Origin of the sequence: Pseudacidovorax intermedius (genome assembly GCF_003350475.1) — a bacterium.
GTDB lineage: Bacteria > Pseudomonadota > Gammaproteobacteria > Burkholderiales > Burkholderiaceae_C > Xenophilus > Xenophilus intermedius.
This window is the reverse complement of record NZ_QQAV01000008.1, coordinates 96507-152394: the sequence shown is the minus strand read 5'-3', so window position 1 is coordinate 152394 and position 55888 is coordinate 96507. Positions and strand designations below refer to the sequence as shown.

Below are 55888 nucleotides of genomic sequence, written 5' to 3'. Positions count from 1 at the left end.
CGTCGCGGTAGAGCTCGATGGGCACGGGGCCGGCGCCGGGGCGGGAAGACGAAGAACGGCGGATTCTTGACCTGAGTCCACCGCATGTCGATGCGGCGCTCGCGGCTTTCGCCGCCTGTTTGAGTTGGATCAACCGGATGCCGCGTCGGCGGCCTTGGCGGCCTGTGGAATCTCGCGCCAGGCGCTGCGCAGATGCGCCAGGAAGCGCTGCGCCAGCGGCGACGGCGTGGCACCGGCCAGCGTCAGTGCGCCCATGCGCCGCGTCAGCGGCACATCCGTCAGGCGCAGGCCTTTGAGCGTCGTGTGGCGCGGGTGCAGTGCCAGCTCGGGCACCAGTCCGATGCCCAGGCCCGCCTCCACCATCGCAAGCAGCGCACTCACATGGCCGACCTCCAGCCAGGCCGGCGGCGGACGCTGGTCCGATCCCAGGCCCGCATCGATCAGGCGTCGGTTGCCGCTGGTGCGCGCCACCGCCACCCAGCGCTCGCCGGCGAACATCGCCAGGCTCGGCGAGCGCTTGCGCGCCAGCGGATGGTCGCGGCGCACGGCGAGCACATAGCGCTCTTCCAGCAGGGGCTCGAAGTTCAGCGCCGGGTCGGTCACACCACTGAAACCCAGGCCCAGGTCGGCCTCGCCCGTGCGCACGGCGGCCGCCACCTCGTCCATGCCGCCATCCATCAGCCGCACCCGCACCTGCGGCAGCCGGCGGCTGAAGCCCTCGATCAGCTGCGGCATGCGCGCCGTCGCCACGGTGGGCACGCAGGCGATGGAGATGCGTCCCGCATGACGCGCGGCGATCTCGTGCACGCCGAGCACCGCGGCCTCCAGGTCGTCGAGCGCCAGGCGCGCCCGCGACAGGAAGGACTCGCCCACCCGCGTCAATCGCACGTCACGCGTGGTGCGCTCGAAGAGGCGTGCGCCGAGCAGCTGTTCCAGCCGGTCCACGCGGCGGCTGAGCGCGGCCGGCGAGAGGTGAAGGTCTTCCGCCGCCGCCCGGAAGCCGCTGCGGTCCGCGACCGCCACGAAGGCCTGCAGCTGCTGGAGATCGAAATTGATGCGTGGCACGCAACAAGTGTATTGAACGTTGCACTTGTCGCAACAACGCGGGACGCCGACGATGCGGGCCGGTTTCAACCCATCCTCCAAGAACATGACCGAGACAAGCCTGAAGCGAAGCTTCGCCTGCGCCGCCCTCTTCCTCGCCTTCACCGGCACCGCCCTGGCCGAACCCCTGACCGTCGTCTCCTCCGGCGGCTTCGCGGCGGCCTACAAGAAGCTGGTGGCCGAGTGGCAGAAGCAGCCCGACCATGAGGTCAACTCGCAGTGGGGCCCGTCGATGGGCGCCACCAAGAACGCCATTCCCCAGCGCCTGGACCGCAAGGAGCCCATCGATGTGGTCATCATGGTCGGCGATGCGCTCGACAAGCTGATGGCCACCGGCCAGCTGGTGCCGGGCTCCAAGGTCGTGCTGGCCGACTCCACTATCGCCTGCGCCGTGCCGCAAGGTGCGCCGCGCCCCGACATCGGCACCGTCGACAAGCTGCGCCAGACGCTGCTGAATGCCCGTTCGGTGGCCTGGTCGGACAGCGCCAGCGGCGAATACATCGAGCGCGAGATGCTGTCCAAGCTGGGCATCGCCGAGCAGATGCGCGGCAAGGGCCGCAAGATCCCCGCCACGCCGGTGGGCGAGATCATCGCGTCCAAGGAGGCCGACTTCGGCTGCCAGCAGCGCAGCGAATTGCTGCCGGTGCATGGCATCGACATCGTGGGCGACCTGCCCGCCGACGTGCAGTACGTGACCGAGTTCTCCGCTGCCGTCGTCGCCAGCAGCCCGCGCCGCGACGAAGCCACGCGCTTCCTGCGCTTCCTGGCCACGCCCGAGAACGCGGAGGTCATCCGCTCGACCGGCCTGGTGCCGATGACCAAGGGCGGCACGCGCTGAGCGGGCGCCCCCGGTGGCCGGCCGCCGCTTCCGGTGGTCGGACCCGCGCCGCGCATGCCCGCGCCGGCGCTTTTTTCTTTCCTCTCTCCCTCCTTTTCCGGACCCGCCGACCATGCGATCGATCTCCCGCCGCGCCGTGCTGAGCGCCCTGGCCTTTTCCACCCTCACCGGCGCTGCCGGCATCGCCGCGGCGGCCGACTGGCCTTCCAAGCCGATCACCCTCATCGTGCCTTTCGCGGCCGGCGGCACCAACGACATCCTGGCGCGCATCGTGGGCCAGAAGCTGTCGACCCAGCTGGGCGTGCCGGTGGTGGTGGACAACCGCGGCGGTGCCGGCGGCACCCTGGGCGCCGGCATCGCTGCCCGCGCCACGCCGGACGGCAACACCTTCCTGATGGCCGCCATCGCCCATGCGGTGGCACCGGCGCTGTACAAGAGCCTGCCCTACGACTTCGGCCGCGACTTCGACCCCATCGGCCTGATCGGCACCACGCCCAACGTGCTGATCGTCAACCCGTCGGTGCCGGCCAAGACCGTGCCCGAGCTGATCGCCTATGCCAAGGCCAACCCGGGCAAGCTCAACTACGGCTCGGCCGGCCCCGGCAGCACCGAGCACCTGGCCGGCGAGCTGTTCCGCGCCATCACCAAGACCGACATCACGCACGTGCCCTACAAGGGCGGCGCACCCATGATGGCCGACCTGCTGGCCGGCAACATCCAGATGGCGCTGGAGACCAGCCCCTCGGCCTCCCCCCACATCAAGGCGAACAAGGTGCGCGCCCTGGCCGTGACCTCGGCCACCCGTTCGCCCATCTTCCCCAACCTGCCGCCCCTGGCCGAAGCCGGCGTGCCGGGCTACGAGATGACGACCTGGTTCGCGCTCATGGCCCCGCACAACACGCCCGCCGCCGTGCAGGAGCGCATGCAGAAGGAACTGCGCACCGCGCTGGCCAACCCCGAGGTCAAGACGCGCTTCGCCGAGCAGGGCGTGACGGCCGGCAACATGACGCCGGCCGAAGTGCGCAGCTTCGTGCAGCGCGAGACCCAGCGCTGGGGCGACAGCCTGCGCAGCGCGGGCGTCAAGCCCGAATAAGGATTGGCGGGCACGTCCCGCACTCCTGCGCAAGCCGGCCCTGGCCGGCTTTTTCATTGGGGCGACGCCGCTGTCGCGTGCGCCTCCTGCAGGCATTGCGCGAACAGCGCGGTGGCCCGCGCCGGCTGCGGCGAGCGGCGCCACACGCCGACGAAGCGGCAGTCGTAGACCAGGCGCTGCGGCGCCAGCGGCCGCAGCCGGCCCTCGCGCTCGAAGCTGGCCGCATAGTGGTCGGGCAGGAAGCCCAGGTAGCGCCCGGACAGCAGCAGCAGCGCGATCGCCTCCTGGTCGTAGCCCGTGGCCCGGCGCGTCAGGCGCGCGCGGTGGCTCAGCTCCATGTTGGGCGAGTGGTAGCCCAGCCCGGCGAAGGCATGGCGGCGCAGGTCGGCCCAGTCCAGCGCGTCGGTGTCGGCCTCGAACAGAGGATGGCCGCGACCGGCATAGAGCTGCATGGTCTCGCCGAACAGGTCGGCATAGGCCAGGCTCTGCGAGGCCCGGTGCGCAGGCACCACCCCCACATGGAAGCGGCCATCGATCACGCCGCGCTCGATGGCGTTGAGCGAGCTCACATGGACATTCAGAGAGACGCTGGGCGCACGTTCCGCAAAGAGTGCCATCGCCTCGCCGATGCGGGCCTGCGGGTTGCTGGCCGTCTTGTCGAACAGCGCCACCTCCAGCTCGCCGCCCATGCGGCCGTGGATCTCGTCGATGCCGCCGCGGAAGGTGTCCACCGCGGCCAGCAGGCCCAGCGTCTGCTCGTAGACCTTCTGCCCTTCGGGCGTGAGGGCGAAGCCGGTGCGCCCGCGCCGGCACAGCGTCAGGCCCAGGCGCGTTTCCAGGTCCTTCACATGGCGGCTGACGGTGGAGGTGCCGATGTTCAGCTCCAGCTCGGCCGCCGTCATGCCGCCGCAGTCGACCACTGCCTTGAACACGCGAAGCAGGCGCAGGTCCATGTCGCTGACCTGGCCGAGGACGGCCCGCCCGCGCGGCCTTGCCTCGTCGGCAGCGGGCGCGGCTGCCGGCCTCGGCTTGACCTTGCTCACGGTCGGCGGCGATGCAGCGGGAGCGGCGGCACGCGACTTTCTTGCTTGCATGGATCGTCAAGTGAACAGTGATGAATGTCCATTTTCGCCAGTATCGGCATCGCCACAATCACGCCCATCCCCGGACTTTTCCAACCGCAGCCATGAGCTCCACCCTCGCCTCCCCCGCCCCGGCCCCCACCGTGCGCACCGACGCCGCCTGGCTCGAAGCCCACTGGATGCCCTTCACCGGCAACCGCCAGTTCAAGGCCGACCCGCGCATCATCGTGAGCGGCAAGGGCGCCTACTTCACCGACGCCGATGGCCGCAAGATCTTCGACGGCCTGTCGGGCCTGTGGTGCACGGGCCTCGGCCACTGCCGCAACGAGATCAGCGAGGCCGTGGCCCGCCAGGTGGCCACGCTGGACTATTCGCCGGCCTTCCAGTTCGCGCATCCGCTCTCCTTCGAACTGGCCAACAAGGTCAAGGACCTGATGCCCCAGGGCCTGGACTATGTCTTCTTCACCGACTCGGGCTCCGAGTCGGCCGACACCTCGCTCAAGCTGGCCCGCGCCTACTGGCGCGCCAAGGGCCAGGGCACCAAGACGCGCCTGATCGGCCGCGAGAAGGGCTACCACGGCGTCAACTTCGGCGGCATCTCCGTCGGCGGCATCGGCGGCAACCGCAAGACCTTCGGCCAGGGCGTCGAGGCCGACCACCTGCCCCACACGCAGCCCGCCATGGGCACTTTCGCCAAGGGCATGCCCGAAGTGGGCGGCGTGGAGCTGGCCAACCGCCTGCTGGACGTGATCGCCCTGCACGACGCGTCGAACATCGCCGCCGTGATCGTCGAGCCCTTCTCCGGCTCGGCCGGCGTGGTGATCCCGCCGGTGGGCTACCTGCAGCGCCTGCGCGAGATCTGCACCCAGAACAACATCCTGCTGATCTTCGACGAGGTCATCACCGGCTTCGGCCGCGCCGGCGCCATGACGGGTGCCGAGGCCTTCGGCGTGACGCCCGACATCCTGAACTTCGCCAAGCAGGTCACCAACGGCGTGCAGCCGCTGGGCGGCGTGGTGGCCACCAAGGAGATCTACGACACCTTCATGGCGGCCGGCGGCCCCGACTACCTGGTCGAGTTCCCGCATGGCTACACCTACTCGGCCCATCCGGTGGCCTGCGCCGCCGGCATCGCCGCGCTGGACCTGCTGATCGCCGAGGACGGCCCGGGCCGCGTGAAGGCGCTGGCCCCCTACTTCGAGACCGCCGTCCATAGCCTCAAGGGCGCGAAGCATGTGGCCGACATCCGCAACTTCGGTCTGGCCGCGGGCATCACCATCGCACCGGTGCCCGGCGAGCCGGCCAAGCGGCCCTATGAAATCGCCATGGCCTGCTGGAAGAAGGGCTTCTACGTGCGCTACGGCGCCGACACCATCCAGCTGGCCCCGCCCTTCATCACCGAGCGTGCCGAGATCGACCGCCTGATCAACGCCGTGGGCGAGGCGCTGCAGGAAGTCGCCTGACGTTCAGCCGCTCGTGCTTCAATACGGGGATGGACGCCCGAAGCACTGCCGCCGCCACCCGCCCCGCCGTGATGATGCAGGTCCTCGTGCCCGACGGCACGCTGGCACAGCACAGCACGGCGCTGGAGGCAGCACATGACATCTTTCGTGTGACACGGGTGGCGCCGCAGTTCGCTTGGCAGGCCATGGAAAAGCTGGCCGACTGGGAGCAATCGGGCGCCACCGGCGACTGCCCGCTCAGCGAGGCCGAGGACCTGGCCATCGACGTCCTGCTCTGCGCCCAGGAGGCCGCCAACCAGTCGCTGGGCGTGCGGCCCGGCGAACCGGCTGTCGAACTGCAGTTCATCGAGGCCTCCGCCGCGCCTTCGCGCTGAACGGGCCGGACGGGCCAGGCCACCACCGCCCTCGCCCCCCGGCCGCTCAATCTCCCTTGTCGCCCGTCTCGGTCTTGCGCAGGCCGCGCACGTTCATCACGGCCAGGCACAGCTGGAGCGCGATGAGGGCCCAGGCCTGCGTGTGCAGGCCCCAGGCTCCCCACATCAGGTTGCTGGCCAGGAAGATCCAGAAGCCGGTGTTGCGCCGACGCTTGTCGTTCGAGGCCACGAGCCAGGCCGAGATCACCGAGGCCGCGAACGCGGGCCATTGAAGCAGGCCGATCCAATCCATCCGAGTGTTTCCTTGCGGTCCGCAGCATAGGCGGCCAGGACACCCATCCTGCGTGCGCAGACCCGCGCACCGCGTCGGCGCGCAACAGCCGCCCTTGTCGGCCGCGCGCCGCAGGTGCCGGGCGGCTCAGGTGCCGGCGCACAGCCGCCGCAGCGCCGTCACGAGTTCGTCGAGGTCCAGCGGCTTGACCAGGTGGGCATCGAAGCCCGCTCGGCGCGTGCGTTCCACATCGTCCGGCTGCCCCCAGCCGGTGGCGGCGATCAGCCGCACGTCCTGCGCGTCGGGCATGGCCTTGACCGCCCGCGCTACCTCGTAGCCGTCGGGCGAGGGCATGCCGATGTCCAGCACCAGCACGTCGGGCGGCGCATGGACCACCTGGGTCAGCGCCTCGCGGCCCGACAGCGCCACCTGCGCTTCGAAGCCCCGCAGCCCCAGCAGCCGCGCGATGGGCCAGACCGCGTCGGCGTTGTCGTCCACCAGCAGGACCCGCGGCAGGCGCGCCGCGGCGGCGTCGTCCGCGGGTGAGGCAGGCGGCTGCGGATCGGGCCGCACCTCGCCGGGCAGCCCGTCGATGGGCACGGCCACGATGAAGCGCGAGCCCTTGCCTGGGCCCGTGCTTTCGCCGCTGACGCGCCCGCCGTGCAGCTCCACGATGCTGCGCACCAGCGCCAGGCCGATGCCGAGACCGCCGGCGCCGGGGCGCAACTCCGAAGGCCGCCGCGCGAACATCTCGAACATCGACTCGACCACGCCGGCCTCCATGCCGATGCCGTTGTCGCTGACGCCGAAGACGATGTCCGAGCCCTGCTGCGCGACATCGAGCGCGATGCGGCCGCCGTCGGGCGTGTACTTGACCGCGTTGGTCAGCAGGTTCGACAGCACCTGGCTCATGCGCACGGGGTCGACGAAGAGCTGCAGATCGGGCTCGGGCACCGACACCGCCAGCGCATGGGCCGCCTCGTCCAGGCCATGGCGCGTCGCCTCCAGCGCGGCCTCCACCAGCACGCGCACCGGCACCCAGCGCTTGCGCAGGTTCATGCGGCCCAGGCGCAGGCTGGAGACATCCAGCAGGTCGTCGAGCAGCACCTTCATGGTCTGCGTCTGGCGCCGCACGATGTCGATGGCGCGGCTGCGCTCCTGCGTCGGCAGATCCGCTTCGGCCAACGCCGTGCCGGCGGCATGGATGGACGCGAGCGGGTTGCGCAGCTCGTGCGACAGCACCGCGAGGAAGCGGTCCTTGCTTCGATTGGCCGCCTCCAACGCCTGCTGGGCCGCGCGCTGCTGGCTCTGATCGCGCAGGATCTTGACGAAGCCCACCAGGCCATCGGGTCCGCGCATGGGCATGAGTGCGCCGCTGGCCCAGAAGCGCGAGCCGTCCTTGCGCACATGCCACCGGTCGTCCATGGCATGGCCTTCGCGCAGCGCGGCCTGCAGTTCCAGCCGCGGCGCGCCCGAGGCGCGGTCCTCCTCGGTGAAGACCAGGTCGGCGAAGCGACCGGCGACCTCGGGTTCCGAATAGCCCAGCAGACGTTCGGCGCCGGTGTTCCAGCCGGTGATGCGGCCCTGCAGGTCGGTGGAGAAGATCGCGTACTCCACCGCGTTCTCCACGATCAGGCGCAGCCGCTCCTCGCTGGCGCGCAAGGCGTCCTCGGCACGGCGGCGCTCGCCGATGTCGGTGCTGACGACCACCAGCGAAGGCGCGGCGTCGCCCAGGGCTTCGAGCAGGCCCACGCTGTTGTGCATCCACAGCACCGAGCCGTCCTTGCGCAGGCAGCGCTTCTCGATCTGGAAGGGCTGGCGGTCGCGCAGCAGCCGCTCGGTGCGCTCCATGCTGGCGGCGCGGTCGTCGGGGTGGATCAGGTCCATCAGCAGGCTGCCGACGAGCTCGCCTTCCTCGTAGCCCAGCATGCGGGCGTAGTGGCGGTTGACGAAGAAGATGCGGCCCGCCTCGTCGGTCTGCAACACGCCCACCGAGGCCTGGTTGACGATGGCGCCGAAGCGCGCCTCGGATTCGCGCAGGGCCCGCTGCGCCAGCCGCAGCTCGCTGATGTCGACGAAGGTCAGCACCACGCCGGCCACCTGGCCATCGCCGGTGCGGTGCGGCAGCACGCGGGCCAGGTACCAGGTGCCGGGGCCGGCCTCTACCTCGCGTTCCACGGCCGTCAAGTGCCGAAGCACACGGCCGGCGTCGTCCATCAGGCCGGCATAGCGCAGCGGCGTCGCCAGGTCGGACAGCGGCCGGCCCAGGTCGCCGGGAATGAAGCGGAACAGGGCGCAGGCCGCCGGCGTATAGCGCACGACGCGCAGCTCGCGGTCGAGGAAGACGGTGGCGATGGCGGTGGCGTCGAGCAGGTTGAGCAGTTGGCCATGGCTCTGCTGCAGGGCCTCGATCTCGTGCTCCAGCTCGCGCACGCGCTGGCCGGCGGCGGCCGCATCGGCCGAGCCGGTGGCAGCGGCCGGGCCAGGAGGGCCGGGCGGAGGGGCGTGGGAGCGGGCAGGGTCGTCCATGCGGTTCCTCTCGGTGGATGGTGGGGCGGGCCCGCCAAGCCTGCCGCCATGCCGGCTCAGAGGCTGTAAGCCTTGAGGCGGTTGTAGAGCGTCTTCAGGCTGATCCCCAGGACCGCCGCGGCGCGCTCCTTGTGGCGGTCGCAGTGCAGGTACGTGGCCACGATGGCCTGGCGCTCGATCTCGGCCAGCGAGGTGCCCACCGGCACAGAGATCCAGCCTGGCGCCGCTGGCGTCTGCCCCGGCGCAGGCGCCAGGGGCTCCAGCGGCATGGGTGCCGAGGCCGCCGCCAGCTCGGCGGAGGAGTCGGCTGCGCCGGGCGGCATCCATTCGTCGGACATCCAGCCGTCCACGCTCATCACCCAGGCGCGCTGCACGGCATTGCGCAGCTGGCGCACGTTGCCGGGCCAGTGGTAGGCGCGCAGCTTGCGCAGGGCCTCGGGGGTGAAGCGGCGGCCCAGGCCCTCCTGCACCCGCAGCTGCTGCGCGAAGTGCAGGGCCAGCAGTTCCACGTCGTCGCCGCGGGCGCGTAGCGGCGGCAGGATGATGGGAAAGACGTTGAGGCGGTAGAGCAGGTCCTCGCGCAGCACGCCGGCGCGCACGGCCGCATGCGGATCACGGTTGGTGGCCGCGATGATGCGCACGTCGGTCTGCTGCAGCTCGGTGGAGCCCACCCGCATGAAGGTGCCCGACTCCAGCACCCGCAGCAGCTTGACCTGCAGCTCGGCCGGCATCTCGGTGACCTCATCGAGGAACAGCGTGCCCCCGTGCGCCCGCTCGAAGAAGCCGCGGTGCTGGCGCTCGGCCCCGGTGAAGGCGCCGCGCTCGTGGCCGAAGATCTCGCTCTCGATCAGGTGCGGCGACAGCGCGCCGCAGTTGACGGCCAGGAAGGACTGCTCGCGGCGGCGGCTCAGGTCGTGCACGGCGCGCGCCACCAGCTCCTTGCCGGTGCCGCTCTCGCCCTGGATGAACACCGTCGCCGCCGAGCCCGCGACACGCGCGATCTGCAGGTAGACGCTCTGCATGGGCTCGGAACGTCCGATCAGCGCGCCGAAGCGGCCGGTCTCGCGCCAGGTCTCGGTCAGCTCTGCCACCTCGGCCCGCAGCCGCGAGGGCCGCATCAGCCGCGACAACAGGTGCCGCAGCTGCTGCGCCTGCACGGGCTTGACGAGGTAATCGGCCGCACCCAGGCGCAGTGCCCGGATCGAGGTCTCCAGGCTCGCCTGCCCGGTGATCAGCACCACCTCGATGTCATGGGTGCTGGCCTGGGCCGCTTCGAGCAACTCGAAGCCGCTGCCGTCGGGCAGGTGCACGTCCAGCAGCATGAGGTCAGGTGGCGAGACCGCCAGCGCACGCCGCGCATCGGCCAGCGTGCCGCAGGTGGAGACACGATGACCTTCGCGCGCCACCAGGGCCGCCAGCATGCGTGCCACGTCCTCATCGTCCTCGACGATCAGTGCTCGTCCCATTCCACTCCTCGGATGTGCTTTTCTGGCGGCGGCCCGGCGGCCCCGCGCGGGCGATGCGACGCGGACTCCTGCGCGCAGGGTTGGACGCTACCGCAGCCCGCGGCGCCGCGCTGTCGGACGGATGCAGAAATTGCGGCAAGGACTGCCGGCTCATCCCACGAATCCCGCAGAAACTAATACTTTTTTATCAAATAAACGCCATTCCAGCGTGGCACATCCGTTGCGCTGTCCGGGGGTGAGACTTTTTAGAACCACCGATTTCGGCCCCCCCTTTCCACCCTCTGCCTTTTCGCCCGGCACCCCCTGCGCACCTGCGCGGTGGCCGCGCCGCGTGGGAGCACCCGCGTGATCCGGGTCGGCATTGCCGACGACCATCCGGTGGTGCGCTCTGGTTTGCGGGCCCTCCTGTCCTCCTGCGACGACATGACCGTGGTGGGCGAGGCGAGCGACGGCCGCGAGACGCGCGCGCTTGCGCTGGACGTGCGCCCCCACGTGCTGATCATGGACCTGATGATGCCGGGCTACAGCGCGCTGGACCTCATGACCACCCTGCGCGAACGCGCCTCCGGAGTGGCCGTGATGGTCTATACCGGCTACCCTGCCGAGCACTATGGCCCCGCGCTGCTGCGCGACGGCGCCCGGGCCTACCTGGGCAAGGACTGCGACCCTTCCGAGGTGCTGGCCGCCATCCGCGCGCTACACGCCGGCCGGCGCTACATCACCTCGGACATGGCGGGCGTGCTGGCCCAGCGCTCCAGCACCCAGATCAGCGAGGCGGCGCCCCACCAGGCGCTCACGCCGCGCGAGTTCCAGATCTTCCTGAAGCTGGCGCAGGGCGACAGCCCGGCCCATATCGCCGACGCCCTGTGCGTGTCGGCCAAGACGATCAGCACGCACAAGGCCCGCATCATGGCCAAGATGGACCTCCACTCGAACAGCGAGTTGACCTACTACGCGACCAAGCGTCGGCTGTTGAGGTGAAAACACCCCCCATGCCGCTTCGCGGCTCCCCCCTCTCTTGCGCCTTCGGCTTGGAGGGGGGCGCACCCCACGGCCTGGCGAAGCCAGTTCCGTGGGTGCCCTGGCTTGGCCTGCTCCGCGGCCATCCGATCAGTGTCGCCGCGCCAGCTTCATGCGAGGCGGGTGGCACACAGCGCCATGGAAGATTGACATGACCACCCGCCCCACGCCATCCACCGCGCCTGCGCCGCCGGAGTCGCCGGAGCAGGCGCTGCTGCGCGAGTTCGACCATGATGCGCGCTCGCCGCTGAGCGCCATGGCGGCCGCGACCGAGTTGCTGGGCGCCACCGACGATCCGGCATTGCAGGAAGAGGCCCGCGGCGTGATTGGCCGGCAGGTGCGCAAGCTCAACGAGTTGTTCGCGGCCTTCCGCGCGCGGCTCGCCGCGCTGGCCCACGGGGGCGGCGAGCCACCGGCCTGATCGGCACGCGGCTTACCGGGCGGGTCGAGCCGCATCCGAGTGCCGCCTCACTCCATCAGCTGGTGCCGGATCGCATACAGCGTCATCTCACCATTGGAGCGCAGCCCCAGCTTCTCCAGGATGCGCGTGCGGTAGCCGCCCACCGTCTTGACCGACAGGCACAGCGAGGACGCGGCCTGCTGCAGATCGCAGCCCTGGGCCAGCTTGAGCAGCACCTGCAGTTCGCGCCGCGTGAGCGGCTCGGCACGGCGGCCGTCCGCTGGCACGCAATGCTCCAGCAGCAGGTTGGCCATGGTGGGCGACATATAGCGCTCGCCCCGCGCCACCGCGCGCACGGCGTGCAGCAGTTCGGTGGGATCGCTTTCCTTGTCCACCAGGGCGCGCACGCCCTCGCGCACCAGGGTGCAGGCGTACTGCTCGGCGGCAAAGCCCGTGTAGACCACCAGGCCCACATCGGGCGCCTGCATGCGCAGCCGCACGACCTCGTCGAGCACGTTGGAGCCCGGGATCACCAGATCCAGCACCAGCACATCGAGCTGCTGCGCGATCAGCTCGCGCGCCAGGCCGCGAGCCCGATCGCATTCCCACACCATCTCCAGATCGCGCTCCGCACCGAACAGCGCCTTGAGGCCATTGCGCACGACCGGGTGGTCATCCACGACGCCAAGGCGGATCGGCAGCGGGCCGCGCATGGAACGGGAGGACGGAGAAAAACCGAGGGTGGGCGCGGAGGCCGCATGAAGGGTGCTCTGCATGCGGGAAGTACTGGCAACTCCCGTGCCCGTCGGCGCCTGGGTCGTTGGGCGACGAAGCGCGAAGTTGGCGGCATTAGCCACGCGGACGCGGCGCTGTCACCGACGCCCCGCGACGCTTGCGGCAACTGTTGCCGCAAGCGTTTCCAGACGCGGCGACCGCCGTGGCCGTGCCCTCCGACACCGTCCCCCTCCTCGTCCGACAGGACGCCGCCTCGCGCCCCCTAGTCTGGCTTGGCCGGTCCTCGCAGCCGCATGCCGCGCCGGTGTGCATCGCAAGGGAACGGTCTCAACCCAGGAGCATTCCATGTCGAACTCACAGAACAGCCGACCCGGCCACACCGAGCACAACGCGCCAGGCAAGCAGCCGGCGACACCCCGCAACGAAGGCCGCCGCACGCCCGAAAGCCGCCATGACCGTGAAGACCATGCCGGCAGCAGCAAGCAGAAGCAGCAGCGTCAAGGCCGTGGCATCCATTGAACGATGGGCCGCGGCAGCGGTCGTCACCAGCGCGATGGCGCTCGGCCTGCCGGCCGCAGCGCAGAGTTCCGGCAACCCGCGGGGCAATCCCCAGGGCAGCGAGACGCCGGGCACCACGGGACGGGCCGTGCCCCCGCCCGCGAGCCGCGCGCCTCAGTCGGCCGCGCCCACGCGGGGCGACGAAGGCCGGCGGACCAACCCCTACCACCCCGAAGCCAGCAGTGGCCATGGCCGGGAGATCGGCGTGGGACAGCCCGGCGGGCTGGGCGGCCAGCGTGCGGCCGGCTCCCGCAACCGGACGACGGAGACAAATCAGGCGCCTCGGCCTGGCGCGAAGCCCTGAATCAGCGGCCCCGCGCACTGTGGCGCGAGGGCGGCTCGACCACCGGCTCGGTGGCAGGCTCGTTGCGCTCTTCGCTCGGCGTCGGCCCCTCGAAGTCGGGTACGCCGCTCACCTGGCGCAGGTCTTCGGCATGCCGGTGCCCGCCATCGCCGCGATCACCGGCAGGGGACGTGTCCTGGTCGAGCTGGGTGGTGGGCGGATGCCGCGCATCGCCGACGACCGGCGGCGTCGGCATGGGAATCTGCTGGGGCGGCGTGGCGGCATCGGGCCGGCGTCCGTCGGCCAGCGTCCGGACGGGGTCCTCGCCCACACCTTGCGGCGGAGCGCGGCGGCGGTCTTCGTTGGAGGTCATGGTGTTGTCCTTGAAGGTCCTGCCGCCCTCACCCCTTCTGTACAACGAGGCGATTCAGGCGGCGACACAAGCGGATCAGGCTCCGGTGCTCGCCAGGGCGGCGCGGTAGGAATTGCCGCAGAGCCCTGTGCGCCCTGCCGCTGTGGCGGGCAGGCGCACGGCCGCCTCCGCCCACGCCTACAGGCGTGGTGCCGGCGTGGCGCAAGACTGAAGTCTTGCTGCGCTGCGAGGCCGGTGCCCATCCTGGGTGCCGCCCGCGCGCAGGCATTTCAGGAGCATCCGATGAGCACCACCCGTATCACCGACAGCGGCGAAGGCACCCGCCCCACCACCGACGGCGCCGCCAGCAACCTGGGGCCAGCGAAGAGCTATCCAGACGGCGACACCGTCAAGCCGGGGCCGCACGAACGCATGATGGACAAGCGGCAGAACGCAGAGGCCGCCGAGCACGACGACTCGGCGCCCTGGAACCTGCACGAGTCCATGCGCCCCAACCCCAACACCGAGCCGCCGCCGTGGCCCGGCAAGACGCGCAAGGGCCGTCAGGCGCCGCCGGGACGCTGAACATGCGGGGTCGCCAGCCGGGTTGCTCCCGTGCACCTGTCGCGGTGCGCCCACTAGCATGGATGGATGGACCTTCGGCAACTGCGCTACTTCGTCGCCCTGGCAACTCAGAAGAACTATGGCAAGGCCGCCGGCATGCTGCATGTCACCCAGCCTGCGCTGAGCCGGCAGATCCAGTTGCTCGAGGAGGAACTGGGAGTGCGGCTCTTCGAGCGCCATGCCCGCGGGGCCACCCCCACCGAAGAGGCCGACCTTCTGCTGGAGCGCTCGCTCTTTCTGCTGCGCTATGCCGAGCAGATGAAGGTCGATCTCCTGGCGCGCCAGCGCGAGCCCCGAGGTCCCGTGGCCATCGGGCTGTCGCCTGGTCTGGCACAGCAACTCGGCGTGCTTCTCGCGACTGCAGTGCTGGCGCCCTACCCCGACGTGCAACTGCGCATCGTCGAAGGTTTTGCACCTTCGCTGCAGGCCATGCTGGCGGAGGGCGACGTGGACATCGCGCTGCTCATCGAGCCCGTCGAGCGTCGTAACGTCAGCATGGCGCCGCTGCTCAAGGAACAGATCTGCCTGATCGGCACGGCCGACGACCCGCGGCTGCAGCGGTCGCGCCTGCGCGTGCGCGATCTGGCCGGCGTGCCGCTCGTGCTCACGGGCCTCGTGAAGTCGGGCGTCCGGCTCGAACTCGAAGCTGCGGCTGCCCGGGCACGGATCGAACTCGCGCACCGGGTGGAAGTCGAGACCGCGGAGGTCGCACGCCGTCTGGTGCTGGCGGGTGTCGGCCTGACGGCGCACTTTGCGGCGGCGGTGAAGGAGGACATCGCCGCCGGGCGGCTTCGTGCCGTCCCCATCGAGGGGCTCTACCTGCACCGCGTGATTGCCCGTGCCATGGACCGCCCCACGTCGCGCGCCACGGAGTGCGTGATGCAGGTGGTGCGCAACGTCATCGAATCGCACGTACGCGCGGGCCACTGGCCGAACGCCGAACTCGCCGGCTGACTTCCTGCGCCGCGATGCCGGCGCCTTATGGCTCCGATCAAAAGATGCGTTTGGACGCGCGGTGGCGGCACGCCTAGTCTTCGCTCGTGTCGGCGCCTCGCATGCGCCGGCCCCCCAACCGACAGGAGACACACCATGCCGATCGACCGTCGCGCGCTGCTGCGCGTGCTCGCCGCCGCCTCGCTCGCCCCGCCCCTGGCGCGGGCACAGACTTCCGCCCCCTTGCGCATCGTCGTGCCCTTCAGCGCCGGCAGCGGCACCGACATCACGGCCCGCAGCCTGGCCGACACCATCAACCGCAGCAGCGGCCGCACTGTCATCGTGGACAACAAGGGCGGCGCGGGCGGCGTGCTGGGCGCGCTGGAAGTGGCGCGGGCCAAGCCGGACGGCAATACGGTGCTCTACACCACAGGCGGCTTCACCACCAATGCGGTGCTGGTCAAGAAGCTGCCCTTCGACCCCATCGCCGACTTCACGCCCGTCACCCGGCTGCTGCGTTCTTCCGGCTTTGCGCTGATCGTGCCCAGCAACTCGCCCTACCGGCGACTGGAGGACTTCGTCGCGGCGGCGCGCGCCCGGCCAGGGCAGATCAGCTTCGGCTCGTCGGGGGTCGGCAATACCACCCATGTCATCGGCGTGCTGTTCTGCCGCGGCGTGGGCGTGGACCTGCTGCATGTGCCCTTCAAGGGCACGCCGACCACCGACCTCATCGCCGGCACCGTGGACTGCGCCTTCCTGTCGCCCACGGTGGCGGGGCCGCAGCTCAAGGCCGGCCAGCTGCGGGCGCTGGGCATCTCGGGCTCAGCCCGCGCGACCACCCTGCCCGACGTGCGCACCTTCGAGGAGGCGGGCATGACAGTGCAGGACATTCCCGCCTGGAGCGGCGTCTGGGCGCCAGCGCACCTGCCGCCACCCGTGCTGGAGGGGCTGCACCGCACCTTCGTCCAGGCGCTGGCAGTGCCTGCCTTCGCTGCCTTCCTGCGCGAGAACGGCGGCGAGCCCGATGGCCAGCGGCCAGACGCCTTCAAGGCCTACAGCGATGGCGAGATCGCCCGCTACCGGCGCCTGCTGCCGCCGCTGGGCATCGAGATGGGCTGAATCACGATGCCCGAGTTCATGGCCCTGCGGGGCACCCGCACCGCCTTCGAGCTGGCCGGCACCGGTCCGGTGCTGCTGATGCTGCATGGCGCGGAAGGCAGCCGGAGGCAGTTCGCCACCATCCGCGCGCACCTGCAGCCGCACTTCACGGTATTGACCTACGACCAGCGCGACTGCGGCGATACCGACAGTCCCGAAGCCCCCGCGACCCTGGCCGACCTGGCCGACGACGCGCAGGCGCTGATGGCCGCGCTGGGCATCCCCAGAGCGCATGTGTTCGGCACATCCCTGGGCGGCCGCGTGGCACAGACGCTGGCGTTGCGGCATCCGGCAGCGATCGACCACCTGGTCCTGTCCAGCACATGGCCCTTGCCCGTGGATCTGTCGACAGAGAACCCGGAGGCGGTCACTGCCACCGCGCAGTTGCGCGCCGGCCTGCCCGCCACGGCTGAGCAGCTTGCCGCCTATTTCTATCCCGCGGCCTACCTGGCCGCGCACCCGCAGGCACGGATGCACTTCGCCGCGGCGCCACCGCGCTCGGCGCGCTCGGAGCGCCGCTTCCTGACCGCTCGCGACATGCCGGCGCTCGATCCGTCCCACATCGCCGCCCCCACGCTGGTGATCGCAGGCGCCTTGGACGCACTCGTGCCATCGCGCCTGAGCCTGGCGCTGGCGCAGTCCATCCCCGGCGCGCGCGTGGCCCTCCTGCCCGAGGTGGGACACCTGGGCGTCGCCCAGGCCCCCGATGCAGTCGCACGGCTGGTGATCGACTTCACCCGCGGTGCGCAGACATGAATCCAACCACCCGCTTCGCGCCATGCGGCGCCCGGAGTTCTTCCCAATGATCGATGTTCCCGTTCTCATCGTCGGTGGCGGCCCCGTGGGGCTGACCGCATCCATCTACCTCTCGCACTTCGGCGTGCCGTCGCTGCTGGTCGAGCGCCATCCGGGCACGGCCGTGCTGCCCAAGGCCCGCGCCCTCAATGCCCGCACGATGGAGATGTACCGCCAGATCGGCCTGGAACGCGCCATCCGCGGTGCCGGCATGCCGCCGCGTTTCGGCCACATGGTGATGTGGGCCGAAAGCCTCGCCGGGGCGGAGATCAAGCGCCTGGAGCCCGCACGCGGCGCCGCGAGCCAGGCGCTGTCCGTCACCGGCAACTGCGGTTGCTCGCAGGACATGCTGGAGCCGGTGCTGCGCGAGCGGGCCGAGGCAGCCGGTGCGGGGCGCGTGCGCTTCGGCACCGGCCTCGTCGATCTGCAGTGCCACGACGCGGGCGTGGTGGCGCGCATCCGCGACTCGGCCGGACAGGAGCAGGATGTGTCGGCGCGCTACCTCATTGCCGCAGACGGCGCGCAGAGCCCGATCCGCCGGCAGCTGGGCATCGAGCGCGACGGCGAGCGCGATGTCTACGACAGCGTCAACATCCACTGCCGGGTCGACCTTACGCGATGGGTGGACGACCGGCCGGCCAGCCTGTACCTGATCGAGCAGCCCGAGCTGCGCGGCACGTTCATGACCATCAACGGCACGGACCGCTGGGGCTTTCTGGTGACCTCGCTGTCGCACTACGGCTACACGCCCGAGCAGTTCACTCCCGCGTTCTGCACCGAGGTCATCCGTCGCGCTGTGGGTTGCGACGACTTGGCGGTCGAAGTGCTCGGCGTTGGCGCCTGGAAGGCCTCGGCCCTCGTGGCGCGGCACTACCGGCAGGGGGCCGTCTTCCTGGCGGGCGATGCGGCGCACGAGATGCCGCCGACCGGCGGCTTCGGCCTCAACACCGGCGTGCAGGATGCGCAGAACCTCGCCTGGAAGCTGGCGTCCGTGCTCAAGGGCGAGGCGGGGGAGGCGCTGCTCGACACCTACGACGCTGAGCGCCGGCCCGTGGGCCAGGCGGTGACCCATTCCAGCCTGCTCAATGCCCTGTCCATGGGCCGCACGGCCCGGCAGCAGGAGGCGGTGCTCCCGCGCAAGGAGTTCCTCAACGAGGTGGGCCTGATTTTCGGTGCCCGCTACCAGTCCGCCGCGGTAGTCGACGACGGCAGCCGGCTGCAGGTGGACGACCCCGTGCTCCAGTACGTGCCCAGCGCCGCGCCGGGTTGCCGGGCCCCGCATGTGCCCCTGACACGCGACGGCCAAACGCTGTCGACCCTCGACCTGTTCGGCCGCGAGTTCGTGCTGCTGACCGGACCGAACGGCGTGCCGTGGCAAGAGGCGGCGGGGCGCTTGCATCCGTCGATCGCCGGCTTCGTCATCGGCCATCACTTGCGGGACGAGGAGGGGCGCTTTCTGCGCAGCTACGGCCTGGCACCGGACGGCGCGGTGCTGGTACGGCCCGATGGCTACGTAGCGTGGCGCTCGACGGGTGGGGCACACGATCCGTCGGCCGCACTCACACGGGCCCTGGACATGGCCCTGTGCCGTGAGGGCCAAGGGAGCCAGGCGTGAGTGCGGCGATTTCCGCCCTCCATCACTTCACGGTGGGATGCGCGCCCGGCGACCTGCCGGTGCTGCTCGACTTCTACACACGCGTACTGGGCTTGAAGGAGGGCTTCCGGCCCGCGCTGCGGCATCCGGGCCATTGGCTCTATGTCGGCGACCAGGCCATCATCCACCTCAACGCGCTGCATTCCAGCACGCCGTCCCGCACGGGCGGCGCGCTCGACCATGTCGCACTCAAGGCCGAGGGCCTGCATCGCATGCGACGGGCCCTGAACGCGGCGCGGGTACCATTCAGCGAGTCGCCCCTCGCCGGAACCCACCTGCATCAGGTGTTCGTGGAAGACCCGCTGGGCGTGAAGGTCGAACTCAACTTCGATCTCAGTCGCGAGGCGCTGGTCGACGAAGGGCGACGGCCCGCGCAGTGAGCCTCCACTCGGGCCTCGCGCGGGTCAGCGCTTGGCCTCGGCACCAGCGCCCTGCGACAGCACCAGGAACTCCTGCGTCAGCACGCCCAGCCGCTCGCCCATCCAGGCGGCGGTCGCCTCTTCCTGCCGCAGGATGTCCTCGCACACCTGGCGGGTCTGCGTGTCCTGCGCCATCTCGGCGGCCGCCACCAGGATGCGGTACGAGGCCACTTCGAAATGCTCGAAGGCATAGCAGCTCATGGCCACCTTCATCACCTCGTCGTCGGCCATCTTGGCCGTCAGGCCCTGCACCATGGCGCTCATCTTGCCGGCCATGTCCTTCATGCCCGAGGTGTCGCCGCCCCGGCGCTGGATGCACTCGCGCAGCATGCGCGCCTGCTCGCGCGTCTCCTGCAGATGCGCCTGCATCTTGGCCTTGAGTTCGGGGTAGTTCTGCAGGCGATCGCTGGCGGTCTGCAGCATGGTCTCGGCCTGCTCTTCCATGGCGTGGGCGTCGCGCAGCCAGTCCATCAGGTGTTCGGCGGGATGGGTCATCGAAAAGCTCCGTGTAGGGGTGGGAGAAAGCGGGTCGGCAGGGGTGCCACCCATGGCAAGTCCGTCGAGCGACGCGCCCGGGTCTTCCTCGCCCGCGGCCGACTCTTGCGCCAGGTCCACGCCGAAAGCCTTGCCAGAGTGGGGATTCATGGGTGCGTCCTCGTTGGATGTCGAAGTCGCCACCCTGGGGCGCATCGGCGCGCACCCTGTAGGAAGAGTCCCTCCGCCCGGCCGGCCAGACGCGAGGTGTGCGCCCCGAACCTGGCCGACGGAGAGGCCTGCCGACGCCCGGCTGCCCGCTCCCACTCGCACCTGGGCCTTCACCTACACGCCTCGGCCCCCGCCCTGCGAACGCTGTGCGCTGGCACCCCTGCAATGGCAGGGCCCTTCCAATCCCATCACCCCACAGGAGTCTTCTTCATGTTCTCGCACAACAAGCGACTGCAGTACACCGTGCATGTCAGCATGCCCAACCCGGGCCTTGCCAACCTCATGCTGGAGCAGTTCGGCGGGCCGCAGGGCGAACTGGCCGCCGCCTGCCGCTACTTCACCCAGGCCATTGCCGAGGACGACCCGGGTCGCAAGGACATGCTGTTCGACATCGCCACCGAAGAGCTGAGTCACCTCGAAGTGATCGGCAACCTGGTGTGCATGCTCAACAAGGGCGCCAAGGGCCGTCTGGCCGAAGGCGTGGACGAGCAGGGCGAGATGTATCGCTCCATCACCGGCGCGGGCAACGACAGCCACCTGACGCAGGTGCTCTATGGCGGCGGCGCACCGCTGGTCAACTCCGCGGGCGTGCCGTGGACGGCCGCCTATGTGGACACCATCGGCGAGCCCACGGCCGACCTTCGCTCGAACATCGCGGCCGAGGCCCGCGCCAAGATCGTCTACGAGCGGCTCATCAACCTGACCGAAGACCCGGGCGTGAAGGACGCCCTCACCTTCCTGATGACGCGCGAAGTGGCGCACCAGAAGTCCTTCGAGAAGGCGCTCTACAGCATCGAGCCCAACTTCCCGCCAGGCAAGCTGCCTGGCGACCCGCGCTTCACCAGTGTGTACTTCCGCATGTCCAAGGGCGAGGCCGATCTCAAGGGTCCGTGGAACGAAGGTCCGGACTGGGACTTCGTGCCGATGACGCAGGACTCGGGACCGGTCGACGGCCGCACCGGCTGGGCTTCGGTGGAGCTGCCCGAGGGCGATGCCGAAGTCCTGCGCGCCATGGCGACGCGCACGCAGTCCCGGACCGACATCGACCCCACCACGGGTGCCGAGCTGGGCGCCGGCGTGACCCCGCCGCCGGCGGCCACCAAAAAGTGAGCGACAGGCACGACGCGGACGCGGCAGCGCCGGGGGGCCTGGCGCTGGTCATCATCGACATGATCAGCGGCTGGGACTTTCCGGATGCCGAGCACCTGCTGCCGCACGCCCGCCGTGTGGCCACCGACATTGCGGCGCTGGCCCAGGCCTGCCGCGAACGCGGCGTGCCGGTCATCTATGCCAACGACAACCGCGGACGCTGGCGCTCGGACTTCCATGCGCTGGTCGACGCGGCGCTGGCCCAGGACGGGCCGGGCGCGGAGATCACGCGCCTGATGCGCCCGCACGACGACGACTATTTCGTGCTCAAGCCCAAGCACTCGATCTTTCACGGCACGCCCATGCCCTTCCTGTTGCAGCATCTGCAGGTGCAGCGGCTGGTGCTGGCGGGCGTCTCCAGTGACCAGTGCGTACTCATGTCCGTGTCGGACGCGCGCATGCGCGAGCTGGACCCGATCGTGCCGGCGGATTGCTCCGCCTCTCAGGGCGACGCGCGGCATCAGGTACTTCTGCAGCAGTTGCGCGAGACCTGGAAGGTCGAGGCACCGCCCACCTGGCGCGTGCTCTTCGAAGACACGCCGCCTTCTCCCACCCCTTCCCCACCCACCCGCCAGGAGCCCTCCAATGACTGAACCCACGCCCCAGGCCTCCACGCCGCCCCAGCAGCCCCCCGGACTGGAATCGCGCATGAACCCGGAGCCCGACTTCGGCGCCGACAGCTACCGCGGCAGCGGCAAGCTGCAGGGCAAGGTAGCACTGATCACCGGCGGCGACAGCGGTATCGGCCGCGCCGTCGCCCTGGCCTTCGCGCGCGAGGGCGCAGATGTGCTGATCTCCTTCCTGGAGGAAGAGGAAAGCGATGCCCGCGTCACCCGCGAGTGGGTACAGAAAGAGGGCCGCCAGTGCCTGGCCATCGCGGGCGACATCCGCAGCGAGGCGCATTGCCGCTCGCTGGTGGATGCGGCCGTGCAGCAGTTCGGCCGCCTCGACGTACTGGTCAACAACGCCGCCTTCCAGATGAGCCACAAGTCGCTGGACGAGTTGACCGAAGAGGAGATCGACCGCACCTTCCGCACCAACGTCTTCGCCATGTTCTTCCTGGCCAAGGCCGCAGTGCCGCACATGAAGCCCGGCGCCTCGATCATCAACACCGCGTCGATCAACGCCGACAAGCCCAATGCCACGCTGGTGGCCTATGCCGCGACCAAGGGCGCGATCCAGAACCTCACCGGCGGGCTGGCCCAGTTGCTGGCCGAGAGGGGCATCCGCGTGAACTGCGTGGCGCCCGGCCCCGTATGGACGCCGCTGATTCCCTCGACGATGCCGCCCGAGCAGGTGGCCACGTTCGGCCAGCAGACGCCCATGAAGCGTCCCGCCCAGCCCAAGGAACTGCAGGCGGCCTACGTGATGCTGGCCTCCGACGAAGCGAGCTACATCTCGGGCGCCACGGTCGCGGTCACCGGCGGCGTGCCGTTGATCTAGCGATGGCGCGCCGCCTTCCCGCTCTCGCCGCCGCGCTGCTGTTGGGCGCCTGCGGCGACCATGAAGCGCCCTCGCCCGTTCAAGCGCCGGGCGAATCGCGCAGCAGCACCGACCTGATGCTGGAGACCGGCGCCTCGGCCCTGCAGGGCAAGGCCCCGCTGCAGGCGCTGAACCTGTACCTCGATGGCTTCCACTTCTACAGCGGCCGCATGGACGGCCAGATGGAGGCGCACCACTACTGCAGTCGGCTGAACGACGAGGTCAGCCAGTGCGTGATCTATGACGGCAACCGCGCCGACGCGAAGATCATGGGCGTGGAGTACATCGTCAGCCGCCGCCTGTTCGAGGGACTCCCCGATGCCGAGAAGGCGCTGTGGCACAGCCATGTGCACGAGGTCAAGTCCGGCCAGCTGGTGGCGCCCGGTGTTCCGGACGTGGCCGAGACCGCGTTGATGAAGGATCTGGTCGATACCTACGGGAAGACCTTTCATACCTGGCACACCGACCAGGACAAGGAACTCCCCGTGGGCGTGCCGCAGCTCATGATGGGCTTCACCGCCGACGGCCAGCTGCGGCCCGAACTGCTGAAGGAACGCGACGAACGATTGGGCATCGACAGCACCCGCAAGCGGGCGTCGCGAGAATCATTGCCCCTGCCACCGATCGCCGAGGGTGCGGATGCCTGGCAGCGCGGACCGCCGCTGCAGATCACCGACCCGACGGGCCGCGGGCATCACCCATCCGAGGCCGGCGCCGGCCACGCCCCACGCTGATCGCCGGGACGCCCTGCGCGACGCCGGGGCCGCGGTGTCGCATCCGCCTACAGCGGCACCCAGCCCGGCGTGCGCGCGAGTGCGCCAAACAGCGCAGCCGCCTGATCGGAAGGCGTGGCGTAGAGGTCCAGCGGATGCGGCATGCCGTGCAGCAGAAACACCGCGCGGATGCGCTCGTCCCAATCCAGCAGTGCCATCGACCAGTCGGCGAACACCCGCGCCGGCGCCGGACCGCGGTCCAGCAACTTGACCTGCTGGTGCCGGTCGTCGTCCAGGATGCGGGCGTAGAGGCGCTCCACTGCGGCCTGCGGGCCCTCCAGGTACTGCATGTACACGCCATCCAGCAGGCACAACGCACCGGTCACGCCCGCGGGCGCATTGTTCTCCCGCGACTGTTTGAGGATGGACGCCACATCGTCGGACCGGAAGGCCCGTGCGCGGCTCACATATATCAGGCGGTACAGCACGCGGCCATGCTAACGCCCGGCGCGGCGGATCCCAAGGGAGCGCGGGCGTATGGCACTCACCGCACCTTGGTCATCAGGCAGGAGAAGACGTATCGGTCAGGCCTGGGCGAATCCCGCCAGCCTGGCAGATCCCTGTTCTCGTAGGCCTCCAGAGACGGGAAGCCGCTGACGTTCCACGCGTAGGTGTCTGCCTGCTCGACTTCGATCACTCGGTAGGGGCAGCGAGCACTGGTCGACCCCGAGAGCCGTGCCACCAGCCCAGCCGCATTGCCCTCACGCATGCCCTGAAGCGTCGTGTACCGCCGGCCCGCGCAAGCGCCGTAGCGCCAGCGCCAGGACAACACGCCGGCGTCGAGCGATAGCACACCGGAACAGGCGCGACCTGTACCCTCGAATCGCCCTTGCCAAGGCTTGTCCGTGCCCCCCGCCATCGCCGCTGCGCCGGCGACGAAAAAGAGGACTGCCCCGATCCAGTGCTTCAACGACACAGTGCTGCCCTGCGTCGACGCACGGTGGCCCACGCATAGTCCAACTTACTTGCGTAGTGGCTGTCGCCGCCTGCGTTGTAGTAAGTCGCGACGGTCGACGCACGCATCGCGATCCAGCCGACGATGACGCGGCGCGTCGTGGCCTTTTGGCATTTCCGGACCTGATCGGGTCTGAGCACAAGCGCGCCAGCGTTCAGTCGCTTCAGATGTTCGACCGTCGAGCCCTCCCGGCGTGCGATTCGCTCCAGCGAGTCTCCATGGGTGGCGAGGCACTTTCACCTCAGGGCAAACCCTGAACACAATCCCTGAAACCGGTTTCATAATTTCCGTCATCGGAGACACACCGGCGCGCCCACGCGCCCAACGCCCGTGAATTACCAGTTCCAGTTCGATGCCGTGCTCGCCGCCTGGCCCCTGCTGCTCAAGGGCACATGGATCACGGTGCAGCTCTCCCTCACTGCCACCCTGCTGGGTCTTGCCGTGGCCGTGGTGTGCGCCTGGGGGAAGACCAGCGGCCCAGCGCCGCTGCGCTTCCTGATCAACGCCTACATCGAGGTGATCCGGAACACGCCCTTCCTGGTGCAGCTGTTCTTCTTTTTCTTCGCGCTGCCGGTCATCGGCGTGCGCTGGTCGCCCTACATGGCCGCGCTCACGGCCATGGTGGTCAACCTGGGCGCCTATGCCACCGAGATCATCCGCGCCGGCATCGAGTCCATTCCCAAGGGCCAGATCGAGGCGGGCCGCGCGCTCAACCTCAAGGGCTGGGAGATCTTCCGCTTCATCATCATCAAGCCGGCGCTCAAGGCCATCTATCCGGCCCTGACCAGCCAGTTCATCCTGCTGATGCTGAGTTCGGCCGTGGTGTCGGTGATCTCGGCCGACGACCTCACCTCGGTGGCAGCCACGCTGCAGTCGCAGACCTTCCGCAGCTTCGAGATCTACATCGTCGTGGCCGCCATCTACCTGGGCCTCGCCCTGCTCTTCTCGCTGCTGTTCAAGCTGATCTACCAGCGCGTGCTGCACTACCCCGACCGCCGCTGAAGGCAGCACAAGGACACGACCACCATGCGTACCTTCGGCTTTCCCGAATTCCTGTTCATCCTCGAAGCGGCCCAATGGACGCTGGCCCTGTCGGCCATCGCCTTCGTGGGCGGCGCCATCCTGGGCCTGATCGTCGCGCTGGCGCGCACCAGCGAGAACCGCGCGGCGCTCTTCGCCTCGGGCGTGTTCATCCAGGTGTTCCAGGGCACGCCGCTGCTGCTGCAGCTCTTCCTGATCTTCTTCGGCGCACCCGTGCTGGGGATGGACATCAACCCCTGGGTCGCCGCGGGCGCGGCCCTGATCCTCAACAGCGCCGCCTTCCTGGGCGAGATCTGGCGCGGCTGCATCCAGGCCATTCCGCGCGGCCAGTGGGAAGCGGCCATGGCACTCAACCTGTCGTACACCGCCCGCCTGCGCGACGTGGTGCTGCCCCAGGCCTTCAAGATCGCGCTGCCGCCCACCGTGGGCTATGTGGTGCAGATCATCAAGGGCACGTCCCTGGCGGCCATCATCGGCTTCACCGAGATCACCCGCGCCGGCCAGATCATCAACAACGCCACCTTCCAGCCGCTGGAAGTGTTCAGCACCGTGGCCGCGCTGTACTTTGTGATCTGCTGGCCGCTGTCGCTGCTGGCTGCGCACATGGAGCGCCGCCGCGCGCGGGCGCTCGCCCGCTGACTGCGCCTCCTCTCTTCATCCCCGTCCCGTCCAACCCCAAGGAGACCTCCATGAACATCCGCCTGCACCGCCGCACCGCCCTGGCCCTGGGCCTGGCCGCCTGTGCGACCGCCTTCGCGCCCCTGGCCTCGGCCCAGTCCGTGGCCGACATCAAGAAGAAGGGCGAGATCACCATCGGCATGCTGGTGGACTTTCCGCCCTACGGCACCACCGACGCCAAGAACCAGCCCGACGGCTACGACGCCGACGTCGCCAAGCTGCTCGCCAAGGACCTGGGCGTGAAGGCCAACATCGTGCCCGTCACCGGCCCCAACCGCATTCCCTTCCTGCTGACCAACAAGGTCGACCTGCTGATCGCCTCGCTGGCCGTCACGCCCGAGCGCGCCAAGCAGGTGGACTTCTCGGTGCCCTATGCCGCCGCCACCATCGTGCTGTACGGCAGCAGCAAGGTCGAGATGAAGTCGCCCGCCGACCTCAAGGGCAAGCGCGTGGGCGTGGCCCGCGCGAGCACGCAGGACGTGTCGCTGACCGCCGTGGCGCCCGAGGGCACGGAGATCCGCCGCTTCGACGACGACGCCTCGGCCATGCAGGCGCTGATGTCGGGCCAGGTCGACGCCATCGGCTGCTCCACCACCGTGGCGGCGCAGATCGCCAAGCGCGCCGGCAGCAACTTCGAGAACAAGTTCAACCTGCGCCAGCAGGTCATGGGCATCGCCATGCGCCCGGGCCAGCCCGAGCTGAAGAAGACGCTGGACGAGTTCGTCGAGCGCAACAAGAAGAACGGCGAGCTGAACAAGCTCTACCAGAAGTGGCTGGGCACGGACTTCCCGGCCCTGCCCAACTCCTGATTGGCTTCTTTCCCTATCCGACCGCACAAGGCAGCCGAACGATGAACAGCAGCGTGGCCGCGCCCCATGAACTGGGCGACCCCATCATCCGCATGGAAGGGGTGAGCAAGTGGTATGGCGAGTTCCAGGTGCTCACCGACGTGGACCTGTCGGTTCGCACCGGCGAGCGCATCGTCATCTGCGGGCCCTCGGGCTCGGGCAAGTCCACGCTGATCCGCTGCATCAACCGGCTGGAGACGGTGCAAAAGGGCCGCATCACGGTCGACGGCATCGAGCTGACGGCCGGCGGCAAGAACGTGGATGCCGTGCGCGCCGAAGTGGGCATGGTCTTCCAGCAGTTCAACCTGTTCCCGCACCTGACCATCCTGCAGAACTGCACGCTGGCGCCGATGCGCTCGCGTGGCATGTCGCGCGAGGAGGCCGAGGCCGTGGCCATGAAGTACCTAACGCGGGTTCGCATTCCCGAGCAGGCCAACAAGTACCCCAGCCAGCTGTCGGGCGGCCAGCAGCAGCGCGTGGCCATCGCCCGCGCCCTGTGCATGGCGCCCAAGATCATGCTGTTCGACGAGCCCACCTCGGCACTCGACCCCGAGATGGTCAAGGAAGTGCTGGACACCATGATCGGCCTGGCCGACGACGGCATGACCATGCTGTGCGTCACGCACGAGATGGGCTTTGCCCGCAGCGTGGCCGACCGCGTGATCTTCATGGCCGGCGGCCAGATTCTCGAACAGGGCACGCCGGAGGCCTTCTTCGGCCATCCGCAGCACGAGAAGACACGGCAATTCCTGGGCCAGATCCTGACGTCCGGTCACTGACACGATGTTCTCCGTCCTGATCTCTCTTTCCTCCTTCGGCGCGGCCGAGGTGGGCCGTCATGGCCAGGCCTGGGCCACGGGCCTGGCCTATGAAGCCGGCGTGGACAGCGTCGAGGTGCGTGGCGAGCTGCTGCGCAATCCCGTGTCCGAACTGGCGGCGCTCAAGGGGCATGCCGCGGTCTACTCCAGCCCCGAAGGCCTGTGGACTACCGACGGGCAGCTCGACACGACCGCGCTCCAGACCGGCCTCGCCCGCGCAGTCGCCCTCGATGCGCCCCGCCTCAAGATGGCCATCGGCGGCTTCCACGCCACGCGAAGCGGCGAATCGCTCGAAGCCCTGCGAGAGGCCCTGGCCCGCACGCCGGTGGAACTGGTGATCGAGAACGACCAGACGCCCACCGCCGGCACACTCGACGCGCTGCTCGCCTTCTTCGACGCCCAGCAGGCCGCCGGCCTGGACCTGGGCATGACCTTCGACATGGGCAACTGGCACTGGCTGGGCGAATGCCCGCTGGAGGCCGCCCGGGCCCTGGCCCCCCGTGTGCGCTACGTGCATGCCAAGGGCGTGCAGCGCCGGCCCGACAAGTGGGTCGCGGTGCCGCTGGCCGAATCGGCCGCACCCTGGCGCGCCGTGCTGCGCGCCCTGCCGGCCGACGTGCCCCATGCCATCGAATACCCGCTGATCGGCGACGACCTGACAGCCGTCACCCGCGCCGAGATCGCGGCCCTGCGCCAGCTGCGCACCGCCGCTTGAACCTCCCGCCCGAGCCTTCGCTGAACCGTCCCGCATGACCACCGCCCCCACCTTCGACGTCGCCACCTTCGGCGAAGCCATGCTGCTGCTGGTGGCCGACGAGCCCGGCCCCATCGAACAGGCCACGCTCTTCCACAAGCGCAGCGCCGGCGCCGAGACCAACGTCGCCATCGGCCTCGCACGCCTGGGCCTGAAGGTGGGCTGGGCCAGCCGGCTGGGCACCGACTCCATGGGCCGCTCGCTGCTGGCCACGATGCAGGCCGAGGGCATCGACTGTTCGCATGTGGTGTGCGACGCCACGCAACGCACCGGCTTCCAGTTCAAGGGCCGCGTCACCGACGGCAGCGATCCACCCATCGAATATCACCGCAAGGGCTCGGCCGCCAGCCAGATGCGGCCCGAGGACATCGACGAGGCCTGGCTGTGCGCGGCCCGGCACCTGCATGCCACGGGCGTCTTCGCGGCCGTCTCCGAGACCACGCTGCCCACCGCCCACCGCACGCTGGACCTGATGCGCGCGGCGGGCCGCAGCATCTCCTTCGACCCCAACCTGCGGCCCACCCTGTGGGGCAGCACCGAGCGCATGCGCACCTGCATCAATGCGCTGGCCGCCAAGGCCGACTGGGTGCTGCCCGGCCTGGAGGAAGGCCGCCTGCTCACGGGTGAAGCCACGCCCGAGGGCATCGCGCGCTTCTACCGTGAGGCCGGTGCCTCGCTGGTCGTCGTCAAGCTGGGGCCGGAAGGCGCCTACTACGACAGCGCCACCGCCGGCTGCGGCCGGGTGCCCGGCTTCCCGGTCGAGAAGGTGATCGACACCGTGGGCGCCGGCGACGGCTTCGCGGCCGGTGTGGTCAGTGCCCTGCTCGAAGGCCGCAGCGTGCCCGAGGCCGTGCGCCGCGGCGCCTGGATCGGTGCCCGCGCCGTGCAGGTGCTGGGCGACACCGAGGGCCTGCCCACGCGGGCCCAGCTGCAGGAGGCAGGGCTGTGAGCGACGCACGCAAGAAGGTCCTGGTGTTCCGGGCGCTCCCGCCCGACCAGATGGCGCGGCTGCAGGCCGCGCACGACGTCAGCTTCGCCGACCCCAAGAAGGACCGCGCCGCCTTCAACGCCGCCCTGCCCGAGGCACAGGGCCTGATCGGCTCCAGCTTTCCCATCGACGCTGGTGTGATCGCTTCCGCGCCCAAGTTGGAGGTGGTCTCCAGCGTGTCGGTGGGCGTGGACAACTACGACCTGGCCGCGCTTCATGCCCGCAACATCGTGCTGGCCCACACGCCCGGCGTGCTGGACGAGACCGTGGCCGACACCGTCTTCGCCCTGCTGATGGCCACCAGCCGCCGTGTGGTCGAGCTGGCCACGCTGGTGCGCGAAGGTCGGTGGGACCGGAACATCGGCGAAGACCTCTTCGGCTTCGACGTGCACGGCAAGACGCTGGGCCTGCTGGGCTTCGGCCGCATCGGCCAGGCCATCGCGCGGCGCGCGGCGCTGGGCTTCGGCATGCCGGTGCTGTATCACGCCCGCAGGCCGGTGGACCTGGCCGCGCAGGCGCCCGAACTGCAGGGCCGCGCCCATCACACGCCGCTGCCTGAGTTGCTGGACCGCGCCGACTTCGTCGTCGCGATGCTGCCGCTCACGCCGCAGACCCGGGGCATGGTCGATGCCGCCCTGCTCGCGCAGATGAAGCCCGGTGCCATCTTCATCAATGGCGGCCGCGGTGCCACCGTGGACGAGGTGGCCTTGCTGGCCGCACTGGACAGCGGCCATCTGCGCGCCGCCGGCCTGGACGTGTTCGCGCGCGAGCCGCTGCCGCTGGACTCGCGCCTGCGCACGCACCCCAAGGTGACGCCGCTGCCGCACATCGGCTCGGCCACGCACGAGACGCGGCATGCCATGGCGGCGCTGGCCGTGAGCAACCTCCTGGACGCATTGGCCGGCCGGCGCCCTGCTGCGGTGTACGACACTGCGGCTTCATGAACACACAGCCGCCGGCCGTGCGGCCGGGCCGCCCCACCATCTCGGACGTCGCGCGCGTGGCGGGCGTGTCCAAGGCCACGGTGTCGCGCTTCTTCAACCACCGCGAGCGCCTGCTCAGCCCCGACATCGCGGCCCGTGTCGAAGCCGCCATCGCCGAGCTGGGCTACGTGCCCAGCCCGATGGCGCAGGCGCTCAGCCACGGCCGCTCGCGGCTCATCGGGCTGATCGTGGCGGACATCACCAACCCCTTCTCGGTGGCCGTGCTGCGCGGTGCCGAGAAGGCCTGCAAGGACGCGGGCTACCTGGTGATGCTGTTCAACATCGGCAACGAGGCCGGCCGCGAGCGCGAAGCCATCGACGCCCTGGCCGGCTACCAGGTGGACGGCTTCATCCTCAACACCCTGGGCCGCGGGACCGGCGTGGTCGAGGCCATCGCCGCCCACGGCAAGCCGGCCGTGCTGGTGGACCGGCGGCATGACGGACTGGAGGCGGACTTCGTCTCCATCGACAACCGCGGCGCCATGGCTGAGGCCTGCAGCCACCTCATCGATGGCGGCTGGCGCGAACTGCTCTACGTGACCGAGCCGCAGCAGGGCGTGAGCACCCGGCGCGAGCGGGCCGCCGCCTTCCGTGATTGCATGGAGGCGCATGCCCAGGCCTCGCCGCGCGTGCGGGGCGAGGTGTTCGAGATGGCCGAGGGCGACGACGAAGGTCTGCGCGATGCACTGCGCGGCCTGCGCAAGCGCGCCCGCGCACCGCGCCGTGCCGCGGTGGTGGCCGGCAACTCGGTGGTCACGCTGCGCGTGGCGCAGGCCGTGCGCCAACTGGGCTGGGAGTTCGGAGAGGAGCTGGGCTTCATCGGCTTCGACGAGCCCGAATGGGCCTCGCTGGTCGGCCCGGGCCTCAGCACCCTGGCGCAGCCCACCGACGAACTCGGCCGCGCCGCCGCCACCTGCCTGATCGAGCGCATGCAGGGCCTGGAAGGCCCGGCGCGCGAGCTGCTGCTGCCGGGCACGCTGGTGGTGCGGGGCTCGTCGGCCGCCTGATCGAACGAGCGGCGACCCGGGCCCGATGAAGCCCGACCGCGCTCCACTCAGTTCAGGACGATCTTGGCCTTGGTCGCCACGTCGCCGAACTTGCGCAGGCTGTCCTGCACGAACTTCTCTGCCTCGGCGGGCGACATGTGCCCCGGCAGCTGGCCGCCGGCTTCCAGGGCCGCCTTCACCTGCGGGTTCTCGGCCGCCTTGGCGATGGCGGCATTGAGCCGCGCCACCACCGGCTCGGGCACACCCTTGGCCGCAGCGACGGCGAAGTACTGCGTGGCCTCGTAGCCCTTGAGCCCGGCCTCGCTCATGGTCGGCACATTGGGCAGGCTGGGGATGCGGTAGGGCGTGGTCACCGCATAGGCGCGCAGCTGGCCGGCCTTGATCTGGGCCAGCACGGGCGTGACGCCCAGCATGCCCAGCTTGACCTGGCCGCCGACGATGTCCACCACCGCCTGGCCGCCGCCCTTGTACGGCACATGCAGCATCTGCGTGCCGGCCATCTGGTTGAACAGCTCGCCGGCCAGGTGCTGGCCGGTGCCGATGCCAGAGCTGGCGTAGTCCCACTGCTGCGGGTTCTTCTTCATCGCGGCGATCAGCGAGCTCAGGTCGGCCTGAGGCAGCGAGGCGCCACCCACCAGCACGATGGGGCCCTGCGACAGCAGGCCCACCGCCTGCAGCTCGCGGCCCACCTCGGGCTGCTTCTGGCCGAAGAGCACGGGCCCCGGCACGGTCACCAGCGTGTAGCCGTCGCCCTTGGCGCGCGCCGCCTGCTTCAGCGCCAGTGCGCCCGAGGCACCGGGCACGTTGTCGACCACGATGGACTGGCCGATCTGGTCGGACACGGCCTTGGCGAAGGCGCGCGTGAGCACGTCCACCGAACCGCCGGGCACGAAGCCCACGATCCAGGTGATGGGCTTGGCTTCGGGCCAGGGCGCTTCGGCATGGGCGCCGAGGGCCATGGCGGAGAGTGCGAGCGCCGACAGGCGCAGCAGATGGCGGCGGGTGGTGGAGGTGGTCATGGGCTTGCTTCCGGGAGTTGTTCGAAGAGTGGTGCTCAGCGGTCGAGCTGGCCGGGTGGCGTGTGCGGATGCGCGGCCGCACTGGCGTTGAAGTCGCGGATCATGCGCAGCACCGGGCCCATGACCCAGGTGTTGAAGACCAGCACATCGGTCTCTTCCTTCGGGTCTCGGGTCACGTTGAACAGGTAGGGCGACTCCAGCTTGCCCTGGCCCTGGTTGACCTCGGGCTCCCAGTAGAAGTGCAGCTTCCAGTCGCGCCACTTGGCCGCGCGCAACTCCTGCTTGATGTAGAAGAGAAAGCCCTCGCGCGCCGACTTCGGCTGCTCGCCGAAGAAGAAGGCCCGCTGGTCCACGCCGTCGATGGGCCGGTCCTGCGGCAGTGAGGCACCGGCCACGGCCGCCAGGGTGGTGAAGAGGTCGGTCACGTGCACGATCTCATTGCTCACGCGGCCCGGCTCGATGCGGCCCGGCCAGCGCGCGATGAAGGGCACGCGCAGGCTGCCTTCCATGGCCGTGTGATATGTCCCGCGCCAGGGGCCGGCCGTGCCGCGGTAGGGCGCGCGGAACTCCGGGCCGTTGTCGCTGCAGAAGATGAACAGGGTGTTGTCGGCAATGCCCAGGCGCTCCACCTCGTCGACGATCTGGCCCACGCGGTGGTCCATCTCGGCCATGGAGTCGGCAAAGTCGCCATTGCCGGTGCTGCCAGCAAAGTCCGGATGCGGCAGCGTCGGAAAGTGCAGGTGCACCAGCGGCAGGTACAAAAAGAAGGGCCGGTTCGCCGCCACATGGCGCTGCATGAAGGCGCAGGAGCGGTCCACCAGGTCGGCGTCGATGCCGCGGCGCGCCTCCAGGTCGTAAAGCTTGACCTCGCGCGAGGGCTCGCCGGCACGGCCTTCCATGATGTAGGGCAGGTCGACCACGCTGGGGTCGAAGCCGACGGAGGACGTGAACTGGCTTTCGTCCGTGGTGCGCGGAATGCCGTACCACTCGTCGAAGCCGCGATCCGACGGAAAGCGCCCGGCTACATCGCCCAGGTGCCACTTGCCGAAGTGGGCCGTGGCATAGCCGACCTGCGACAGCAGCTGCGGCAGCGTCACCTCCCAGCGCGTGAGGCCCTGCGGCAGGCCCGGCGGCACCGACTGCAGGCAGCCGGTGCGGATCGGATGCCGGCCCGACATGAGGGCCGAGCGCGTCGGCACGCAGTCGCTCTCGACGTTGAAGTTCTGCAGCAGCAGGCCCTGGCGGGCCAGCGCGTCGATGCGCGGCGTGGGTGCGCCGCGCAGGGCGCCGCCGCCATAGCAGCCGAGTTCGCCCCAGCCGAGGTTGTCGGCCACGATGAGGACGATGTGGGGAGAAGCGTGGGAGGCCATCGAAAGCAAAAGGGATTGGATGGCCCGCAATCTATGACAGCGCGGCGTCTTCTAGCATTCCCGTTCCACCGCCTTGCCATGAATGCCAGGAATGAATCTCTCGATCCAGGACATCCGCTACTTCCTCGCCGTGGCCCGTGAAGGCCAGCTCTCGGCCGCTGCGGACGAGCAGGGCGTGACCCAGTCGGCGCTCACCAAGGCGATGCAGCGGGTGGAGCGCGAGTTCGGGCTGCAGCTCTTCGAGCGCAGCGTGCGCGGCGTGCGGCTGACCTCGGCCGGCCTGCGGGTGGCCGAGCAGATGCGCCGCCTGCAGGCCGAGTACGCCGACACGGTACTGCTGGCCGACGAGATGCGCGCCCGCCAGGCCGGCCTGCTGCGCCTGGGCGTGACCGACACCACCGGCGGCAACCGCATGGCCGCCGTGCTGGGTCCCATGCTCGCCATGCGCCCCGGCCTGCGCGTGAAGATGCGCGTGGACCGCTCCGACGCCCTCGCCGCCCAGGTGCAGGACGGCACGCTGGACCTGGCCCTGGTGCCCGCGTACGAAGGCCTGCCGCTGCCGGCCGAACGCACCAAGGTCGACAGCGATCCGCTGCTGCCGCTGGTGCGGGTCGGTCACCCGCTCACACGGCTCGCCCGGCCGATGCTGAAAGACGTCGCCGCCTACGGCTGGATGCTCGGGCCCGAGCATTCCTTCGCCTACCGCACCGTGGAGGCCGTCTACGCGCGGCAGGGGCTGCCCGCGCCGCAGGTGGTGGTCGAGGTGCCCTTCTCGTCGGAGATGAACCTGACGGTGCTGGCTGCCACCGACCTGGTGACGCTCTTGCCGCGCTCGCTGATGCAGCTGGCGCCGGCCGAGCGCTTCACGCAGTTGCCGGTGGCGGCCCTGCGCATCCCGCGGGCGGTGGTGCTGCTGTCGCGGCCGGGGTCGGCGTGGTCGCCGTTGATGGAGACGCTGCGGGGGTTGTTGCTGGAACGGGCCAAGGCGGGGGACTGAGTGGCTTACCGCGTCCGAGTCCACCGTCGGTTCGCGCGCTCGGCCATCTCATGCTCTGCGGCCGCAGCCAGGAATGCCGATCGCGAGATGCGGCGCTTACTCGCGTATTGATCGATGCGCTGCAACAAGGCCTCAGACATGCTCACGTTCACACGCACGGCCTTGTCGCGCACCTTGGCGAGGTCGATGTCCACCAGCATCCAGGAGCCGCCCTTGAAGTCCTTGCTGCCCGCCCACTGATCGGCGCCGGTGGGCGCGGTAATGGGCTCCGCGTCGTTGCCGTAGTGGACCTCAACGGCTTCCTGCGCTGCGCTGGGAATACCGGCGGGCTCGTCTGCGGCCGCGAAGCAGCCGGGCAGATCAGGAAAGGTCAAGCCAAAAGCGCTGTCCTTGTCCTTGTGGACGTAGACAGGGTAAAGCACGGTCGCCTCCTCTGAATCTTCTATTGGGCGCCGGTATGGATCGCACGAACTAATTGAAGTGCGAATCGCTGCGCAAGCCTACGCTACCAAATTGTTTTTGATGTCGAAGCTGCCGACGACGGTGCCGGCGCTCCCACCATTGGCGTTTTGCATCAAATATTCCTGCTTGATCTTCGCAAAGGACAGATGAATTTGCTCAAAATGACCGCCTGCCCCGCCGCTCGGATTTACCTTGGTGATCAGAACGTCCGACAGCGTTATCTTCATGAAATCCAGAGGCAAGCCGCCAGCCTTCCTCAGAGTCAATATCGCTTGAGGAAATCGTCGCCCAATGAAGCAGGCCGTCATCAAGCCCGGTGACGCCCTGTCGATTTGGTGGATAAGCTCCATATCGTTGGCCGTCGCCTTTGGCGCTCCTCCACCCGAGCCAGCCATCATGCGTCCTTCTTGAAGGACCGACCAACTCCAGGCGGTGATATCTATTTCCCCCAAATGCTTGGAGTCCTGGGATTCTCCGGTGATCCCGTCGATCTTCAGAAAAATGTCAGATGCCATGGGTTACCTCAGAAGTTGGTACAAGAGATCGACGGTTCGTGTAATTTTCGGCGGACAGGCTCATCTTCATCTCATGAGCACGACCTTCGTCAGCAGAGCAGCGACAGGCGCGTAGAAAAAGCCGATGGACAGAAACACGGCATCATCCAAGTCTTCATCGCTTGAATGACTGAATATGCCCAGCACGTCAACGTGATGAATGAACCGAAGCCAAGCATCCATCCGAAATTCGTTCGAGTAGATAAAGTAAGCTATACCGAGCAAGCCTACAAGAAATACGGGCAGGAAGACAAGAAAGACGGTGGCCCACCTTCTAACGGGTTTATTCTTCGACATTATTGGGTGACGTCGATAATTCCGTAAGCGCGTCCCGTGCCGCTCGGAATTATCAGTGGAACCGTTTCCAGAAGAGCTGACCTCAACCTATTGAACTCACCTAGACTTGCCAAGGTAATACAGCCTTCGCTGATATTAAAGCGTCCATGCGGGTGGAGACGAAAATTACTTCGGCGTACCCCGTTCACGAAAGTCTCGTCGTCAATCTTGCCGTCGTCCCTGTATAACGCAAACCAAGCTGAGCGATTCGTATCTGCCCAGATATCCTTTGCCCCATCCAAAATGTGCGTGAATATTCCACCGCCACCTCGATCCGTGACGTAGTAACGGCCGGGCGGCAAGGGTCCAGCACCGGGCTGATCAGCAGCATCAGGATCGTTCTTCGCTTTTCCACTTCCCGAGAACGCCAGGAAGTTTCCGACGCCTGGACATTCGAGCATCGAGAGGTCCTGCCTGTTAAGCTTGAATTTGCAATTTATTGGCACGTCGTCCTCCCTCGATGGATTCTCCGATGCCGCGCCGTTTCGGAAGCGGAGTCGGTCACCGCAATGAAGGCGATCGTTAAAAATTCCCCAAAAAAATCCCTGAGCAATGCCGGTGAGCTCGGCCGCGCGTTACCCCGTGGCACCCGGCGCAGTTGGCCCCACATCGAACGGCACTCCCCGATGGACGCAGCACCTAAGCTGGCGCGCCTGCATCGTGCGCGACTGGGAGCGTAAGAGCGTCTACTCCTCGCATTCGGTACGCACGCAGCGGGCGCCTCTCCGGGCGTTCATTGATGGGATCACGTCGCCGCCGACCCCGTCGGATCGAAGGTCCGCTGAGCCGCGCGTGCGACCTGCGCATCAGCAGGCGTCGAGGTCCCCGTTGCAGCGCGCGCGACCGGCGCCGTTGCCGCTCAGTCCGCCAACCGCCCCTGCACCAACCGCAGCACACGATCACACCGCGCCGCCAGCGTTTCATCGTGCGTCACCATCACGAACGCCGTGCCGCGCTCGCGGGCCAGCTGCAGCATCAGCGCGAACACGGTGTCGGCCGTGCTGCGGTCCAGGTTGCCGGTGGGCTCGTCGGCCAGCACGCAGGCGGGCTGGGTGACCAGGGCGCGGGCGATGGCCACGCGCTGGCGCTCGCCGCCGGACAGTTCCGCTGGCCGGTGCGACAGGCGCTGGCCCAGGCCCACGGCCGTCAGCGTGGCGCGGGCGGCCTCGGCGGCCTTCTCGGGCGCTTCGCGGCGGATCTTCAGCGGCATGGCCACGTTGTCCAGCGCGCTGAACTCGGGCAGCAGATGGTGGAACTGGTAGACGAAGCCCAGGTACTGGTTGCGCAGCCGGCCCTGGGCCGCCGCGTCCAGCCGACCCATGGGCTGGCTCTTGAGCTCCACCGTGCCGCTGCTGGGCGAATCGAGGCCGCCCAGCAGGTGCAGCAGCGTGCTCTTGCCCGAGCCGGAGGCGCCGACGATGGCCATGGTCTCGCCAGCGCGCACGTCCAGGTCCACGCCATGCAGCACGGTGAGGTCGATGCGGCCTTCGTGGAAGCGCTTGGTCAGGCCGCGGGCCTTGAGCACGACGGCGGGGTGCCCGTCGCCGGGCCGCCCCAAGGCGGGCAGCGCCCCCTCGGGGGGCAGCGCACCATGCGAAGCAGGAAGCGTGGGGGCCTTACTCATAGCGCAGGGCCTCCGCCGGGTTCACACGGCTGGCGCGCCAGCTGGGGTAGAGCGTGGCCACGAAGGCCAGCACCAGGGAGATGATGGCGATGGGCATGATGTCGCTGCGCTGCGGGTCGCTGGGCATGCGGCTGATGAGGTAGATGTCCTGCGGCAAAAAGTGCGTGTGCAGCAGCCGCTCGATGGCCGGCACGATGACGTCGATGTTGTAGGCCACCAGCAGGCCCAGCCCCAGGCCCGCAAAGGTGCCGATCACGCCCACCATGGCGCCCTGGACCACGAAGATGCCCATGATGCTCTTGGGGCTCGCGCCCAGCGTGCGCAGGATGGCGATGTCGGCGCGCTTGTCGGTCACTGTCATCACCAGCGTGCTCACCAGGTTGAAGGCGGCCACGGCCACGATCAGCGTGAGGATGATGAACATCATGCGTTTCTCGACCTGCACGGCCGAGAACCAGGTCTTGTTCTGGCGCGTCCAGTCGCGGATGAGGAACTGGCCCGGCAGCGTCTTGGCCAGTTCGTCGGCGACCTCGCGGGCCTGGTTCAGGTCCTTGAGCTTCAGGCGGATGCCCGTGGGCCCTTCGAGGCGGAAGACCTTGGCCGCGTCCTGCTCGTGGATCATGGCCAGCGCCGAGTCGTACTCGTAGTGGCCCGAATCGAAGGTGCCCACCACGGTGAACTGCTTGAGGCGCGGCACCACGCCGGCCGGCGTGACCTGGCCGCCGGGCGCGATCAGCGTCACCTGATCACCGTCGCGCACATAGAGCTGGCGCGCCAGCTCGGCGCCCAGCACGATGCCGAACTGCCCTGGCACCAGACGGTCGAGCGCGCCCTTCTGCGCGGTGCTGGAGAAGTCGGTGACCTCGGGCTCCAGCTTGGGCTCGATGCCGCGCACGAGTGCGCCCTTCATGTCCTCGCCGCGGGCGATGAGCGCCTGGCTGGCGATGAAGGGGGCGGCACCGATGACCTCGGGGTTCTTGCGGGCGGCGTCCATGATGGGCTGCAGATCCTGCAGCGCCTGGCCGTCGCGCGAGAAGATTTCGATGTGCGAGACCACGCCCAGCATGCGGTCGCGCACTTCCTTCTGGAAGCCGTTCATCACCGACAGCACGATGATCAGCGCGGCCACGCCCAGCGCGATGCCCGCCATCGAAACGCCCGAGATGAAGGAGATGAAGCCGTTGCGGCGGGTGGCCCGGCCGGCACGCGTGTAGCGCCAGCCGAGCTGCAGTTCGTAGGGAAGAGCCATGGATGCGAAGACGGCGCCGCATGGCACCGGAAGCCCCCGGGAAGCCGGGCCGGGCATTGTGGCATTGCGCCGCGAGGCCCCGCGTCGGACGCGACAATACGGCGCATGTCGCCTTCCGCCGACGCGCATTCCCCTTCCTCCTCCTTGCATCTGATCATTCCCTTCGCGGGCCGGAGCACGCCCGCGTGCCAGGCGGCCCTGCCCGGCCTCAAGCTGCCCAACCTGGCCGCCCTGCTCGCCCGCCTGCCCGAGGCCGCGGCCGACGTGCAGGAAGAGCACAGCCTCACCCCGCCGCACGAGCGCGCCCGCGCCGCCGCGCTCGGCCTGCCGCCCGCCGCCGACGGCACCTTGGCCTGGGCCGCGCTGGCGGCCCGCCGCGCCGGCCTGCCCGGCGCCACCGACCAGGCCTGGGCCTGGGTCACGCTGTGCCACTGGCAAGCGGGCATGAGCGAGGTGGTGCTGACCGACCCGGCCCACCTGGGCGTGCAGCTGGCCGAATCGCAGGCCCTGCTGGCGGCCGTGCGCCCTTTCTTCGAAGAGGACGAGATCCATCTCTTCGCCACCGACGCGCCCGGCACCTGGCTGGCCAGCGGCCCGGTGTTCGATGGGCTGCCCACCGCCTCGCTGGACCGCGCCATCGGCCAGCCGCTGGAGGCCTGGCTGCCCATGGCCGACGGCGCCCGCACGCTGCGGCGGCTGCAGAACGAGATGCAGATGCTGCTCTACAACCACCCGGTGAATGACGCACGCGGCGATCGCCGCCAGTTGCTGATCAACTCGCTGTGGTTCAGCGGCACCGGACGCGCGGCGGTCGTGCATCCGCCGGCCGCCGAGCCCGCCGTGGACGAGCGACTGCGCCCGGCCGCACTGGACGACCATGGCGAGGCCTGGGCCGCCGCCTGGGCCGCGCTCGACGCCGGTCCCATCGCGCAATGGCTGGCCCGCAGCCGAGCCGGCGAAGCCGTCGCCCTCACCCTCTGCGGCGACCGCGCCGCCCGTCGCTACCAGGGCCAGCGCGGCCTGCTGCAGCGCTGGCTGCAGCGCACGCCCGACGTCGCCACCGTGCTGGAGTCGCTGTGAAGATCATTCCCCGCGACGTGCCGCCCCGCACGGCCTGGGCGCTGGAGCAGGCCGGCCTGCATCCGCTGCTGGCGCGCCTGTATGCCGCGCGCGGCGTGGCCTCGGCCGACGAGCTGGACGACGGCCTGGCCCGCCTGCTGCCGCCCGCCGGCCTGCGCGGCGCCGATGCCGCGGCGCGCCTGTTGGCCGACGCCATCGCCGCCGACCGCCGCATCTGCGTGGTGGCCGACTACGACTGCGACGGCGCCACGGCCTGTGCGGTGGCCATCCGCGGTCTGCGCCTGCTGGGTGCGCGCCAGGTGCAGTACCTGGTGCCCGACCGCGTGACCGACGGCTACGGCCTGACGCCGCCCATCGCCGAGCGCGTGGCCGCCACCGGTGCCGACCTGCTGGTGACCGTGGACAACGGCATCGCCAGCGTGGAGGGCGTGGCCCGCGCGCGCGCGCTCGGCCTCGCGGTGCTGGTGACCGACCACCATCTGCCCGGCGCCGAGTTGCCGGCGGCGGACGTGCTGGTCAATCCCAACCAGCCGGGCTGCGACTTCGCGAGCAAGAGCATCGCCGGCGTGGGCGTGATGTTCTATGTGTTGCTGGCTTTGCGCGCGGAGCTGCGCGCACGCGGCGCCTGGAACGCTGCTGGCGCCCAGCAGCCGAAGCTGGACGCGCTGCTGCCGCTGGTGGCCCTGGGCACCGTCGCCGACGTGGTACGCCTCGACGCCAACAACCGCCGCCTGGTGGCCCAGGGCCTGCGCCGCATCCGCGCCGGTGCCATGCCGCCGGGCGTGGCCGCCCTCTTCCGCGCCGCCGGCCGCCGGCCCGAGGTGGCCACCACCTTCGACTTCGGCTTTGCTCTCGGCCCGCGCATCAACGCCGCCGGCCGGCTGGCCGACATGACGCTCGGCATCGAATGCCTGCTGACCGACGACCCCGGTCGCGCCGACGAGCTGGCCAGGCTGCTCGACGGCATCAACCGGGAGCGGCGCGACATCGAGGGCGGCATGCGCGAGCAGGCCATCCGGCTGGCCGAGTCGCTGTTCGGCATGCAGCAGGCGGTGGAGGGGCAGGACAAGGCACAGGCCGGCATGCCCGCCGCCATCAGCGTGTTCGACCCCGAGTTCCATGAAGGCGTGGTGGGCATCGTGGCCTCGCGCCTGAAGGACCGGCACCACCGGCCGGTGTTCGTCTTCGCGGCCAGCGGGGCAGAGGGCAAGTCGCACGAGCTCAAGGGCTCGGGCCGCTCGATCCCCGGCTTTCACCTGCGCGATGCGCTCGATCTGGTGGCCAAGCGCCACCCCGGCGTGCTGCTGCGCTTCGGCGGCCATGCGATGGCCGCCGGCTGCACCATCGCGCGCGATCAGTTCCCGGTGTTCGAACGCGCCCTGGCCCAGGTCGCGGCCGAATGGCTGGATGCCGCGACGCTCACGCGCCGGCTGGAGACCGACGGCCCCATCGACCGCGAATACCTGCGCGTGGAACTGGTCGACACCCTGCACCGCGAGGTCTGGGGCCAGGGCTTCGCGCCGCCCACCTTCAGCGACGAGGTCGAGGTCGTCTCGCAGCGGCTGGTGGGCGAGAAGCACCTGTCGCTCAAGCTGCGCCTAGCCGGCCAACCCGTGGACGGCATCTGGTTCGGCCAGACCGAGCCGCTGCCGCCCCGCGTGCGCCTGGCCTTCCGGCTCGACGCCGACGAATGGCAGGGCGTGCGCCGGCTGCGGTTGATGGTCGAAGGCGCCGAGCTGCCCCGATGAGCGAGACCCTGCCCTGGCGCTGCCTGCTCGTCGAGGACGACGAGGCCAACGCCCGCTACATCGCCGATGGCCTGCGCCGCATGGGCCACACGGTCGCCATCAGCCGCGACGGTGCCGATGCGCTGGCCCGCGCCACCGGCGAGGCCTGGGACCTGGTCATCCTCGACCGCATGCTGCCCAACAACATCGACGGGCTGGCCATCCTGGGCACGCTGCGCAACCTGGGCCTGCGCACGCCGGTGCTGGTGCTCAGCGCCCTGAGCGCGCTCGACGAGCGGGTGCGCGGCCTCAAAGCCGGCGGCGACGACTACCTGGCCAAGCCCTTCGCCTTCTCAGAACTGGCGGCGCGCGCCGAGGCGCTGGTGCGCCGCGCCCGGCCCGGCCCCGAGCAGCGCGTGCTGCAGGTGGCCGACCTGCGGCTGGACCTGGGCACGCGCAAGGCCGAGCGCGGCGGCAAGCCGGTGGCACTGCAGCCGCGCGAGTTCCGGCTGCTCGCCTGCCTGATGCTCAACGCCGGCCAGGTCATGACCCGCACCATGCTGCTCGAAGCCGTGTGGGACTACCAGTTCGACCCGCAGACCAATGTGATCGACGTGCAGATCAGCCGCCTGCGCACCAAGCTCGACGGCACCGGCGGCCCGCCGCTGATCCACACCGAGCGCGGCGTGGGCTACCGCCTGGCGGCGCCAGAGCCCGGGGAGTCTCCCGCCTGATGGGCGCCTGGCGCCGCCTGTGGGCTTCGGTGGGCTTCCGGCTCGCCTTCCAGTACGCCGTGCTCGTGACCATCACCATGATGGCCGCGCTGGCCATCGTCTACCTGCAGACGGTGGGCGTGCTGCACCAGCGCATCGCACGACAGGTGGGCACCACCACCACGCAGATGCAGGCACGCGCCGAGCAGGAGGGCCTGAACGCCGTCGTCGCCGCCATCGGCCGCGCACTGGCCGATGGTCGGCAGTCCGACACCGAGCTCTACGGGCTGTGGCAGCCCGACGGCACGCGCCTGGCCGGCAACCTGGATGCGCCGCCCGCCGATGCCGCCAGCAACCGCGACGGCCAGCAGCGCGCCCTGCGCGGCGGCAGCGCCATCACGGGCTATCTGGCGGTGCGGCGGCTGCCGGGTGACGCGCTGCTGGTCGTCGGCCACGACCTGGGCGACCAGGAGGCGCTCGAATCGCTGGTCGTCAGCGCCAGCGCCGCCGCGGGCCTGATCGCCCTGCTGCTGCTGGTGGGTGGCGTCTTCGTCTTCCGGCAGGAACTGGAGCAGGCCGTGGGCCGGGTGCGCCGCACGGCCGGCCGCATCGCGGAGGAAGGCCGGCTGGCCGAGCGGGTGGACCTGGCTTCCGGCGATGACGAGTTCGCGCACCTGGGCCAGGACATCAACGCCATGCTGGACCGCATCGAGTCGCTGATGGAAGGCGTGCGCCATGTCTCCAACACCATCGCGCACGAGCTGCGCACGCCGCTCACGCGCGCACTGCTGGGTCTGCAGGCGGCGCAGGCGCCGGGCACCGGCGACGCCGCGCGCCGCGATGCCATCGACCGCGCCGTGCACGAACTGCAGGAGCTGGGCACCGTCTTCCAGAAGCTGCTGCAAATCGCCGAGGCCGAGGCCGGCGCCCGCCGCCGCGCCTTCGCGCCCGTGGCCCTGCACACCATCGCCGACGACGTGGCGGAGCTGTACGAGGCGGTGGCGGACAACCAGGGCGCCCAGCTGCTGCGCGAACCCGCAGAAGAAGCCTGGGTGGACGGCGACCGCGACCTGCTGGCCGGCGCCATCGTCAACCTGGTCGACAACGCGCTGAAGTACGGCGGCCCCGGCTGCACCGTGCGCCTCGGCACGTCGATGGCCGCCTGTCAGGCGGCGGTCGAGGTGCAGGACGACGGCCCCGGCGTGCCCGAGGCCGACCTGGCCCGCATCGGCGAGCGCTTCACCCGCCTGCAGCCCGAGCTGCCGGGCCACGGCCTGGGCCTGGCCAACGTGCGCGCCGTCGCCGCCCTGCATGGCGGCAGCCTGCAGGCCGAGGATGCGGCGCCGGGGCTGCGCATGCGCCTCGTGCTACCGCTGCCGCCCACCTGACGCCGCGCCCCACATTGCCGAATGGCAATGTTCCGGTAACCCACGGCGCACGCCCCCTTTCCTACGATCGCGCCCGCTTCCCGCCCGGCTGCGGCGGACCCTCCGCCGTCCGCGGATGCCATCAACGATCAAGGAGACCTGCAGGGTGAAGATCAAGAGTCAGAGAGATTTCTTTTCGGGCGCGCTGTTCTGCGCCTTCGGCGTGGCGTTCGCCTGGGGCGCCACCTCGTACACGGTGGGCGACGGCGCCCGCATGGGCCCGGGCTACTTTCCGCTCATCGTCGGCGTGCTCATCGCCATCATGGGCACGCTGATCACGCTCAAGGCGATGACGGTGGACACCGAGGACGGCGAGCCCATCGGCCGCATCGCCTGGCGGCCGCTCATCTTCATCATCGGCGCCAACCTGGCCTTCGGCGTGCTGCTGGGCGGCCTGCCCAGCATCGGGCTTCCGCCCATGGGGCTGATCGTGGCCATCTATGCGCTCACCTTCATCGCCAACCTGGCGGGCGACCACTTCAGCGTGAAGTCCTCGCTGGTGCTGGCCACCATCCTGGCGGTGGGCAGCTACCTGGCCTTCGTCGTCGCGCTCAAGCTGCAGTTCCCGGTCTGGCCCACGTTCATCGCCTGATCCCCTTTCCCCTGAGACATACAAGAACACGGGCCTCATGGACCTCTTCAACAACCTGGCGATCGGCTTCGGCGTCGCCTTCACTTTTCAGAACCTCGTCTACGCCTTCGTCGGCTGCCTGCTGGGCACGCTGATCGGGGTGCTGCCGGGCATCGGCCCCGTGGCCACCATCGCCATGCTGCTGCCGGCCACCTATGCGCTGCCGCCGGTGTCGGCGCTGATCATGCTGGCGGGCATCTACTACGGGGCGCAGTACGGTGGCTCGACCACGGCCATCCTGGTCAACCTGCCGGGCGAGTCATCCTCGGTCGTCACGGTGATCGACGGCTACCAGATGGCCCGGCAGGGACGGGCCGGACCGGCGCTGGCCGCCGCGGGCCTGGGCTCCTTCTTCGCGGGCTGCGTGGGCACCATCATCCTGGCCGCCTTCGCGCCGCCGCTGACCGAGCTGGCCTTCAAGTTCGGCCCGGCCGAGTACTTCAGCCTGATGATCCTCGGCCTGATCGGCGCCGTGGTGCTGGCCTCCGGCTCGCTGCTCAAGGCCATCACCATGATCCTGCTGGGCCTGGCCCTGGGCCTGGTGGGCACGGACGTGAACTCGGGCGTGGCGCGCTACAGCTTCGACATTCCGGAACTGACCGACGGCATCGGCTTCATCGCCATCGCCATGGGCGTGTTCGGCTACGGCGAGATCATCGGCAACCTGTCGCAGCCGGCCGAGCAGCGCGAGGTGTTCACGGCCAAGGTCAAGGGCCTGTGGCCCACGGCCGCCGACTTCAAGCGCATGACGCCCGCGGTGCTGCGCGGCACGGCCCTGGGCTCGGCCCTGGGCATCCTGCCAGGCGGCGGCGCGCTGCTGTCGTCCTTCGCGTCGTACACGCTGGAGAAGAAGATGCGCCGCGCCCCGGGCGAGGTGCCCTTCGGCAAGGGCAACATCCGCGGCGTGGCCGGCCCCGAGTCGGCCAACAACGCCGGTGCGCAGACCTCGTTCATTCCGCTGCTGACGCTGGGCATCCCGCCCAACCCGGTGATGGCCCTGATGGTCGGTGCCATGACCATCCACAACATCCAGCCGGGCCCGCAGGTCATGACCAGCAACCCCGAACTGTTCTGGGGTCTGATCGCCTCGATGTGGATCGGCAACCTGATGCTCATCATCCTGAACCTGCCGCTGATCGGCGTGTGGATCAAGCTGCTGACCATCCCGTACAAGTGGCTCTTCCCCGCCATCGTGCTGTTCTGCGCGGTGGGCGTGTACTCGGAGAACAACAACACCTTCGACGTCTGGATGGTGGCCGTGTTCGGCGTGGTGGGCTATGCCTTCCTCAAGCTCAAGTGCGAGCCCGCGCCGCTGCTGCTCGGCTTCATCCTGGGGCCGATGATGGAAGAGAACCTGCGCCGCGCCCTGCTGCTGTCGCGCGGCGACTGGGGCGTGCTGGTCACGCGGCCCATCTCGGCGGGACTGCTGGCGGCCTCCGCCCTGCTGCTGGTGATCGTGCTGCTGCCGGCGGTGAAGGCCAAACGGGAAGAGGCCTTCGTCGAAGAGTGAGTCAGTTCGACTGCCGCAGGCCTTGCGGCCCCGGCACGAGTCAGAAAGACGACGCACAGAAGCGAATCTGGTGAAAGATGTCGCAGGCGCATTCAGGACAGTGCGACTACATTGACTCCGCTCCGGGCTTCGTCGGTTGTGACCCGACGTTCACGCATCGTGATCTCCCTGTCCCAGATTTTTCGGCCTCCTTGCGAGGCCGTTTTTTTTTGGAAGCTGCGTCCTGAGCCTCCAGAGCAAGCCGGCAATAGTGCACGGTTTTCCGCTGAAAGTTTCTTTTCCGCGCGTTGAGCTTCGTGGACTGCAAAGCCTCGCCCTTACCCTCGGCGCGCCGCCCCGCTCAAGCCGAGGCGCGGCATGTCAGGGAGAGGTTTCATGTCCACGCTGTCACACACGCTGCGGGTGAGTTCGCCCGTGCTGCCCGTCTATGCCGGCAAGCCGCTGCTGCACCCCGTGCGCCTGGCCGGGCGCGAAGGCGTCAACGTGCTCTTCGACTACGAGTTGATCCTGCAGACGCCCGAAGGCCTGTCGTCTGCCGTCACGGCGGAGGTCGGCGCCAACCTCGACCTGGACAGCTTCGTCGGCCGCGAGATCCATTGCGAGATCGAACTCGACGGCGCGGGCTACTTTGCGCCTGGTGCCGTCGGCCCGGCCGTGGACCACATCGGCGCAGGCACCCGCCAGATCAACGCCCTCATCACCGAAGCCGAACTGCTCGGCGAAGAAGGCCGCCACCTGCAGTACCGCCTGCGCCTGCAGCCCTGGCTGCACCTGGCCACCCTCAACAGCGACTGCCGCATCTTCCAGAACGCCACCGCCGTCGACATCCTCGATGCCGTGCTGGCCGACTATCCCTTCCCCGTCGTCAAGCGCCTGATCGAGCCCCTGCCGAAGCGCGACTACCAGACCCAGTTCAACGAGAGCGACTTCGCCTTCTTCGAGCGGCTGTGCCAGGAATGGGGCATCAACTACCACTTCGAGCATGAGCAGGGCGCGCACCGCCTGGTGCTCTCGGACCACCTGGGCGCCTTCGGGCCCACGCCCAGCGCGGCCTACCGTAGCGTCGAGTACCACCCGCCCGGCTGGAAGGTGGATGCCGAATACCTCCACGCCTTCGTGCCGGCCAGCCGCGTCACCAGCGGGCGCTACACCAGCCGCGACTACGACTACACGCGGCCCAAGGCCAAGCTCGACGTCAGCCGGCGCGACCCGCGCCCCACCGGCCAGGCCGACGCGGAGGTCTATGCTTGGCACGCTTCCCTGGGTGGCAGCCACTATGCCCAGCCCAGTGCCGGTGTCGGACCCAACGACCCGCGCGCCGAGGGCGAACTCATTGCGCGCCTGCGCATGCAGCAACTGCGCACCGCCGGCGCCCGTGCACGCGCCAGCGGCAACCTGCGCGGCATGGTCCCCGGCTTCACCTTCGCGCTGAGCCGCCATCCCAGGAAGGCCGCCAACACGGAGTACCTGATCCTGCAGACCGAACTGCTGATCGAGGACCTGGGGCAGGACAGCCAGCGGGCCAACGCTGCGGCGGATCGCCAACGACGTTGGCGCGTGAACGTCGACCTGACCGCCCACCCCGTCACCGAGCAACTGCGGCCGGACCTCACCCGCCTCAAGCCCCACACGCACGGCCCGCAGACCGCCCGCGTGGTCGGCCCCGAGGGCCAGGAGCTGTGGACCGACGAGCTCGGCCGCATCAAGGTGCAGTTTCCCTGGGACCGGCAGGGCCGGGAGAACCAGCACAGCAGCTGCTGGGTGCGCGTGTCCAGCCCATGGGCGGGCAATCAGCTGGGCGGTGTGCACATCCCGCGCATCGGGCAGGAAGTCATCGTCGAATTCCTCGGCGGCGATCCTGACCTGCCGATCTGCACCGCGCGCGTGCACAACCAGCTGAACCTGCCGCCCTGGAGCCTGCCCGGGCAGAGTGCCCTGAGCGGCTTTCGCAGCCGCGAGCTCACCCAGGCCGGGGGCAACAGCGCCGCAGGCCGCAGCAACCACCTGGTGATGGATGACACGGCCGGCAGCATCCAGGCCCAGCTCAAGAGCGATCACCAGCACTCCAGCCTGAGCCTGGGCCGCATCACCCGCATCGAGGACAACCAGGGCCGCAAGGACCCGCGCGGCGAGGGCCTGGAGCTGCGCACCGACGGCCCGGCGGCTGTGCGTGCAGGCGGCGGCATGCTCATCACCACCGAGGCGCGGACCAAGGCCCAGGGGCACATCAAGGACATGGGGGAGACCACGGAACGGCTGTCGCAGGCGCGCGACCTGCATCAGAGCGCAGCCGACATTGCGCAGAAGAACAAGGGCCAGCAGGCGGGCGATCAAGAAGAGGTCGCCAACGCCCTGCGCGCACACAACGACGCCATACGCGGCAGCGGACAAGGCAAGCCCGCGGCGGGCGAATTTCCCGAGCTGGAAGCGCCGCACCTGCTGCTGGCGTCGCCCGCCGGTATCCACGCCACCAGTCAACACGGCACGCACTTGGCGAGTGCCGAACACACCGCCATCACGAGCGGCAAGCACACCAGCGTGGTCAGCGGCGACAGCCTGCTTGCCGTGGCGCTGCAGGCCATCAAGCTCCTTGCGGCGCAGAAGGGTATCCAGGTGGTGGCTGCGCAGGCCGACATCGAGATCCAGGCGCTGATGGCATGCATCCACATGGCCGCCAAGGACGAGATCACCCTCAAGGCCGACAAGATCAACATCGAGGCCAAGACCCAGCTCAACATCCTCGGCGGCGGCAGCTACACCCAATTCAAGAGCGGCCTCATCGACAGCGGCACCAGCGGCGCGGACGTGCGCCATGCGGCCAGCCACTCGATGGTGGGGCCCAGCCAGCAGGGCAGCTCCTCGCTGCCCGAGGGCAACAAGCCTGGCAAGGGCCAGCTGGAACTGACCCACCAGTACGCCAGCGGTCGTGGGCTCGAGAGCGCCACCTACGCGGTGGTCGATGTGCTGGGCCAGGTCAGAAGCGGCACGCTCGACGGCAGCGGCTTCGCCGCCGTGGCCGGACTGGCGCCCGGCGGCACACGGGTGAGCTTCGGCAAGGATCCGAGTGATCCCTGGTCACTGGGCAGCTACTTCGGCAAACCCGAATGGCCCGCGCAGGCGCACACGGGCGCGTCGCCCATGGCAGAAGCAACGGTGACCAACGATCTGGTGGCTGGCCTGCTGCAACGCGCGGCCACAGGGGCCGGGGCGCAAAGTTCCGCAGGCGCCCGCTTGACTGCATCGTCATCACCTGCCGCCGCACCGACAAGTGCCGCCGGCAAGTTCATTGGCAGCGCCCCGTCCAACACCGCGGTCGCGCAGGCCGGTGCCCTGGCGACGGCCGTGTTCGGCAGTGAAGCCACGGCACCGGCGATGGGCGCGCTGGCAGCAGTAGGCAGCCGAGCCGCCGGCATGGCCCAACTGCCGCCGGGCGTGTCGCTGGCACGCGCCGCCCTCTGAGCCCCAGCTTTCGCGGCGCGCCTCGGCGGCATTGCCGCTGTTCATTCCACGCAAAACAAGACAGCGGGCCACGACGCCCGCAGGGAGTTTCCAAGTCATGACCCCCCAAGAAATCGAGCGCAAGGCAGCCGAGCGCGTCAGCGCCGTGGTACCACTCACCCAAGTTGCCATGGAGGATGTCAGCCGCGGCGCGCAGGTGGTCGACAAGTGGCTGCAGGATGTCAGCGGCGGCTACGTCACGCTCGACGTGCTCAAGAACGTGGCCGGTTCGATGCCCATCGTGGGCAACATCATGGCGGTGGTGGACGTGCTGTGCGACATCGTGCACCTCGTGCGCGACAAGGCGGCCGACGAGATCGAGACCTTTTTCAACTGGGTGAGCCTGGGCATCAACCTCATTGGCATCATCCCGCTGCCGCCGTCGATGGCGGCGGCGCGCATGGGGCTGCGGCCTACGCTGCATCTGGTTCGTCAGGAACTCAAACACGCGGCCAGCGGCCTGGGCGACGCCATCGTCAGCCTGCTGATCGGCCATCTCAATGCGCGCATCGCTGGGGAGATCGACACCTACATCGACGGGGCCATCGCCAAGCTCTCGGGCATGCTGGAGCAAGGCGCCGACAAGGGCGAAGCGCTGGTCCATGGCTGGAGTCATGGGCTGCGCCGTATTGCGGCAGGCGAAGTCTTCAAGGTCGGTCCGCCCGCCGAAAGGCCCTTGCACGACCCTCAGTCCAAGTACGCCAACGTCTTTTCGGCCGCGTGGGGCGCGCTCAAAGCCGCGGCACGGACGACCGTCAACAAGGTCGCCGGCGCGGCTTTGCGTAACACGCATGTGGCTCAAGTGCTCAACCACAGCGCCGACCAGCTCGCAGCCGTGGGCAGCCAGTTCAAGGCCCGGCTGAAGGCCCAGGCCAATGCCCAGACGCAGAAGTCCATTGCCTGGCTGCTGGCGCGACTGAAGCAGGCGGTGGTGCGCTACCTCACCAAGCACAAGATCGGCAGTGCACCCACCATCAATCACAGGACCGTCGCCAAGAGCGAAAAGAAGCGCGGCGATGGCTTGCTGGAAGCGACCAGGCATCAGGCGCCTGTCAAGGGTGACCCCAACTGCTGCAAAGCCACCGGCGGCGGCCGCGCCCCTGCCGCGCAAGGCGGCACAGGCCACTCGCTGAGCTTCGCGACCGGCAGCGAAACCGTTGTGCACACCGACTTTGCACTACCCGGCCACATGCCCATCGTGTGGGCGCGCACCTACTACTCGCGCCTGGGCGCGTTCGACCACCCGCGGGAGCCGGCCAGCAAGACCGCTGCCCCCGCATACCTGGGCGCGCGCTGGACCACGCCCTACACCACGCGCATCGATCAGTCCGCCGACGGACGCCTGCACTACCTGGCCGCCGATGGGCGCGCGCACACCTTCCCAGCCCTGGCCGGCCCTGGCGAAGTCCCAGGCAGCACCGTCGGCCAGAGCCACCATGACGCCGTCGAAGACCTCACCCTCAGCCGTGGCAACGACGGCCTGCTCATCCTCAGCCACGGCCGCGACCTCGTCGAGACCTTCGAGCTTGTGCCTCAGTTCCTGCGCCATGGCCAGCCCCACACCCGTGGGCGTGCCGTTCACTACCGCCTCACGAGCCAGCGCACCCGCGCCGGCCATCTCACCGAACTTGCCTACCGCCACGAAGGCGGCCAACTCTCGGACATCACCAGCGGCGACAGCCACGTGTGCACCGCCATCGACGAACAGGGCCGCATCCACAGCGTTTGGCTGGTCCAGGAAGGCCAGGCAGTGCGCCAGCTGGCCGCCTACACCTACGCCGAGCAGCCCGACGGCAGCAGCGACTTGGTGGCCGCCGAAGACGAGGACGGCCAGCGCTGGACCTACGACTATCTGGCCACCTCCGCAAAGCCCGGAGCGGACCGATCGCCCAGCACCCACCTGCTGCGCCACTACAGCGACCGCACCGGCCGCGGCATCCACCTGCACTGGATGCACGAAGAAGGATTCGCTCACGCCATCACGCCGGGCAACAGCGCCCGCGCCAAAGCCTGGCGCGAGCATGCGGACGACGGCAGCTTCGACACCACCGTCGTCTTCAACCGCCATATCCGTCTGACCACCGTCATCGACGCCCTGGGCTACGAGCGCGAGTACTACTTCGACATCCGCGGCCACGTCTACCGGGTCGTGCATCCCGAGATCCAAGGCGCTGACGGCCTGTTCTACCGCCACCAGGAATGGTTCTTCCGCGACGCGCAGGCCAACATCACCCGCCACCTGCATGCCGACGGCAGCTGCGATGACTATGCCTACGACACGCGCGGCAACCTCGTGCGCCACAGCCGCCCCGACGGCAGCGTGGTGCACTTCGCCTACGACGCGCAGGACAACCTCACCGGCATCCGTGACGGCGAAGGCCACGCCTGGCGTCGTGCCTACGACGGCATGCACCTCGTGGAGGAAGTCGACCCGCTGGGCCACACCACCCGCTACGAGAACAACGCGCACGGCCTGCCGGTGTCCATCACCGATGCCAAGGGCGGCAAGAAGACCCTGGCCTACGACAGTGCCGGCCAGCTGGTGGCCTACACCGACTGCTCCGGCAAGACCAGCCGCTGGGCCTACGACCCACGCGGGCGCTTGATCGAGGCGCGCAACGCCGCGGGCGAGACCACGCGCTACCTCTACGAGCGCGGCCAGCTCGTGCAGACCGTGCTGCCCGACGGCACGCGCGAGCACTACGAGCACGACGCCGAGGGCCGGCTGCTGCTGCACCGCGATGCGCTGCAGCGCGAGACGCGCTACGAATGGAACGAGGCCGGGCTGATCGGCCAGCGCATCGACGCGGCCGGCCAGACGCTGGGCTACAGCTGGGACCGGTTGGGCCGCCTGGTGGCGCTGCGCAACGAGAACGGCCGCGTGCATCGCTTCGGCTACGACCGCCTGGGGCGGCTGCGCGCGGAGGAGCACTTCGATGTCTCAGTGACCGAATACGGCTACGACAGCGCCAGCACCACCCTGGCCTGGGTGCGCGAGGCCGATGCGCTGACAGAACTGGGCTTCGATCCCGTGGGCCGGCTCACCTTGCGCCGCGCCAGCCTGTGGGCCCTTCCCAAGAACCAAGTTGGCCAGCCCATCGAGGGCCGCCCCCTGCAGCAGACCCCCGACAGCGTGCGCGAAGCCACCTATGCCTACGACGGCAACGGCCGCCTGGTGGACGCGCGCAACAGCCACATCCACCTGCAGTGGTTCTACGACGCGGCGGGCAACATGGTGGCCGAGCACCAGCACCACCGCACGAGCCGCGACGCCCAGCCCCTGTCGCAGCCGCGCACGGCCGTCTGGCGCCACCGCTACGACGCGCTGGGCCACCGCATCCACACCACGCGCCCGGACGGCCACCGGCTGGACTGGCTGACCTACGGCAGCGGCCACGTGCACGGGCTCATGCTCGACGAGCTGGAAGTGCTGCAGATCGAGCGCGACGACCTGCACCGCGAGGTCCGGCGCACCCAGGCCAACCGCATCGCCGAGCAGCGCCAGTACGACCCCGCGGGGCGCCTGCAGGCCCAACTGCTCAGCCGCGCCGAGCGCCTGGGCCAGCGCCCGGACAGCCTGCAGCGCCTGCCGATCTCTCTCACACCCGGGCAGGACGGCCCGGCGAGCGCCTTCAACCTGCAGCGGCGCTACACCTACGACGCCGCCGGCCAGCTCACCGGCATCGCCGACAGCCTGCGCGGCAACCTGAGCTACCGCTACGACCCCGTGGGCCGCCTGCTGCGGGCCCACAGCCGTCTGGGCGAGGAAGTCTTTGCCTTCGACCCCGCCAGCAACATGCTGGACCTTCCCCCTCAGCCCGAGGACGAGGGCCTGGCCCTCAGCACCGCGCCCAGCCCCCGCCTCGACCCCGCGACCGCCGCACGGCGCCTGCCGCCCATCCTGGACAACCTCCTGAAGGACTACGCCGGCACCCACTACGACTGGGATGCCCGTGGCAACCTCATTCGGCGGCGCCACAACGGCGAGGTCATCCGCTTCGGCTGGAACGCCGCCAATGAACTCGAAGAGGTCGTGCGCAACGGCACCGTACGCACGCGCTACTGGTACGACCCACTCGGGCGGCGCCTGGGCAAGTTCAGTGAACCCATCGTTCATGTGCCTCCCATGGCCGGCAGCCGCTACGGCGCCAGCGAGTACGCCCGCCGCGCCAAGGAGGAAGGTCTGGGCGGCGTGCTCTACGGCTGGGACGGCGACCAACTGGCCTGGGAGACCGACTATGTGCGCCTGCAGACCCTGCACTACGTGCACGAGCCCCACAGCTTCGTGCCGCTGCTGCAGGCCACCACCATGGTGGACATGGTGGGCGCCATGCTGCAGCGCCCGCACGACGTGGCGGGTGAATACCAGGGCGCTGACGGCTACGACATGGAGCGCGATCCGCTGCACAACGGCAGCTGGCACCCGGGGCTGGACGAGCACGGCGAGCTGAAGGCGCCGTTCACGCGGCTGTACTACTACCAGTGCGACCACCTGGGCACGCCCCAGGCGCTGACCGACGAGCAAGGCGAGATCGCCTGGGAAGCGAACTACCGGGCGTGGGGACAGGCGAGCATCGTGATTCAGGAGGCGGCGCGCAAGGCGGGGTTATGCAACCACATACGGTTCCAGGGGCAGTACTTTGACGAGGAGTCGGGGCTGCACTACAACCGGTATCGGTACTATGACCCGCATTCGGGGCGGTTCGTATCACGTGATCCGATTGGGTTGCTCGGTGGGGTCAATACCCATGCTTATGCGCCGAATCCGACGTTGTGGGTTGATCCTTGGGGACTGATAGGGAGGAGGGGTGCATTTAGGCAAGCAAAACGGGATGCCGGCATCCCGATGCGCCAACATCCTGATTTCTCCCAAAAAGTCCCGCTGAGTGATAGAAATTGCACCTGCGAGATGCAAAGGGTTAACACTACTGAATACGTATTTACCCGTTCAGATAATAGTAAAGTTGTAATTCAGGACCATGGCGCTGGACACAAGTTCGGTGAAAACGGTATTGGCGATCAGGGCGCGCACTTCAATGTCCGGCCGATCGAAAACACCCGAACGGGCTCTGTTCCTGGGACAAAGAAGCACTACCCATTTGAGTAATGGAGGCCCAATGTCATTTCATATAGAGAAAATAAATATCTTAAGTGATTTGTACGGATATAGTCCAAGCTTTAATCAAATATGCTTGCATCAATTGACCATCAATTGGAATGGACCCATTGTTCAACTTAAATTTGATTTGCATGAATTTCCGTCTAAGCCACCAGCAAAATGGGGAGCGTTTAATACAATCCAAGTCGACCTATCGATTTTTCCTTTATCTTTAATAAGAGTCGAAAAATTTGGTGAAGGAAATATTTGTAATATTGCAATAGATAAAGTTCGCGACAATTTATTTGAAATTAATGTGACGGGAGATTCCATTGCAGATATTCATGGGTCGCACATTAGAATCGAGAAATTGTCGGCTTACTTAAACAATCCATAAGCCCGCAGAAAAAATTGAGTGGCCTGGCGGCCAAGCGAGATGCGCCCCTACGCTAACTTGATTCGCATGCGCACAACGGCGAAGTCACCCGCTTCGGCTGGAACGCCGCCAATGAACTCGAAGAGGTCGTGCGCAACGGCACCGTACGCACGCGCTACTGGTACGACCCACTCGGGCGGCGCCTGGGCAAGTTCAGTGAACCCATCGTTCATGTGCCTCCCATGGCCGGCAGCCGCTACGGCGCCAGCGAGTACGCCCGCCGCGCCAAGGAGGAAGGTCTGGGCGGCGTGCTCTACGGCTGGGACGGCGACCAACTGGCCTGGGAGACCGACTATGTGCGCCTGCAGACCCTGCACTACGTGCACGAGCCCCACAGCTTCGTGCCGCTGCTGCAGGCCACCACCATGGTGGACATGGTGGGCGCCATGCTGCAGCGCCCGCACGACGTGGCAGGTGAATACCAGGGCGCCGACGGCTACGACATGGAGCGCGATCCGCTGCACAACGGCAGCTGGCACCCGGGGCTGGACGAGCACGGCGAGCTGAAGGCGCCGTTCACGCGGCTGTACTACTACCAGTGCGACCACCTGGGCACGCCCCAGGCGCTGACCGACGAGCAAGGCGAGATCGCCTGGGAAGCGAACTACCGGGCGTGGGGACAGGCGAGCATCGTGATTCAGGAGGCGGCGCGCAAGGCGGGGTTATGCAACCACATACGGTTCCAGGGGCAGTACTTTGACGAGGAGTCGGGGCTGCACTACAACCGGTATCGGTACTATGACCCGCATTCGGGGCGGTTCGTATCACGTGATCCGATTGGGTTGCTCGGTGGGGTCAATACCCATGCTTATGCGCCGAATCCGA

Annotated in this window: 56 protein-coding genes (1 of these 56 running past the window's edge); 37 read left to right on the top strand and 19 right to left on the bottom strand. The window is 69.0% G+C overall.

Annotated features, from left to right (window positions below):
• Together DFR41_RS19080 and DFR41_RS19075 are read right to left on the bottom strand one after the other, a co-directional pair.
• Window positions 1-25: the beginning of an oxygen-binding di-iron domain-containing protein gene (locus tag DFR41_RS19080; RefSeq protein WP_017757091.1), read on the bottom strand. 755 nt of this gene lie to the left of the window's left edge; the window shows 25 of its 780 coding nt (coding positions 1-25); it begins with the start codon at window positions 23-25; the stop codon falls past the left edge of the window.
• Window positions 26-129: 104 nt separating this feature from the next.
• Window positions 130-1065 carry a LysR family transcriptional regulator gene (locus DFR41_RS19075; protein ID WP_114803910.1) on the bottom strand — a complete coding sequence of 312 codons (936 nt, stop codon included), beginning with the start codon at window positions 1063-1065 and terminating at the stop codon, window positions 130-132.
• Window positions 1066-1150: 85 nt separating this feature from the next.
• Here DFR41_RS19075 and DFR41_RS19070 point away from each other — a divergent pair, with 85 nt between their 5' ends.
• Both DFR41_RS19070 and DFR41_RS19065 read left to right on the top strand, forming a co-directional pair.
• Window positions 1151-1942: a substrate-binding domain-containing protein gene (locus DFR41_RS19070; RefSeq protein ID WP_114803993.1), complete on the top strand. Its 792-nt coding sequence runs from the start codon at window positions 1151-1153 to the stop codon at window positions 1940-1942.
• Between the two features lie 112 nt (window positions 1943-2054).
• Entirely contained in the window at window positions 2055-3035 is a 981-nt protein-coding gene (locus tag DFR41_RS19065) for a Bug family tripartite tricarboxylate transporter substrate binding protein (RefSeq protein WP_114803909.1), read from the top strand.
• Window positions 3036-3088: 53 nt separating this feature from the next.
• Here DFR41_RS19065 and DFR41_RS19060 read toward each other — a convergent pair whose 3' ends face one another.
• A complete protein-coding gene (locus DFR41_RS19060) occupies window positions 3089-3988 on the bottom strand; it encodes a LysR family transcriptional regulator (protein WP_244917809.1) in 900 nt (299 codons plus the stop codon).
• Between the two features lie 233 nt (window positions 3989-4221).
• On the opposite strand from DFR41_RS19060, the gene aptA reads away from it, so the two are divergent.
• Together aptA and DFR41_RS19050 are read left to right on the top strand one after the other, a co-directional pair.
• Complete coding sequence (aptA, locus tag DFR41_RS19055) at window positions 4222-5580, top strand: omega-aminotransferase AptA (RefSeq protein WP_114803907.1); 1359 nt, start codon at window positions 4222-4224, stop codon at window positions 5578-5580.
• A gap of 29 nt (window positions 5581-5609) precedes the next feature.
• Window positions 5610-5954, top strand: coding sequence for a hypothetical protein (locus DFR41_RS19050; protein WP_017759997.1), 345 nt, complete (start codon window positions 5610-5612; stop codon window positions 5952-5954).
• Between the two features lie 46 nt (window positions 5955-6000).
• Here DFR41_RS19050 and DFR41_RS19045 read toward each other — a convergent pair whose 3' ends face one another.
• The 3 genes from DFR41_RS19045 to DFR41_RS19035 all read right to left on the bottom strand — a co-directional run bounded on the left by DFR41_RS19045 (window position 6001) and on the right by DFR41_RS19035 (window position 10220).
• Complete coding sequence (locus DFR41_RS19045) at window positions 6001-6246, bottom strand: hypothetical protein (protein WP_017759998.1); 246 nt, start codon at window positions 6244-6246, stop codon at window positions 6001-6003.
• A 126-nt stretch (window positions 6247-6372) separates the two neighbouring features.
• On the bottom strand, window positions 6373-8754 hold the full coding sequence (locus tag DFR41_RS19040; RefSeq protein WP_114803906.1) for a PAS domain S-box protein: 2382 nt from the start codon (window positions 8752-8754) through the stop codon (window positions 6373-6375).
• 56 nt (window positions 8755-8810) lie between these two features.
• Window positions 8811-10220 carry a sigma-54-dependent transcriptional regulator gene (locus DFR41_RS19035; RefSeq protein ID WP_017758139.1) on the bottom strand — a complete coding sequence of 470 codons (1410 nt, stop codon included), beginning with the start codon at window positions 10218-10220 and terminating at the stop codon, window positions 8811-8813.
• A 345-nt stretch (window positions 10221-10565) separates the two neighbouring features.
• Here DFR41_RS19035 and DFR41_RS19030 point away from each other — a divergent pair, with 345 nt between their 5' ends.
• A complete protein-coding gene (locus DFR41_RS19030) occupies window positions 10566-11201 on the top strand; it encodes a response regulator (protein ID WP_114803992.1) in 636 nt (211 codons plus the stop codon).
• Window positions 11202-11391: 190 nt separating this feature from the next.
• Window positions 11392-11661 carry a hypothetical protein gene (locus tag DFR41_RS19025; RefSeq protein WP_017759755.1) on the top strand — a complete coding sequence of 90 codons (270 nt, stop codon included), beginning with the start codon at window positions 11392-11394 and terminating at the stop codon, window positions 11659-11661.
• Window positions 11662-11708: 47 nt separating this feature from the next.
• Here the strand turns inward: DFR41_RS19025 and DFR41_RS19020 are convergent, their stop codons facing one another.
• Window positions 11709-12353, bottom strand: a complete 645-nt coding sequence (locus tag DFR41_RS19020; RefSeq protein ID WP_211322627.1) for a response regulator — start codon at window positions 12351-12353, stop codon at window positions 11709-11711.
• Between the two features lie 367 nt (window positions 12354-12720).
• Between DFR41_RS19020 and DFR41_RS27765 the strand changes: the two genes are divergently transcribed.
• Entirely contained in the window at window positions 12721-12894 is a 174-nt protein-coding gene (locus DFR41_RS27765) for a hypothetical protein (protein ID WP_170159425.1), read from the top strand.
• A complete protein-coding gene (locus DFR41_RS19015) occupies window positions 12881-13237 on the top strand; it encodes a hypothetical protein (protein ID WP_147284396.1) in 357 nt (118 codons plus the stop codon). Before DFR41_RS27765 ends, DFR41_RS19015 begins: the two co-directional genes overlap by 14 nt.
• A gap of 1 nt (window position 13238) precedes the next feature.
• On the opposite strand, the gene DFR41_RS19010 is transcribed toward DFR41_RS19015, so the two are convergent.
• Window positions 13239-13589, bottom strand: coding sequence for a hypothetical protein (locus tag DFR41_RS19010; RefSeq protein ID WP_114803903.1), 351 nt, complete (start codon window positions 13587-13589; stop codon window positions 13239-13241).
• 282 nt (window positions 13590-13871) lie between these two features.
• Between DFR41_RS19010 and DFR41_RS19005 the strand changes: the two genes are divergently transcribed.
• From DFR41_RS19005 to DFR41_RS18980, 6 genes are all read left to right on the top strand, one after another.
• The gene (locus tag DFR41_RS19005; RefSeq protein ID WP_114803902.1) at window positions 13872-14153 is read left to right on the top strand and encodes a hypothetical protein; all 282 of its coding nucleotides are present in this window, start codon (window positions 13872-13874) and stop codon (window positions 14151-14153) included.
• A gap of 66 nt (window positions 14154-14219) precedes the next feature.
• Window positions 14220-15146, top strand: a complete 927-nt coding sequence (locus DFR41_RS19000) for a LysR family transcriptional regulator (RefSeq protein ID WP_114803901.1) — start codon at window positions 14220-14222, stop codon at window positions 15144-15146.
• A gap of 135 nt (window positions 15147-15281) precedes the next feature.
• A complete protein-coding gene (locus DFR41_RS18995) occupies window positions 15282-16244 on the top strand; it encodes a Bug family tripartite tricarboxylate transporter substrate binding protein (RefSeq protein WP_170159424.1) in 963 nt (320 codons plus the stop codon).
• 6 nt (window positions 16245-16250) lie between these two features.
• Complete coding sequence (locus tag DFR41_RS18990; protein ID WP_114803899.1) at window positions 16251-17039, top strand: alpha/beta fold hydrolase; 789 nt, start codon at window positions 16251-16253, stop codon at window positions 17037-17039.
• A gap of 46 nt (window positions 17040-17085) precedes the next feature.
• On the top strand, window positions 17086-18693 hold the full coding sequence (locus DFR41_RS18985; protein ID WP_170159423.1) for an FAD-dependent monooxygenase: 1608 nt from the start codon (window positions 17086-17088) through the stop codon (window positions 18691-18693).
• On the top strand, window positions 18690-19112 hold the full coding sequence (locus DFR41_RS18980) for a VOC family protein (protein WP_114803897.1): 423 nt from the start codon (window positions 18690-18692) through the stop codon (window positions 19110-19112). The genes DFR41_RS18985 and DFR41_RS18980 overlap by 4 nt, the downstream gene beginning before the upstream one ends.
• Before the next feature lie 24 nt (window positions 19113-19136).
• Here the strand turns inward: DFR41_RS18980 and DFR41_RS18975 are convergent, their stop codons facing one another.
• Window positions 19137-19796 (bottom strand): ferritin-like domain-containing protein, encoded by a 660-nt coding sequence (locus tag DFR41_RS18975; protein WP_244917804.1) that lies wholly within the window; start codon window positions 19794-19796, stop codon window positions 19137-19139.
• Window positions 19797-20066: 270 nt separating this feature from the next.
• Here DFR41_RS18975 and DFR41_RS18970 point away from each other — a divergent pair, with 270 nt between their 5' ends.
• The 4 genes from DFR41_RS18970 to DFR41_RS18955 are packed head-to-tail and all read left to right on the top strand — an operon-like array spanning window position 20067 to window position 23221.
• A complete protein-coding gene (locus DFR41_RS18970) occupies window positions 20067-20966 on the top strand; it encodes a manganese catalase family protein (RefSeq protein ID WP_114803895.1) in 900 nt (299 codons plus the stop codon).
• Window positions 20963-21598 carry a cysteine hydrolase family protein gene (locus DFR41_RS18965; RefSeq protein WP_114803894.1) on the top strand — a complete coding sequence of 212 codons (636 nt, stop codon included), beginning with the start codon at window positions 20963-20965 and terminating at the stop codon, window positions 21596-21598. The genes DFR41_RS18970 and DFR41_RS18965 overlap by 4 nt, the downstream gene beginning before the upstream one ends.
• Complete coding sequence (locus DFR41_RS18960; RefSeq protein WP_211322626.1) at window positions 21591-22448, top strand: SDR family oxidoreductase; 858 nt, start codon at window positions 21591-21593, stop codon at window positions 22446-22448. The genes DFR41_RS18965 and DFR41_RS18960 overlap by 8 nt, the downstream gene beginning before the upstream one ends.
• Before the next feature lie 2 nt (window positions 22449-22450).
• Window positions 22451-23221, top strand: a complete 771-nt coding sequence (locus DFR41_RS18955; RefSeq protein ID WP_114803893.1) for an OBAP family protein — start codon at window positions 22451-22453, stop codon at window positions 23219-23221.
• Window positions 23222-23268: 47 nt separating this feature from the next.
• On the opposite strand, the gene DFR41_RS18950 is transcribed toward DFR41_RS18955, so the two are convergent.
• Together DFR41_RS18950 and DFR41_RS18945 are read right to left on the bottom strand one after the other, a co-directional pair.
• Complete coding sequence (locus DFR41_RS18950) at window positions 23269-23688, bottom strand: BLUF domain-containing protein (RefSeq protein WP_114803892.1); 420 nt, start codon at window positions 23686-23688, stop codon at window positions 23269-23271.
• Between the two features lie 56 nt (window positions 23689-23744).
• Window positions 23745-24170: a hypothetical protein gene (locus DFR41_RS18945; protein ID WP_147284394.1), complete on the bottom strand. Its 426-nt coding sequence runs from the start codon at window positions 24168-24170 to the stop codon at window positions 23745-23747.
• A gap of 375 nt (window positions 24171-24545) precedes the next feature.
• On the opposite strand from DFR41_RS18945, the gene DFR41_RS18940 reads away from it, so the two are divergent.
• From DFR41_RS18940 to DFR41_RS18905, 8 genes are read left to right on the top strand one after another with little or no spacing between them, the layout of a single operon-like run.
• The gene (locus tag DFR41_RS18940; RefSeq protein ID WP_017761095.1) at window positions 24546-25217 is read left to right on the top strand and encodes an amino acid ABC transporter permease; all 672 of its coding nucleotides are present in this window, start codon (window positions 24546-24548) and stop codon (window positions 25215-25217) included.
• 24 nt (window positions 25218-25241) lie between these two features.
• Window positions 25242-25895, top strand: coding sequence for an amino acid ABC transporter permease (locus tag DFR41_RS18935; RefSeq protein WP_114803890.1), 654 nt, complete (start codon window positions 25242-25244; stop codon window positions 25893-25895).
• Window positions 25896-25945: 50 nt separating this feature from the next.
• On the top strand, window positions 25946-26743 hold the full coding sequence (locus DFR41_RS18930; RefSeq protein ID WP_017762223.1) for a transporter substrate-binding domain-containing protein: 798 nt from the start codon (window positions 25946-25948) through the stop codon (window positions 26741-26743).
• 41 nt (window positions 26744-26784) lie between these two features.
• Window positions 26785-27561 carry an amino acid ABC transporter ATP-binding protein gene (locus tag DFR41_RS18925; RefSeq protein ID WP_114803889.1) on the top strand — a complete coding sequence of 259 codons (777 nt, stop codon included), beginning with the start codon at window positions 26785-26787 and terminating at the stop codon, window positions 27559-27561.
• Window positions 27562-27565: 4 nt separating this feature from the next.
• On the top strand, window positions 27566-28315 hold the full coding sequence (locus DFR41_RS18920; protein WP_114803888.1) for a sugar phosphate isomerase/epimerase family protein: 750 nt from the start codon (window positions 27566-27568) through the stop codon (window positions 28313-28315).
• Window positions 28316-28349: 34 nt separating this feature from the next.
• Window positions 28350-29303, top strand: a complete 954-nt coding sequence (locus tag DFR41_RS18915) for a sugar kinase (RefSeq protein WP_114803887.1) — start codon at window positions 28350-28352, stop codon at window positions 29301-29303.
• Window positions 29300-30286 carry a 2-hydroxyacid dehydrogenase gene (locus tag DFR41_RS18910; protein WP_114803886.1) on the top strand — a complete coding sequence of 329 codons (987 nt, stop codon included), beginning with the start codon at window positions 29300-29302 and terminating at the stop codon, window positions 30284-30286. The genes DFR41_RS18915 and DFR41_RS18910 overlap by 4 nt, the downstream gene beginning before the upstream one ends.
• On the top strand, window positions 30283-31332 hold the full coding sequence (locus DFR41_RS18905; RefSeq protein WP_244917803.1) for a LacI family DNA-binding transcriptional regulator: 1050 nt from the start codon (window positions 30283-30285) through the stop codon (window positions 31330-31332). The genes DFR41_RS18910 and DFR41_RS18905 overlap by 4 nt, the downstream gene beginning before the upstream one ends.
• Before the next feature lie 47 nt (window positions 31333-31379).
• Here the strand turns inward: DFR41_RS18905 and DFR41_RS18900 are convergent, their stop codons facing one another.
• Window positions 31380-32351 (bottom strand): Bug family tripartite tricarboxylate transporter substrate binding protein, encoded by a 972-nt coding sequence (locus DFR41_RS18900; RefSeq protein WP_114803885.1) that lies wholly within the window; start codon window positions 32349-32351, stop codon window positions 31380-31382.
• Window positions 32352-32386: 35 nt separating this feature from the next.
• Window positions 32387-33721, bottom strand: a complete 1335-nt coding sequence (locus tag DFR41_RS18895; protein ID WP_114803884.1) for an arylsulfatase — start codon at window positions 33719-33721, stop codon at window positions 32387-32389.
• A 91-nt stretch (window positions 33722-33812) separates the two neighbouring features.
• On the opposite strand from DFR41_RS18895, the gene DFR41_RS18890 reads away from it, so the two are divergent.
• Window positions 33813-34718 (top strand): LysR family transcriptional regulator, encoded by a 906-nt coding sequence (locus tag DFR41_RS18890; RefSeq protein WP_114803883.1) that lies wholly within the window; start codon window positions 33813-33815, stop codon window positions 34716-34718.
• A 5-nt stretch (window positions 34719-34723) separates the two neighbouring features.
• On the opposite strand, the gene DFR41_RS18885 is transcribed toward DFR41_RS18890, so the two are convergent.
• From DFR41_RS18885 to DFR41_RS18860, 6 genes are all read right to left on the bottom strand, one after another.
• Window positions 34724-35140 (bottom strand): type II toxin-antitoxin system HicB family antitoxin, encoded by a 417-nt coding sequence (locus tag DFR41_RS18885; RefSeq protein WP_114803882.1) that lies wholly within the window; start codon window positions 35138-35140, stop codon window positions 34724-34726.
• Between the two features lie 78 nt (window positions 35141-35218).
• A complete protein-coding gene (locus DFR41_RS18880; RefSeq protein ID WP_017758863.1) occupies window positions 35219-35695 on the bottom strand; it encodes an Hcp family type VI secretion system effector in 477 nt (158 codons plus the stop codon).
• A gap of 66 nt (window positions 35696-35761) precedes the next feature.
• The gene (locus tag DFR41_RS27760; RefSeq protein WP_017758862.1) at window positions 35762-35917 is read right to left on the bottom strand and encodes a hypothetical protein; all 156 of its coding nucleotides are present in this window, start codon (window positions 35915-35917) and stop codon (window positions 35762-35764) included.
• Between the two features lie 113 nt (window positions 35918-36030).
• Window positions 36031-36471: a DUF2778 domain-containing protein gene (locus DFR41_RS18870; RefSeq protein ID WP_231394401.1), complete on the bottom strand. Its 441-nt coding sequence runs from the start codon at window positions 36469-36471 to the stop codon at window positions 36031-36033.
• Between the two features lie 458 nt (window positions 36472-36929).
• Window positions 36930-37694, bottom strand: a complete 765-nt coding sequence (gene lolD, locus DFR41_RS18865; RefSeq protein ID WP_114803880.1) for a lipoprotein-releasing ABC transporter ATP-binding protein LolD — start codon at window positions 37692-37694, stop codon at window positions 36930-36932.
• On the bottom strand, window positions 37687-38943 hold the full coding sequence (locus DFR41_RS18860) for a lipoprotein-releasing ABC transporter permease subunit (RefSeq protein ID WP_114803879.1): 1257 nt from the start codon (window positions 38941-38943) through the stop codon (window positions 37687-37689). Before DFR41_RS18860 ends, lolD begins: the two co-directional genes overlap by 8 nt.
• Before the next feature lie 144 nt (window positions 38944-39087).
• Between DFR41_RS18860 and DFR41_RS18855 the strand changes: the two genes are divergently transcribed.
• The 10 genes from DFR41_RS18855 to DFR41_RS18810 all read left to right on the top strand — a co-directional run.
• Window positions 39088-40023 carry a hypothetical protein gene (locus DFR41_RS18855; protein WP_244917802.1) on the top strand — a complete coding sequence of 312 codons (936 nt, stop codon included), beginning with the start codon at window positions 39088-39090 and terminating at the stop codon, window positions 40021-40023.
• Entirely contained in the window at window positions 40020-41771 is a 1752-nt protein-coding gene (gene recJ, locus DFR41_RS18850) for a single-stranded-DNA-specific exonuclease RecJ (RefSeq protein WP_114803877.1), read from the top strand. The genes DFR41_RS18855 and recJ overlap by 4 nt, the downstream gene beginning before the upstream one ends.
• Entirely contained in the window at window positions 41768-42484 is a 717-nt protein-coding gene (locus tag DFR41_RS18845) for a response regulator transcription factor (RefSeq protein ID WP_017758952.1), read from the top strand. The genes recJ and DFR41_RS18845 overlap by 4 nt, the downstream gene beginning before the upstream one ends.
• Complete coding sequence (locus DFR41_RS18840; RefSeq protein ID WP_114803876.1) at window positions 42484-43851, top strand: HAMP domain-containing sensor histidine kinase; 1368 nt, start codon at window positions 42484-42486, stop codon at window positions 43849-43851. The genes DFR41_RS18845 and DFR41_RS18840 overlap by 1 nt, the downstream gene beginning before the upstream one ends.
• A 145-nt stretch (window positions 43852-43996) precedes the next feature.
• A complete protein-coding gene (locus DFR41_RS18835) occupies window positions 43997-44482 on the top strand; it encodes a tripartite tricarboxylate transporter TctB family protein (protein WP_058640861.1) in 486 nt (161 codons plus the stop codon).
• A gap of 37 nt (window positions 44483-44519) precedes the next feature.
• Window positions 44520-46031 carry a tripartite tricarboxylate transporter permease gene (locus DFR41_RS18830; RefSeq protein ID WP_114803875.1) on the top strand — a complete coding sequence of 504 codons (1512 nt, stop codon included), beginning with the start codon at window positions 44520-44522 and terminating at the stop codon, window positions 46029-46031.
• A 375-nt stretch (window positions 46032-46406) separates the two neighbouring features.
• The gene (locus DFR41_RS18825; protein WP_114803874.1) at window positions 46407-49490 is read left to right on the top strand and encodes a type VI secretion system Vgr family protein; all 3084 of its coding nucleotides are present in this window, start codon (window positions 46407-46409) and stop codon (window positions 49488-49490) included.
• 97 nt (window positions 49491-49587) lie between these two features.
• Window positions 49588-54636: an RHS repeat-associated core domain-containing protein gene (locus DFR41_RS18820; RefSeq protein WP_211322625.1), complete on the top strand. Its 5049-nt coding sequence runs from the start codon at window positions 49588-49590 to the stop codon at window positions 54634-54636.
• Entirely contained in the window at window positions 54566-55024 is a 459-nt protein-coding gene (locus DFR41_RS28280) for an Imm50 family immunity protein (protein WP_114803873.1), read from the top strand. The genes DFR41_RS18820 and DFR41_RS28280 overlap by 71 nt, the downstream gene beginning before the upstream one ends.
• Window positions 55025-55152: 128 nt before the next feature.
• Window positions 55153-55888, top strand: a 736-nt coding sequence (locus tag DFR41_RS18810) for an RHS repeat-associated core domain-containing protein (RefSeq protein WP_244917800.1), incomplete at its 3' end; no start/stop codon positions are given.

What these genes read in the sequence shown, in the direction of transcription:
- DFR41_RS19025 (WP_017759755.1), top strand. Translation starts at nt 11,392, where the DNA reads ATGACCACCCGCCCCACGCCATCCACCGCGCCTGCGCCGCCGGAGTCG.
- DFR41_RS28280 (WP_114803873.1), top strand. Translation starts at nt 54,566, where the DNA reads ATGTCCGGCCGATCGAAAACACCCGAACGGGCTCTGTTCCTGGGACAA.
- lolD (WP_114803880.1), bottom strand. Translation starts at nt 37,694, where the DNA reads ATGAGTAAGGCCCCCACGCTTCCTGCTTCGCATGGTGCGCTGCCCCCC.
- DFR41_RS18955 (WP_114803893.1), top strand. Translation starts at nt 22,451, where the DNA reads ATGGCGCGCCGCCTTCCCGCTCTCGCCGCCGCGCTGCTGTTGGGCGCC.
- DFR41_RS18985 (WP_170159423.1), top strand. Translation starts at nt 17,086, where the DNA reads ATGATCGATGTTCCCGTTCTCATCGTCGGTGGCGGCCCCGTGGGGCTG.
- DFR41_RS19065 (WP_114803909.1), top strand. Translation starts at nt 2,055, where the DNA reads ATGCGATCGATCTCCCGCCGCGCCGTGCTGAGCGCCCTGGCCTTTTCC.
- DFR41_RS18920 (WP_114803888.1), top strand. Translation starts at nt 27,566, where the DNA reads ATGTTCTCCGTCCTGATCTCTCTTTCCTCCTTCGGCGCGGCCGAGGTG.
- DFR41_RS19020 (WP_211322627.1), bottom strand. Translation starts at nt 12,353, where the DNA reads ATGCGCGGCCCGCTGCCGATCCGCCTTGGCGTCGTGGATGACCACCCG.
- DFR41_RS18935 (WP_114803890.1), top strand. Translation starts at nt 25,242, where the DNA reads ATGCGTACCTTCGGCTTTCCCGAATTCCTGTTCATCCTCGAAGCGGCC.
- DFR41_RS19040 (WP_114803906.1), bottom strand. Translation starts at nt 8,754, where the DNA reads ATGGACGACCCTGCCCGCTCCCACGCCCCTCCGCCCGGCCCTCCTGGC.
- DFR41_RS18845 (WP_017758952.1), top strand. Translation starts at nt 41,768, where the DNA reads ATGAGCGAGACCCTGCCCTGGCGCTGCCTGCTCGTCGAGGACGACGAG.
- DFR41_RS27765 (WP_170159425.1), top strand. Translation starts at nt 12,721, where the DNA reads ATGTCGAACTCACAGAACAGCCGACCCGGCCACACCGAGCACAACGCG.
- DFR41_RS18895 (WP_114803884.1), bottom strand. Translation starts at nt 33,721, where the DNA reads ATGGCCTCCCACGCTTCTCCCCACATCGTCCTCATCGTGGCCGACAAC.
- DFR41_RS19035 (WP_017758139.1), bottom strand. Translation starts at nt 10,220, where the DNA reads ATGGGACGAGCACTGATCGTCGAGGACGATGAGGACGTGGCACGCATG.
- DFR41_RS19060 (WP_244917809.1), bottom strand. Translation starts at nt 3,988, where the DNA reads ATGGACCTGCGCCTGCTTCGCGTGTTCAAGGCAGTGGTCGACTGCGGC.
- DFR41_RS27760 (WP_017758862.1), bottom strand. Translation starts at nt 35,917, where the DNA reads ATGGATGCTTGGCTTCGGTTCATTCATCACGTTGACGTGCTGGGCATA.
- DFR41_RS18890 (WP_114803883.1), top strand. Translation starts at nt 33,813, where the DNA reads ATGAATCTCTCGATCCAGGACATCCGCTACTTCCTCGCCGTGGCCCGT.
- DFR41_RS19005 (WP_114803902.1), top strand. Translation starts at nt 13,872, where the DNA reads ATGAGCACCACCCGTATCACCGACAGCGGCGAAGGCACCCGCCCCACC.
- DFR41_RS19050 (WP_017759997.1), top strand. Translation starts at nt 5,610, where the DNA reads ATGGACGCCCGAAGCACTGCCGCCGCCACCCGCCCCGCCGTGATGATG.
- DFR41_RS18930 (WP_017762223.1), top strand. Translation starts at nt 25,946, where the DNA reads ATGAACATCCGCCTGCACCGCCGCACCGCCCTGGCCCTGGGCCTGGCC.
- DFR41_RS18925 (WP_114803889.1), top strand. Translation starts at nt 26,785, where the DNA reads ATGAACAGCAGCGTGGCCGCGCCCCATGAACTGGGCGACCCCATCATC.
- DFR41_RS19000 (WP_114803901.1), top strand. Translation starts at nt 14,220, where the DNA reads ATGGACCTTCGGCAACTGCGCTACTTCGTCGCCCTGGCAACTCAGAAG.
- DFR41_RS18905 (WP_244917803.1), top strand. Translation starts at nt 30,283, where the DNA reads ATGAACACACAGCCGCCGGCCGTGCGGCCGGGCCGCCCCACCATCTCG.
- DFR41_RS18880 (WP_017758863.1), bottom strand. Translation starts at nt 35,695, where the DNA reads ATGGCATCTGACATTTTTCTGAAGATCGACGGGATCACCGGAGAATCC.
- DFR41_RS18995 (WP_170159424.1), top strand. Translation starts at nt 15,282, where the DNA reads ATGCCGATCGACCGTCGCGCGCTGCTGCGCGTGCTCGCCGCCGCCTCG.
- DFR41_RS18840 (WP_114803876.1), top strand. Translation starts at nt 42,484, where the DNA reads ATGGGCGCCTGGCGCCGCCTGTGGGCTTCGGTGGGCTTCCGGCTCGCC.
- DFR41_RS18970 (WP_114803895.1), top strand. Translation starts at nt 20,067, where the DNA reads ATGTTCTCGCACAACAAGCGACTGCAGTACACCGTGCATGTCAGCATG.
- DFR41_RS18990 (WP_114803899.1), top strand. Translation starts at nt 16,251, where the DNA reads ATGCCCGAGTTCATGGCCCTGCGGGGCACCCGCACCGCCTTCGAGCTG.
- DFR41_RS18830 (WP_114803875.1), top strand. Translation starts at nt 44,520, where the DNA reads ATGGACCTCTTCAACAACCTGGCGATCGGCTTCGGCGTCGCCTTCACT.
- aptA (WP_114803907.1), top strand. Translation starts at nt 4,222, where the DNA reads ATGAGCTCCACCCTCGCCTCCCCCGCCCCGGCCCCCACCGTGCGCACC.
- DFR41_RS18900 (WP_114803885.1), bottom strand. Translation starts at nt 32,351, where the DNA reads ATGACCACCTCCACCACCCGCCGCCATCTGCTGCGCCTGTCGGCGCTC.
- DFR41_RS18915 (WP_114803887.1), top strand. Translation starts at nt 28,350, where the DNA reads ATGACCACCGCCCCCACCTTCGACGTCGCCACCTTCGGCGAAGCCATG.
- DFR41_RS18860 (WP_114803879.1), bottom strand. Translation starts at nt 38,943, where the DNA reads ATGGCTCTTCCCTACGAACTGCAGCTCGGCTGGCGCTACACGCGTGCC.
- DFR41_RS18820 (WP_211322625.1), top strand. Translation starts at nt 49,588, where the DNA reads ATGACCCCCCAAGAAATCGAGCGCAAGGCAGCCGAGCGCGTCAGCGCC.
- DFR41_RS19010 (WP_114803903.1), bottom strand. Translation starts at nt 13,589, where the DNA reads ATGACCTCCAACGAAGACCGCCGCCGCGCTCCGCCGCAAGGTGTGGGC.
- DFR41_RS19045 (WP_017759998.1), bottom strand. Translation starts at nt 6,246, where the DNA reads ATGGATTGGATCGGCCTGCTTCAATGGCCCGCGTTCGCGGCCTCGGTG.
- DFR41_RS18975 (WP_244917804.1), bottom strand. Translation starts at nt 19,796, where the DNA reads ATGAATCCCCACTCTGGCAAGGCTTTCGGCGTGGACCTGGCGCAAGAG.
- DFR41_RS18870 (WP_231394401.1), bottom strand. Translation starts at nt 36,471, where the DNA reads ATGCTCGAATGTCCAGGCGTCGGAAACTTCCTGGCGTTCTCGGGAAGT.
- DFR41_RS18825 (WP_114803874.1), top strand. Translation starts at nt 46,407, where the DNA reads ATGTCCACGCTGTCACACACGCTGCGGGTGAGTTCGCCCGTGCTGCCC.
- DFR41_RS19070 (WP_114803993.1), top strand. Translation starts at nt 1,151, where the DNA reads ATGACCGAGACAAGCCTGAAGCGAAGCTTCGCCTGCGCCGCCCTCTTC.
- DFR41_RS18960 (WP_211322626.1), top strand. Translation starts at nt 21,591, where the DNA reads ATGACTGAACCCACGCCCCAGGCCTCCACGCCGCCCCAGCAGCCCCCC.